Annotated in this window: 52 protein-coding genes, 1 tRNA gene and 1 pseudogene; 31 read left to right on the top strand and 23 right to left on the bottom strand. The window is 50.3% G+C overall.

Annotated features, from left to right (window positions below):
• The first annotated feature begins 264 nt into the window (after positions 1–264).
• The 3 genes from Q4C79_RS03755 to Q4C79_RS03745 all read left to right on the top strand — a co-directional run bounded on the left by Q4C79_RS03755 (position 265) and on the right by Q4C79_RS03745 (position 6468).
• Positions 265–3618: a M10 family metallopeptidase C-terminal domain-containing protein gene (locus tag Q4C79_RS03755; RefSeq protein WP_303089695.1), complete on the top strand. Its 3354-nt coding sequence runs from the start codon at positions 265–267 to the stop codon at positions 3616–3618.
• A 235-nt stretch (positions 3619–3853) separates the two neighbouring features.
• Complete coding sequence (locus Q4C79_RS03750; protein ID WP_303089694.1) at positions 3854–4936, top strand: VCBS domain-containing protein; 1083 nt, start codon at positions 3854–3856, stop codon at positions 4934–4936.
• Positions 4933–6468, top strand: coding sequence for a hypothetical protein (locus Q4C79_RS03745; protein WP_303089693.1), 1536 nt, complete (start codon positions 4933–4935; stop codon positions 6466–6468). The genes Q4C79_RS03750 and Q4C79_RS03745 overlap by 4 nt, the downstream gene beginning before the upstream one ends.
• Positions 6469–6620: 152 nt before the next feature.
• Here Q4C79_RS03745 and Q4C79_RS03740 read toward each other — a convergent pair whose 3' ends face one another.
• The gene (locus Q4C79_RS03740) at positions 6621–7433 is read right to left on the bottom strand and encodes a CoA ester lyase (protein WP_303089692.1); all 813 of its coding nucleotides are present in this window, start codon (positions 7431–7433) and stop codon (positions 6621–6623) included.
• A gap of 330 nt (positions 7434–7763) precedes the next feature.
• On the opposite strand from Q4C79_RS03740, the gene Q4C79_RS03735 reads away from it, so the two are divergent.
• The 17 genes from Q4C79_RS03735 to ubiA all read left to right on the top strand — a co-directional run bounded on the left by Q4C79_RS03735 (position 7764) and on the right by ubiA (position 25027).
• On the top strand, positions 7764–8990 hold the full coding sequence (locus Q4C79_RS03735; protein WP_303089691.1) for an MFS transporter: 1227 nt from the start codon (positions 7764–7766) through the stop codon (positions 8988–8990).
• A gap of 181 nt (positions 8991–9171) precedes the next feature.
• Positions 9172–9765 (top strand): hypothetical protein, encoded by a 594-nt coding sequence (locus tag Q4C79_RS03730; protein WP_303089690.1) that lies wholly within the window; start codon positions 9172–9174, stop codon positions 9763–9765.
• 176 nt (positions 9766–9941) lie between these two features.
• Positions 9942–10661, top strand: coding sequence for a UMP kinase (pyrH, locus tag Q4C79_RS03725; protein WP_303089689.1), 720 nt, complete (start codon positions 9942–9944; stop codon positions 10659–10661).
• 163 nt (positions 10662–10824) lie between these two features.
• Complete coding sequence (locus Q4C79_RS03720) at positions 10825–11817, top strand: DUF4424 family protein (RefSeq protein ID WP_303089688.1); 993 nt, start codon at positions 10825–10827, stop codon at positions 11815–11817.
• A 274-nt stretch (positions 11818–12091) separates the two neighbouring features.
• Positions 12092–12649 carry a ribosome recycling factor gene (frr, locus tag Q4C79_RS03715; RefSeq protein ID WP_303089687.1) on the top strand — a complete coding sequence of 186 codons (558 nt, stop codon included), beginning with the start codon at positions 12092–12094 and terminating at the stop codon, positions 12647–12649.
• 100 nt (positions 12650–12749) lie between these two features.
• Complete coding sequence (locus Q4C79_RS03710) at positions 12750–13496, top strand: isoprenyl transferase (RefSeq protein WP_303089686.1); 747 nt, start codon at positions 12750–12752, stop codon at positions 13494–13496.
• Between the two features lie 3 nt (positions 13497–13499).
• Positions 13500–14297 (top strand): phosphatidate cytidylyltransferase, encoded by a 798-nt coding sequence (locus tag Q4C79_RS03705; RefSeq protein ID WP_303089685.1) that lies wholly within the window; start codon positions 13500–13502, stop codon positions 14295–14297.
• Between the two features lie 140 nt (positions 14298–14437).
• Positions 14438–15625 (top strand): 1-deoxy-D-xylulose-5-phosphate reductoisomerase, encoded by a 1188-nt coding sequence (gene ispC / locus Q4C79_RS03700; protein WP_303089684.1) that lies wholly within the window; start codon positions 14438–14440, stop codon positions 15623–15625.
• 14 nt (positions 15626–15639) lie between these two features.
• Positions 15640–16983 (top strand): RIP metalloprotease RseP, encoded by a 1344-nt coding sequence (gene rseP / locus Q4C79_RS03695; protein ID WP_303089683.1) that lies wholly within the window; start codon positions 15640–15642, stop codon positions 16981–16983.
• 5 nt (positions 16984–16988) lie between these two features.
• Complete coding sequence (bamA, locus tag Q4C79_RS03690; protein ID WP_303089682.1) at positions 16989–19379, top strand: outer membrane protein assembly factor BamA; 2391 nt, start codon at positions 16989–16991, stop codon at positions 19377–19379.
• Positions 19380–19424: 45 nt separating this feature from the next.
• Positions 19425–19931 carry an OmpH family outer membrane protein gene (locus Q4C79_RS03685; RefSeq protein WP_303089681.1) on the top strand — a complete coding sequence of 169 codons (507 nt, stop codon included), beginning with the start codon at positions 19425–19427 and terminating at the stop codon, positions 19929–19931.
• A 179-nt stretch (positions 19932–20110) separates the two neighbouring features.
• Positions 20111–21145 (top strand): UDP-3-O-(3-hydroxymyristoyl)glucosamine N-acyltransferase, encoded by a 1035-nt coding sequence (lpxD, locus tag Q4C79_RS03680; protein ID WP_303089697.1) that lies wholly within the window; start codon positions 20111–20113, stop codon positions 21143–21145.
• A gap of 24 nt (positions 21146–21169) precedes the next feature.
• Positions 21170–21625, top strand: a complete 456-nt coding sequence (gene fabZ, locus Q4C79_RS03675; RefSeq protein WP_303089680.1) for a 3-hydroxyacyl-ACP dehydratase FabZ — start codon at positions 21170–21172, stop codon at positions 21623–21625.
• Between the two features lie 83 nt (positions 21626–21708).
• Positions 21709–22485, top strand: a complete 777-nt coding sequence (gene lpxA / locus Q4C79_RS03670; protein ID WP_303089679.1) for an acyl-ACP--UDP-N-acetylglucosamine O-acyltransferase — start codon at positions 21709–21711, stop codon at positions 22483–22485.
• Positions 22486–22775: 290 nt separating this feature from the next.
• Positions 22776–22851: transfer RNA gene (locus Q4C79_RS03665), tRNA-Phe, on the top strand.
• A gap of 388 nt (positions 22852–23239) precedes the next feature.
• Positions 23240–23728 carry a transcription elongation factor GreB gene (gene greB, locus Q4C79_RS03660; protein ID WP_303089678.1) on the top strand — a complete coding sequence of 163 codons (489 nt, stop codon included), beginning with the start codon at positions 23240–23242 and terminating at the stop codon, positions 23726–23728.
• Between the two features lie 366 nt (positions 23729–24094).
• Entirely contained in the window at positions 24095–25027 is a 933-nt protein-coding gene (gene ubiA, locus Q4C79_RS03655) for a 4-hydroxybenzoate octaprenyltransferase (protein WP_303089677.1), read from the top strand.
• Positions 25028–25152: 125 nt separating this feature from the next.
• On the opposite strand, the gene Q4C79_RS03650 is transcribed toward ubiA, so the two are convergent.
• From Q4C79_RS03650 to Q4C79_RS03640, 3 genes are all read right to left on the bottom strand, one after another.
• On the bottom strand, positions 25153–25986 hold the full coding sequence (locus Q4C79_RS03650; RefSeq protein ID WP_303089676.1) for a basic amino acid ABC transporter substrate-binding protein: 834 nt from the start codon (positions 25984–25986) through the stop codon (positions 25153–25155).
• A gap of 163 nt (positions 25987–26149) precedes the next feature.
• Positions 26150–26887 carry a bifunctional demethylmenaquinone methyltransferase/2-methoxy-6-polyprenyl-1,4-benzoquinol methylase UbiE gene (ubiE, locus tag Q4C79_RS03645; protein ID WP_303089675.1) on the bottom strand — a complete coding sequence of 246 codons (738 nt, stop codon included), beginning with the start codon at positions 26885–26887 and terminating at the stop codon, positions 26150–26152.
• A gap of 64 nt (positions 26888–26951) precedes the next feature.
• The gene (locus Q4C79_RS03640; protein WP_303089696.1) at positions 26952–27371 is read right to left on the bottom strand and encodes a DUF971 domain-containing protein; all 420 of its coding nucleotides are present in this window, start codon (positions 27369–27371) and stop codon (positions 26952–26954) included.
• A 42-nt stretch (positions 27372–27413) separates the two neighbouring features.
• On the opposite strand from Q4C79_RS03640, the pseudogene Q4C79_RS03635 reads away from it, so the two are divergent.
• A pseudogene (locus Q4C79_RS03635) lies at positions 27414–27587 on the top strand (lipoprotein signal peptidase).
• Here the strand turns inward: Q4C79_RS03635 and Q4C79_RS03630 are convergent.
• Positions 27553–27786 carry a cytochrome b6 gene (locus Q4C79_RS03630; protein WP_303089674.1) on the bottom strand — a complete coding sequence of 78 codons (234 nt, stop codon included), beginning with the start codon at positions 27784–27786 and terminating at the stop codon, positions 27553–27555. The pseudogene Q4C79_RS03635 and the gene Q4C79_RS03630 sit on opposite strands and share 35 nt — an antisense overlap.
• A gap of 25 nt (positions 27787–27811) precedes the next feature.
• Complete coding sequence (locus Q4C79_RS03625) at positions 27812–28756, bottom strand: AEC family transporter (RefSeq protein ID WP_303089673.1); 945 nt, start codon at positions 28754–28756, stop codon at positions 27812–27814.
• A 136-nt stretch (positions 28757–28892) separates the two neighbouring features.
• Here Q4C79_RS03625 and nadE point away from each other — a divergent pair, with 136 nt between their 5' ends.
• Positions 28893–29684, top strand: coding sequence for an NAD(+) synthase (gene nadE, locus Q4C79_RS03620; RefSeq protein WP_303089672.1), 792 nt, complete (start codon positions 28893–28895; stop codon positions 29682–29684).
• A gap of 397 nt (positions 29685–30081) precedes the next feature.
• Here the strand turns inward: nadE and Q4C79_RS03615 are convergent, their stop codons facing one another.
• The 7 genes from Q4C79_RS03615 to Q4C79_RS03585 form a co-directional block, all read right to left on the bottom strand.
• Positions 30082–30357, bottom strand: a complete 276-nt coding sequence (locus Q4C79_RS03615) for a helix-turn-helix domain-containing protein (RefSeq protein WP_303089671.1) — start codon at positions 30355–30357, stop codon at positions 30082–30084.
• A 38-nt stretch (positions 30358–30395) separates the two neighbouring features.
• Positions 30396–31430: an anthranilate phosphoribosyltransferase gene (gene trpD, locus Q4C79_RS03610; protein WP_303089670.1), complete on the bottom strand. Its 1035-nt coding sequence runs from the start codon at positions 31428–31430 to the stop codon at positions 30396–30398.
• 20 nt (positions 31431–31450) lie between these two features.
• Entirely contained in the window at positions 31451–32044 is a 594-nt protein-coding gene (locus Q4C79_RS03605) for an aminodeoxychorismate/anthranilate synthase component II (protein WP_303089669.1), read from the bottom strand.
• A gap of 67 nt (positions 32045–32111) precedes the next feature.
• Positions 32112–32432, bottom strand: a complete 321-nt coding sequence (locus Q4C79_RS03600) for a hypothetical protein (RefSeq protein ID WP_303089668.1) — start codon at positions 32430–32432, stop codon at positions 32112–32114.
• Between the two features lie 101 nt (positions 32433–32533).
• Complete coding sequence (locus Q4C79_RS03595) at positions 32534–33313, bottom strand: endonuclease/exonuclease/phosphatase family protein (protein WP_303089667.1); 780 nt, start codon at positions 33311–33313, stop codon at positions 32534–32536.
• A 112-nt stretch (positions 33314–33425) separates the two neighbouring features.
• Positions 33426–33875 carry a dihydroneopterin triphosphate diphosphatase gene (nudB, locus tag Q4C79_RS03590; RefSeq protein WP_303089666.1) on the bottom strand — a complete coding sequence of 150 codons (450 nt, stop codon included), beginning with the start codon at positions 33873–33875 and terminating at the stop codon, positions 33426–33428.
• Positions 33872–35335, bottom strand: coding sequence for a mechanosensitive ion channel family protein (locus Q4C79_RS03585; protein ID WP_303089665.1), 1464 nt, complete (start codon positions 35333–35335; stop codon positions 33872–33874). Before Q4C79_RS03585 ends, nudB begins: the two co-directional genes overlap by 4 nt.
• Positions 35336–35653: 318 nt before the next feature.
• Between Q4C79_RS03585 and rpsF the strand changes: the two genes are divergently transcribed.
• The 7 genes from rpsF (at position 35654) to Q4C79_RS03550 (ending at position 41265) form a co-directional block, all read left to right on the top strand.
• The gene (rpsF, locus tag Q4C79_RS03580) at positions 35654–36037 is read left to right on the top strand and encodes a 30S ribosomal protein S6 (protein ID WP_303089664.1); all 384 of its coding nucleotides are present in this window, start codon (positions 35654–35656) and stop codon (positions 36035–36037) included.
• The gene (gene priB, locus Q4C79_RS03575; protein WP_303089663.1) at positions 36038–36334 is read left to right on the top strand and encodes a primosomal replication protein N; all 297 of its coding nucleotides are present in this window, start codon (positions 36038–36040) and stop codon (positions 36332–36334) included. It begins immediately after the preceding gene.
• Between the two features lie 5 nt (positions 36335–36339).
• Positions 36340–36570 carry a 30S ribosomal protein S18 gene (rpsR, locus tag Q4C79_RS03570; protein WP_274571536.1) on the top strand — a complete coding sequence of 77 codons (231 nt, stop codon included), beginning with the start codon at positions 36340–36342 and terminating at the stop codon, positions 36568–36570.
• Positions 36571–36588: 18 nt separating this feature from the next.
• On the top strand, positions 36589–37041 hold the full coding sequence (rplI, locus tag Q4C79_RS03565; protein ID WP_303089662.1) for a 50S ribosomal protein L9: 453 nt from the start codon (positions 36589–36591) through the stop codon (positions 37039–37041).
• Positions 37042–37269: 228 nt separating this feature from the next.
• The gene (gene mltB, locus Q4C79_RS03560; protein WP_303089661.1) at positions 37270–38352 is read left to right on the top strand and encodes a lytic murein transglycosylase B; all 1083 of its coding nucleotides are present in this window, start codon (positions 37270–37272) and stop codon (positions 38350–38352) included.
• Between the two features lie 270 nt (positions 38353–38622).
• The gene (dnaX, locus tag Q4C79_RS03555) at positions 38623–40731 is read left to right on the top strand and encodes a DNA polymerase III subunit gamma/tau (RefSeq protein WP_303089660.1); all 2109 of its coding nucleotides are present in this window, start codon (positions 38623–38625) and stop codon (positions 40729–40731) included.
• 198 nt (positions 40732–40929) lie between these two features.
• The gene (locus Q4C79_RS03550; RefSeq protein ID WP_303089659.1) at positions 40930–41265 is read left to right on the top strand and encodes a YbaB/EbfC family nucleoid-associated protein; all 336 of its coding nucleotides are present in this window, start codon (positions 40930–40932) and stop codon (positions 41263–41265) included.
• A gap of 314 nt (positions 41266–41579) precedes the next feature.
• On the opposite strand, the gene prmB is transcribed toward Q4C79_RS03550, so the two are convergent.
• From prmB to dnaB, 7 genes are all read right to left on the bottom strand, one after another.
• Positions 41580–42485 (bottom strand): 50S ribosomal protein L3 N(5)-glutamine methyltransferase, encoded by a 906-nt coding sequence (gene prmB / locus Q4C79_RS03545; RefSeq protein ID WP_303089658.1) that lies wholly within the window; start codon positions 42483–42485, stop codon positions 41580–41582.
• A gap of 259 nt (positions 42486–42744) precedes the next feature.
• Positions 42745–43233 (bottom strand): type IV pilin protein, encoded by a 489-nt coding sequence (locus Q4C79_RS03540; RefSeq protein WP_303089657.1) that lies wholly within the window; start codon positions 43231–43233, stop codon positions 42745–42747.
• 13 nt (positions 43234–43246) lie between these two features.
• Entirely contained in the window at positions 43247–43792 is a 546-nt protein-coding gene (locus tag Q4C79_RS03535; protein WP_303089656.1) for a PilX N-terminal domain-containing pilus assembly protein, read from the bottom strand.
• The gene (locus Q4C79_RS03530; RefSeq protein WP_303089655.1) at positions 43792–44868 is read right to left on the bottom strand and encodes a PilW family protein; all 1077 of its coding nucleotides are present in this window, start codon (positions 44866–44868) and stop codon (positions 43792–43794) included. The genes Q4C79_RS03535 and Q4C79_RS03530 overlap by 1 nt, the downstream gene beginning before the upstream one ends.
• A 7-nt stretch (positions 44869–44875) precedes the next feature.
• The gene (gene pilV / locus Q4C79_RS03525; protein ID WP_303089654.1) at positions 44876–45520 is read right to left on the bottom strand and encodes a type IV pilus modification protein PilV; all 645 of its coding nucleotides are present in this window, start codon (positions 45518–45520) and stop codon (positions 44876–44878) included.
• Positions 45521–45559: 39 nt separating this feature from the next.
• Positions 45560–46216 (bottom strand): GspH/FimT family pseudopilin, encoded by a 657-nt coding sequence (locus Q4C79_RS03520; protein WP_303089653.1) that lies wholly within the window; start codon positions 46214–46216, stop codon positions 45560–45562.
• A gap of 211 nt (positions 46217–46427) precedes the next feature.
• Positions 46428–47831: a replicative DNA helicase gene (gene dnaB, locus Q4C79_RS03515; protein WP_303089652.1), complete on the bottom strand. Its 1404-nt coding sequence runs from the start codon at positions 47829–47831 to the stop codon at positions 46428–46430.
• A 180-nt stretch (positions 47832–48011) separates the two neighbouring features.
• On the opposite strand from dnaB, the gene Q4C79_RS03510 reads away from it, so the two are divergent.
• Positions 48012–48593: a superoxide dismutase gene (locus tag Q4C79_RS03510; RefSeq protein ID WP_303089651.1), complete on the top strand. Its 582-nt coding sequence runs from the start codon at positions 48012–48014 to the stop codon at positions 48591–48593.
• A 1401-nt stretch (positions 48594–49994) separates the two neighbouring features.
• Here the strand turns inward: Q4C79_RS03510 and Q4C79_RS03505 are convergent.
• Entirely contained in the window at positions 49995–50648 is a 654-nt protein-coding gene (locus Q4C79_RS03505) for a fumarylacetoacetate hydrolase family protein (protein WP_303089650.1), read from the bottom strand.
• Between the two features lie 108 nt (positions 50649–50756).
• Positions 50757–52469 carry a proline--tRNA ligase gene (locus tag Q4C79_RS03500; RefSeq protein ID WP_303089649.1) on the bottom strand — a complete coding sequence of 571 codons (1713 nt, stop codon included), beginning with the start codon at positions 52467–52469 and terminating at the stop codon, positions 50757–50759.
• A gap of 627 nt (positions 52470–53096) precedes the next feature.
• Here Q4C79_RS03500 and alaS point away from each other — a divergent pair.
• Entirely contained in the window at positions 53097–55991 is a 2895-nt protein-coding gene (gene alaS, locus Q4C79_RS03495; RefSeq protein ID WP_303089648.1) for an alanine--tRNA ligase, read from the top strand.
• A 602-nt stretch (positions 55992–56593) separates the two neighbouring features.
• Here the strand turns inward: alaS and Q4C79_RS03490 are convergent.
• Complete coding sequence (locus Q4C79_RS03490; protein ID WP_303089647.1) at positions 56594–56953, bottom strand: hypothetical protein; 360 nt, start codon at positions 56951–56953, stop codon at positions 56594–56596.
• Between the last annotated feature and the right edge of the window lie 718 nt (positions 56954–57671).

Genomic DNA, 57671 nt, shown 5'->3' with positions numbered 1-57671 from the left:
TTGAGTTTCCATAACGGTGTGTTGACGCGGCATATGCCTTATATCCGCACCCATCGGTGATTTATAGGGTTAATTTTGGTTAATTTAATCTTTTAATAGTTGTAATATATTGTTTTATATAAAAAATATTTTATAGTAAAGTTTATTTAATGTCTATATCATTATCGTGCTGATTTTGCTTCCTAAGCACCTAGATAAATGCGAAAGCCGTTCAATTGGTACGGCTATTTTGGAACGAGTGATATTTTATGGAGAGACGATACAATGAATACCAATAAAAACTGGCTGGTTGATGGCAGCGAACATTTTGTAGCAAAGATGGGATATAGCACTTCGTATGAAGAACCGAAAATCTACAATGTATTCGATAATTTGAAATTCGAAGGGGAAACGCCCGAGGTGTTGTCTTATTCGGTAAACGGATTGCACCGTTATGCCGCACTCGATAAAGATTCGGGTACAACGAATACCAGCAATATCAAAATGTATAAAGACGGTAGTTTTACGATCGAGCCGGATAAATACGGAATCTACAACATGGTTGATTCTCTGACACATGTTTATGACGGGCCGGAATATGGGCCGACGCAAGTGGAATATGTTATCAGGCAAGGCGGCAATACCGTTACCTCCACCGTAACGATTATTCCGGATCCGTCGTCGAATGGCTATGAGGTTCTTCATGATCCTGCCGCCAAACTGGTTGCGGATGCCGCTACGGTGGTGAGCACTAATCCGAGTGGCATATCCGGTGATGCATTGGCTAATTTGGGCATTCCTCAAGAGGTGAGAAGCAATTTATCGGTAAGCGATTTTTCCGTTGCCGGTGTCGGCCGCTATCAGGCGGGCAATGTGATGGAAATTGAGAATGTCGGCACGATTCTTATCAATAAAGACGGCTCTTACCGCTTTACTCCCGAACCAGGCTATACGGGCGATGTACCGGAAATCAGTTATACCCTCATTAATTCGGCTACTCAAACGCGTGAGATGAAAAGGCTGAATATCCGGCAGGAAGACAATGTGCCGAATGTGGATGAAGTACCGGTATTGCTGCACGAGGGACAGAAATGGGAACTAGAGTCGAAGGTTTCGTTTTCAGATCGTGTGAACGAAACGGTCGACCATTGGGGAACATATGACGGAACCGAGGTCAAAACGGGCAATTTGCTGACCGGCGCATCCAGTTTGACATTAGACGGCAAGCCCTCCGGTAAGCTTGAAATTCTCGACTTTACCTTTAACGGCAAAAACTATAAAGCCGGCGAAACTTCCCAAGACGGCAATGCGTGGGCCACGGTGAAAAGCGACGGTACTTTTGCTATTTATCAGAATAGCCCTAGTCTTATGGATTGGCAAAGTGGATATTATCAAAATCAATTAATTTATACAGTTAGCAACGGTAGCAGCACGGTCAAATCGGTTTGGCGTGATTCCTTTTATGCATCTTCGATATGGTGGGACATTGGCGATATTCATGATTATTGGTATATGAAAGGCAACCAAAATCCGCTTGATTGGAACGATGCCGATGAAACGATGACGGCGAACCAGAATACGCTGACAGGTAATGTTTGGCAGATTGGTGATCAGGATTACGGCAGCTTGAATATCCAGCTGACCGAATATTCCATCAACGGAATGAAGTACAAAGCGGGTGAAACGGCTGCTATTTTCGGCTTGGGTACGTTTACGCTGTATGGCCGGGGTGCTTATGAGTTTTCCCTAGAAGGCCAGCGGGTTGCTTCGATCAAATCATTGGATATTACATATACTACGGAAGCATCTTATCGAGGCGAGAATAATAAATCTGATAGATTTACCGACCAATCGGTTTTAACGCTTAATCTTGCAGGTAGCGTAAAGGCTGCTCCTTATGCCGAAGCCAATGCAAAAGCAAACGTTCGTGTCAAACTGGATAAAACCGTCAGCTTGGACGGCGGGATTGAAACGGGGAACTTGTTGTCGGAATATGCCGCAGCAGACAAGCCCTATATTTCAGGCTTTAGGGTGGGCAACGCTTATTATGCGACGAATCAAACCGTAGAGGTGGCGGGCATCGGTTGGATAACCATTACCCGCGACGGCTCCTACTATATCAATTCGAAAGATCTGTCGGTACTGAACAAAAAACTGCCCGATATTGCCTTTACCGTAACCAACGGTTACAAGGCTTCGTCTTCAACCCTGCGTTTGAAGATGGGAGAAATCGCGCCGGACGATCAGGACGAATCGGCATTTTTCTACGGTCATCAAGAAATCGCGGGCAATGTGTTGGAAAACAAAATGCTGGCCGTAAGCTCTTTCAAAATCAACGGTATTTCCTATAAGGCCGGCAGTACGGTAGAGATCGAGGGCGTGGGCAGCTTTACCTTGGATGCCAAAGGTGCTTACAAGCTAGAAAACGTTCAGGCCGGCGCATTAACTGAATTGCCGAGTATTGTTTATACCGTTCAAGGTAGCACGCGTAGCGAAGAATCACGTTTGGATCTCACGGTAGACAGCACTTTTACCGATTTGCCTGAGGAAAAGCTGCTGGAAATGGCCGAATTAACCGATGGCAACGAAGAAATCAGCGGGTTGCGCAATGAAAGTGTGTACCTGCTCTCGAATGCGAAAAGCATGATCGGAGGCAAGTACGTAGGAGATCTGAGCATTGCTGGTTTTAGTGTCAACGGCAAGGCTTATCAGTTGGGCGATTGGGTGCAATTCGGTAGCGGAGCATTAGCTATCGATGAATACGGTCATGCCAGATACTTGTCCGGTTCCGCTACGGCAGACAGCCCGAAGCCTACGGTTACTTATACCGTGAGCAACGGTGCCAAAACGGTGACTTCCGAATTGATCATTACCCATAAGGCGGAGGATGTAAGCGAACCGACGAAACCGCAATTTGAAGGCAAGATTTTTGTAAATAAGTCACCGTATTACTGGGATGAAAGCAGTAGTGCCGACTTAGTGATAGGCGACAGCCCGTCATCCGGTTTTTTAGACAATTGGTATGAAAGGACTAATTCCGACGGTTTGCTGGAAAGGTTTTATATATCGGTTAATGGTGATTACCTAAGCAGACCCAGCGATTCCGATTCCAACGACATCTATATCGGCGACCGCCTCAATATAGATAACCTTTCATGGAACAGCGGCGGCACCGTTATCAAAGGCAGCAGCTACGGCAGTGCAGTAGAAGGATTGCGCGATTATTTAAAAGCAGGCGGTTCCGAAGGCAGCGATGCGGAGCTTGTCGCCTATGTACGCCAGAACTATACCAAACTGATGGATACTCACCCGCAGGGCGGTGACGATGATCTCAATGGCGGCGCCGGCGACGATATCATCATCGGCAATGCGGGCGACGATACGCTTACCGGCGGCGAGGGCAGGGATGTATTTGTGTTTATGGCCAACAGCAACAGCGGCCAAGACAGGATTACCGATTTCGTGCGCGGCAGCGATAAAATCCAGTTCAGCGATGTGGTGGATAGTTCGAGCCTGATTTGGGAAACCGATACCCGTACGTTGAAATTTACCGGCGTGCAAGATGGAAATACCTATGAAAACAGCGTCTTTATCCAAAGTGCATCGGCGGATTTCAAACTGGAAGACCTGATCGGTTAATTATTTTTAATCTTGGTTCATCAAACAATGCCTGTCTGAAAGTGTGTTTCAGACAGGCATTTTATATTTCTATACGGGTGATTATATTGCATTCAACTATATCAAATAACTAGCTGAAAGATATGCGGTTAATTTATGTTAAATGTATATTCCGCAGAGAAACTTTTTGCAGGGACAAACCATCTCAAATATTAGATTGATTATTCTAAATTTTAACCCGAGCAGGAGAATCAAGATGAGCGATACCACTTTGCAAGTAACCGCCGCCCAAGCGGCTTTGGTTGATGAATCGGAGAGCCGGAACCATATCTTTGCATCCCGCGATATGGCTAAAAACGTGTTTTCCGTTAACGTATTGGAGAACACCAGCGGCGGCAGCGGCAATGCCGTTGTGTCGACGTTTACCCTTAATGGTACGACCTATCAGGCAGGCGAAGTAGCCAAAACTGATGACGGTTATGTGAACGCGTTTACCATCAAGCCAGACGGTTCTTATGTGCTGGATGTCAACGGCCCTTATGCCGATTTCACCAGCCTAACCGCCAATTATACGGTTACCGACGGTAGCGAAACGGTAACTTCCAAAGCAATTATTTCGGTTGAGGGCTGGGGTGTGGGCATAGATCCGGCCGATATCGTCGATATTGCCGAGAACGATACAACCACTTTTGCCGATGCTGGCGAATGGGTATCCGAGGTGAGTGGTAATGTATTGGACAATACCGTTAACAAAAGCGGTTCGGAAGTAAAGGTAGACAGCTACGTGATTAACGGCACGAGCTATCAGGCAGGGCAGGCGGCCGAGGTAGAGGGTATCGGCAGCTTTATCCTGAATGCCGACGGCACTTATGCATTAACGGTAGACAACGGACAGGCCGCCGATATGCCGGTCATTACCTATACCCTTGACAACGGCAGCGCGAAAGCCAATGCCGTACTTTACATTGCTCCTGAAAACACACCGGATAGCGGCGAATACATCACTGCCGATGATGATGAAACCGTTGAGATGACCACCAGCCAGTTGAGCGGCCAAGTATTGGACGGTGCGCAAACCGGCGCCGAGGGCGAGGTGTTGCAGTATGTAGAAAGCTACAGCATCAAAGGCTTGGATTATAAAGTCGGCGAAACTGCGGCCATCTGCGGTTACGGCAGCTTTACTCTGAACAGCGACGGTAGCTACACTTTCGACATCGAAGGCCAGCGCATTGCCGCGATGCAGATGCCGGAAATCACTTATACCACCCGTCTGCTGACCGCCGATGGCAGTTACCAAACCGATCAATCGGTGCTGACCGTGAATGTGACAGCAGCGTGAGCGGCAACGCCTATGCCGAAGCCAATGCCAATGCAAACAGCCAAGCCAAGCTGACCACGACTCACATCATGGACAGTGCGGTGGAAAGCGGCAGTGTATTCGACGGTTACGACCAAAATGCCGAGCGCCCGTATATTGCCGGCTTCCGGGTAGACGGCTATGGCTATTATGCGACCAACCAGACGGTAGAAATCCCCAATGTCGGTGCGATTGCCATGAACCGCGACGGCAGTTACAGCATTGATGCTTCTAAAGTAGATATCGGTAGCGATTGGCGTGTGCCGGAAATTGCGTTTACCGTGAGCAACGGTTACAAAATGTCCTCTTCTTCATTGTTCCTGCAGCCGAGCGAATCGCTGCTAAACGGCGGAAACGGTAGCGATGATGACGCGGCACAGGCGGTGCTGACCGATGCAGGAGAGAAAATTACCTTCGATTCGTTTACCGGTGCGCAGGGCGAATACAATCTGGAATATGATGAAACGCTGAAAACCTATGCGGTAGAAGGTAATGTATTGAGTAATGCCAGCAGTACGCTAAACGGCCAAGCTGTCGGCGAATTGAGCATAGTCGGCTTTAGCGCCAACGGTTTGAACTATCAAGCCGGCGACACCGCTTATCTGGAAAATGGCGTATTCAGCCTGAATGCAGACGGCAGTTTTGCTTATCGGGACATCAGCGGCTGGGAATCGAAAGACCAGATCAGCTATATCGTCAGCAACGGTGCGCAAACCGTTGAATCGCAGTTGGATGTAGACTACTACTTCAGCTATAAGGAAACCTTTCTGACCGGTGACGACCAGCAGGTGTTACCAAGCGAGCTTATCGCAGGCGATAACCGCAGCGGCGAGGCTGCCGTATTGAGCGGCGGGCAAGATGCTTCGGTAGATTTGTTTATCGGCGACAGCTACGTGAAATCCGCCGCGGTCGACAGCACCCTCACCACTGATGATGTTTCCCCCTTAACCCTTACGCTTAGCGATACCTTTATCGGCGACCGCCTGAATATAGATAGCTTAAGCTGGGATGTCGGCGGAACTACGGTAAGCGGCGCCAGCTACGATAATTCGGTAGAAGGTCTTCGCGCGTATATCCGTACCACGCTGACCGAAGAGGATTATGCGGCAGGCGAGGCGGCTCAAGTGGAAAACGACGCAATGGCCGCTTACGTGTCTGCCAACTATGCCAAGCTGATGGATAGCAATGCCCAGGGCGGTAACGACACCATTATCGGTAGCGACGGTAACGACATTATTATCGGCAATGCAGGCAACGACACCTTAACCGGCGGATACGGTAAAGACACCTTCGCATTTCTTGCCAACAGCAACAGCGGCCAAGATACCATTACCGATTTCACCAAAGGCCAAGATACCCTTTCCTTTACCGATTTGGTCGATACCAGCCAATTGTTGTGGGATGCCGAGACCAGTACTGAGCTTTACCGGTGTACAAGACGGGCAAACTTATCAAAACAGCATCACCATCCAACACGGCTCGGTGGATTTGACGCTGAACGATTTGTTGGGTAATGCAGCCAACACCGTACCGGCATAATCCGGCAAGCCGCTGAATGTTCGGCTAAATTCCGTTATTGTAAAAGCAATGCCTGTCTGAAAAGTTATTGGGTAACTTTTCAGACAGGCATTATTGCAAGGTTCGACGCAGCAAAGCATTGCGGCGGTTAATCCGGATAACGAGCCAGTAAGCGGCGGCATTGGGCGATAACGGGCGCATCGACCATTTTGCCGTCGATTTGGAATACCGCCAGCGAGGTACGTTCCGCCGCTTCGCATACCTTACGGGCAAAAGCAAGTTGCTCTTCACCGGGATGCAGCAGTTCGTGAACAATGGAAACCTGTTTCGGATGAATGCACAGCATGCCGCCCATACCGATGTCGCGCCAATAGCCAATATCGGCACGTAAACCCTCTTCATGGCCGAAGTCGGGAAACACGCTGGCGACTGGCGCTTCCAAGCCGTTGGCGGCCGAATAAAGCACCAAGTCGCCGCGCAAGCGGTTGATCAGGTCGGCGGCGGCCGGCGTGCCGAAAGAAAGATTGAGGTCGGCGGCCAGATCCAAACAGCCGTAAGTGAGCGCAGTCAAACCCGGTGCGGCGGCGATTTGCGGTAAAGCCAGCCAGCCGCGCGCACTTTCGACGGCGGCAATCAGCGGCAGGCCGGTTTGTCGGGCAACCGTGCCGATGGTTGCGGCATCCTCCGCTTTGGGCAGGATCAGGCCGCACAGGCAGGAAAGTTCGGATACTGCCTGTAAATCGGCGTGGTGCGCGGGATGGCGGCTGCCGTTGATGCGCAGCCAGACTTTACGGCCGTCATCGTGATCGTAGGCGGCCAGCAGCGAACGGGCTTCGTCTTTTCTTTCGTCGCTAACGGCATCTTCCCAATCGACCACCACGGCATCGGCGCCGCTGGCGAATGCCTTCGGAATCAGGTCGGTGCGGGTGGCGGGAACAAACAGATAACTGCGGTTTTGCATGATGTGCTCCTCATGGCGGCATAAAGTAGAATTTCAGTATAGACAGGCAGGCGGCGGGCGGCAACGGTATTTACGGCTGCTTCGGGCAGGGCGAGGCGGTTTCCCGGCAGGCGGTTTGATAATTCAAGAGTTGATTAACTATAGGCCGCCGAGTGGCTTTGATACAAAACGGCGGCCGCAAGGCGGTACACGCATAGGAAAACGGCTCTAATACTGCTTTCAGACAGGCACATGCCTGTCTGAAAGCAGTCAAACAACTTAAGATGCCGGAAAGATAGGCAGCTATTATAATAAGCACTATTCGAAAATAAACGTTGGGAAAGGTGAGCGATGTCTGCCAACCGTATACATATGACTTGGGCGGTGGTGCTGGCCGCCGCCACCGCATTGCTGATTACCACCGGTTCGCGCCTGTCTTTGGGGTTGTTTGTCCAGCCCTTGTCGCAAAACATGGGGGTGAGTATTGCCGGCATCAGCTTTGCATTGGCGGTGGGACAACTGATGTGGGGCGTATCGCAGCCGGTGCTGGGGGCCTTGTCCGACCGTTACGGCCCGTGGCCGGTGCTGTTTTGGGGAACGCTTTTATTGGCGCTCGGTTGCGTTTTGGTGCCGGTGTTGCCGGGTGTGTGGGGCTTAACCGCTACTTTGGGCTTGTTGATGGCTTTCGGCGCCGGTGCCGGCAGTTTTTCCGTATTGATGAGCTTGGTGGCCAACAGGGTGCCGGCTGAGAAGCGCGGCATGTCTTCCGGTATTATCAATGCCGGCGGCTCGTTCGGCCAGTTTCTGTTTGCGCCGTTGGTGCAGGGCATGATTGCTTGGCCGGTTTTGGGTTGGCAGGGGGCGCTGTATGTAATGGCAGGTATCAGTTTGCTGGTGATTCCGCTCAGCCGTTTTCTTACCCGGGGCATCACGCCGGCCAAACCGCAGGCTACGGCATCGGCTACCGGGCAAAAGTTCGGCCAAACGGTGCGGCAGGCCTTTGCTGACCGCAGCTATTGGCTGTTGCATGCCGGTTTTTTTACTTGCGGCTTTCACATTGCTTTTCTGGTTACCCATTTGCCGACGGAAGTGGCTTTATGCGGTTTGCCGCCCAGCGTCGCTTCGTGGTCGCTGGCGATTATCGGTATTGCCAATGTGGCGGGCAGCCTGTTGGTCGGTTGGGGCGTGGGGCGTTACCGCAGCAAATGGCTGCTGTTTTGGATGTACGGCTCGCGCACTTTGCTGATTGCATGGTATCTGATGGTGCCGCGCACCGATTTGAATTTTTATATTTTCGCCGTCGGCTTGGGGCTGACTTGGTTGGCAACCGTACCGCCGACGGCGGCGATTGTCGGCAAATTGTTCGGCACCCGCTATTTGGCCACTTTATTCGGCTTAACCCTGCTCAGCCATCAGATCGGCGGTTTTCTCGGTGCTTATCTTGGCGGATTGGCGATTACCCATTTCGGTGATTACGGCTGGATGTGGTATGCCGACATGGCGCTCTTCGCCACAGCAGCGGTGCTGAATCTGCCGATTCGAGAGAAAAAAGTTGAAAGAACGATGCAGGCTGCATGATAATATGATTTTCCATAAATGCCTGTCTGAAAGCTTTTTCAGACAGGCATTTGCAGAACAAGAATGAATCAGCCAAACGGTTTCACAGTTGCGAAATCATGAAGGCTTATCAGTAGAAAAAGGATTGCGCCGATTATTTTTGCGGCCTTCCAGATTTAAACATTACGGGACATCTTTAAATATGCAACATCTTATCCGCCTGCCGCATCCTCAGGCCGTACAACAGCGTGTACGTGCGCTGGCTTTGTTGGATGCGCTGCTATTGCCGGACGTGCGTACGCGCAGTTTTAATTATCGCAGCGGCTGGAACGATGATGAAGATTTGGCGTTTATGTACACCTCCGATCATGCCAAATGGTTTGTGCTGTTTGCCGGAGACAGGGTGCTGGTGAAGGGTATCGATCCCCGGCACAAAATGTCGGAATTGGATTTGCCGCCGTTTGATGATCCGCTGGTGCGCGAATTTTGGCACACCGAACCTTGCGACGCACTTTATTCATCTTTCGGCTTCGAATGCCGAGATGATTATTGGCGGGCACTGATGCCGCCGGTAGAAGGCAGCCTGAACCTGCTGGATGCTTGGTTTGTCGATCCGCACGTTTACGCACGCCAATTGACCGAGCGTGCCGGGCAGCAGGTGAGTGCCGAAGCAGTGGCGCATTTGTTTGCAGGTAAAGCGATACGGCCCAGTTGGCTCAAGCAATATTTCCCGTTGTCCGGCTGGCAAAATCAGGCGGCCGATTGGTTGCAGATTGATTATCCGCTGGCTTATTGAAATGACGTTACAGAATGCCTGTCTGAAGAAGTTTCAGACAGGCATTTTCCGTTTGCCAACCGGCCGGCAAAAACCGATGCCGCCAAAATGTAAAGCGCAAGTATTTTTCTGTAAAAACCCATATAATATCCGGCGTTTGAATTCCCGTTTTGCACAATAAGAAAGAAGGTTACACAATGGCTTCCCAACCCAAATACAAACGCGTTCTGTTGAAACTGTCGGGCGAGGCTCTGATGGGGCAGGATCCCTTCGGTATCAACCGCGAAACCATCATGCAGATTGTCGGACAAGTGAAAGAAATCGTCGATATGGGCGTGCAGGTCGGTGTGGTGGTAGGCGGCGGCAATATCTTCCGCGGCGTTTCCGCACAAGCCGGCAGTATGGATCGCGCCACCGCCGATTACATGGGCATGATGGCAACCGTGATGAATGCGCTGGCGTTAAAAGATGCCTTCGAATCTCTCGGCCTCAAAGCGCGCGTACAATCTGCCCTGTCGATGCAGCAAATCGCCGAAACCTATGCCCGTCCGAAAGCCATCCAATATCTGGAAGAAGGCAAAGTGGTGATTTTCGCCGCCGGTACCGGCAACCCGTTCTTCACCACCGATACCGCCGCCGCGTTGCGCGGTGCCGAGATGAATTGCGACATCATGATGAAGGCTACTAATGTCGACGGCGTTTATACCGCCGATCCGAAAAAAGATCCCTCGGCCACCCGTTACCAAACCATTACTTTTGATGAAGCGCTGAATAAAAACCTGAAAGTGATGGACGCAACCGCCTTCGCTTTGTGCCGCGAGCGCAAGCTCAATATCGTGGTGTTTGCGATTGCCAAAGAAGGCGCACTCAAACGCGTGATTGCCGGTGAGGATGAAGGAACCTTGGTGCACAACTAAACCCCGAACAGGCCGGAAAAACAAGTGTCGATTGCCGCTGTCTTGCCGTACAATAACTGCAAGCACCGGCACGGCACTTGTTTTTCAGCTTATTCGTGTTTTGAAAAAACAAAACAATAATCACGCGGGAGCATTATGCATCCTGCCGCATCGGAGAAATATCATGAAGTCACTTTTGCCTGTATTGACGGCAGTATCCCTGCCGTTAGGCGCTTATGCCAACGACAGCATCGGTTTCGTCGCAACCGGCGGTATTCAGTATCTGAAAACCCCGCATATTGCGATGGAAAGTGAAGATTTGTACATCAGCCAACAACAAATCCGCGTGGTTTACCGGTTCAAAAACCTGAGCAAGCGCGACATCACCGAAACCGTATTATTTCCCTTGCCGGTATTGGGCGACGGCTACAGCGGCGATTTTGCCGATACCGCCGGCCTGATCAAAAGTTTCAAAATCGAGGTGGACGGTAAAAAAGTGCAGCCGAAAACCCATGTGCGTGCATTTATGTATCAGAAAGACGTCGAAGGGAGTCATGTCGGCGATCCGATAGATGTTACCGCCGCCCTCAAGGGTTGCGGCTTCAGTGATTCGGAATTAATGAATCCGTGGACGGCCGGGCACGATCTGTCGAAACTGCATGCCAAATTGGATCAATGCAAAGATTTGCAGATTCTCAAGTTGAGAAAGTATGAAACGGCATCCGGTGATGGATTGATCAATGAAACGCCGTGGGCGGCACAGATTGTTTATAGTTGGCCGCAAACCTTCAAAGCCGGCGCAGTTACCGAAGTAAAACACCAATACACCCCGCTGGTGGGCGGCAGCATGTATTTCGATGCCAGTAAGAGCGATCAAAACGCCTTTTATTCCGCTTATTGTATCGATGACCAATTCCGCAGGAAAATGAAAAAAAGCGGCAAAGATTATCCGCTACACCGTGCCTTGAGCTACGTTCTCACCACCGGCGCCAATTGGGCGAAACCGATAGGTACCTTCACGCTAACCATAGACAGGGCACCGAACGAATTGGTATCGCTGTGTTGGGACAAATCGCTGAAAAAAGTCGGCGCCAACCGTTTTCGTGCGGTTAAACATAATTTCACGCCCACCCGCGATTTGGACATTATATTTGCCGAGGGATACGACAGCCGTTAGGAGCTGTTAACAATTAACCGTCGAAACGGTTTTTTTGAGGCAAAAAGCGTGTATGCAAGGCAAAAACCATAGTAAGGTTGAATAGCTTGTGAGTATTTAATACCGTCGTTGTGTTGTGTTCACAGCCGCTAAAATACTCGATTAGTACCGCGATTATACCGTTTGGACTTGTTCGACAACCCAAGGCAGGTTACTATTCAACGCTTAAAGCTTATCTTTATGCTGCCTGCTCAATTTGCGGGCAGTCCGATTATTAACCAACAAGAGAAATCCCATGTTGAACGATATTCAAAAAAGCGCTGAAAGCAAAATGCAGCGCTCATTGGAAGTATTGAAAGAAAACTTGGCCAAAGTACGCACCGGCCGCGCCCATACCGGACTGCTGGATCAGGTTGAAGTGGAATATTACGGCAGCCCGGTACCGGTTAGCCAAGTGGCTAACGTGACCTTGCTGGATGCACGCACCATCGGCGTGAAAGTATACGAGAGCAATATGTCGTCCGCCGTGGAAAAAGCCATTCGCGATTCGAATCTCGGTTTGAATCCGGCCGCGATGGGTGATGTGATCCGCGTACCGATGCCGATGCTCACCGAAGAGCGCCGCAAAGACTTGATTAAAGTCGTGCGCGCGGAAGTGGAAGACGGCCGGGTGTCTATCCGCAATGTTCGCCGTGATGCCAACGACCACATCAAAAAACTGCTGAAAGACAAAGAAATTTCAGAAGACGAAGCCCGCCGTGCTGAAGAAGCGATTCAGAAGCTGACCGACAAATTTATCGCGGAAACCGATAAAACGCTGGCGGCCAAAGAAGAAGATCTGATGGCGATTTAAGTTTTCAGACAGGCATAGCGGCGCTGCGCGGCCATTCTATTCATCACGAATAAGCCCGCGGTTGCCGCAGATTGCAGCGGTGTTCAACAGGAGAAATATTTTGAACAGCAGCACGCAGACCATTTTGGAACACAGCCAAATCCCGCGACATGTCGCCGTGATTATGGACGGCAACGGCCGTTGGGCGAAAAAACGCCTGATGCCGCGCGTGATGGGGCACAAACGCGGGCTGACGGTGCTGGAAAATCTGTGCGAACATTGTTCCGCCATCGGCGTGCAATACCTGACTGTCTTCGCTTTTTCCACCGAAAACTGGCGCCGCCCTCAGGAAGAAGTCAGTTTTCTGATGGGGTTGTTTTTGCAGGCGCTCGACAAACAGGCGCAGAAGATGCATCGCAATAATATGCGCCTGAAAGTGATCGGAGACCGCAGCCGGTTTTCTGTGGAAATCCGCGCAGGAATCGAAAAAGCCGAAGCGTTGACCGCCGGCAATACGGGGCTGACGCTTGCCATCGCCGCCGATTACGGCGGCCGTTGGGATATTTTGCAGGCGGCCAATAAATTGCTGAAAGAGGGCAAAACCGAAATCACCGAGGCCGATTTGTCGCGCCATCTGATGCTGGCGGATGCGCCCGAACCGGATTTGTTTATCCGTACCGGAGGGGAAACGCGTATCAGCAATTTCCTGCTCTGGCAGCTTGCGTATACCGAATTTTATTTTACCGATATTTTGTGGCCGGACTTCAACGTTCGTGCGTTTGGTGAGGCGATCGAATCGTATCAGAAACGCGAACGCCGCTTCGGCCGTACTTCCGAGCAATTGCCGCCGGAACAGCAAAGGGGATAAGCCATGTTGTGGCAGCGCGTATTAACCGCTTTGGTACTATTGCCGCTGATGCTGGGAATGCTGTTTTACGCACCACCCGGCCTATGGGCATTTTTTACGGCCTTGATGGTATTGTTGGCGCTGTACGAATACAGCCGCTTGTGCGGCATGAGCGCCGGCCAGCGGCTGCCTTATTTGGGCGGAACCGCTTTATTTATGTTGTTTGCTGCGGCCGGAGGCTGGATGCTGCCCGGCATCGCTTGGTTGCTGGTGTTATTGTTCTGGTTCGCAGGCATGCCTTTGTGGTTGAAATATAAATGGAAACTTGCCGCCGATTGGAAAAGTGCGGCAATCGGCTGGTTGCTGATGCTGCCGTTTTGGTTCGGTATGCAGCTGTTGCGTCCGGATACCGATGCGGCCGCTTCGTTGTTGGCGGTAATGGGCTTGGTGTGGATTGCCGATATTTTTGCTTATTTCAGTGGAAAGGCCTACGGCAAACATCAGCTGGCACCGGCCATCAGCCCCAAAAAAAGCTGGGAAGGTGCAGCCGGCGGCGCGGTTGCCGTGTTGGTTTATATGACTATTGTTCGCCAGATCGGTTGGCTGGATGTTGACTTGTCTTGGTTGTCTGCCATGCTGGTGGCATTGGTGCTGACGGCGGTGAGCATCGGCGGCGATTTGTTGGAAAGTTGGTTCAAACGTGCAGCAGGCGTGAAAGACAGCAGCCGTTTGTTACCGGGCCACGGCGGGGTTTTCGACCGGATTGATTCTTTGATTGCCGTCGTCAGCGTGTATGCGGCGGTAAGCGGATTGTTGGGTTGATGCCTGTCTGAAAACAGGCGAGACCTTAGTGAAAAACATAATAAAATTTTTTCAGACAGGCATCAGGTATGCGGTTTCAAACAGAAATAGTCGTTTGAAACAGCCTAGTGTAAATGCCTGTCTGAAAACGAACCTAAACCATGAAACAAGTTCTAACAATATTGGGAGCCACCGGCAGCATAGGCGTGAGTACGCTGGATGTGGTGGCGCGTCATCCGGAAAGATTCGAAGTGTTTGCGCTGGCCGGCCATAGGCAAACAGCAAAATTGGCCGAGCAATGCCGCTCCTTCCGGCCCCGTTATGCGGTAATGGCGGATGAAGCAAGTGCCGCTGAATTGAAGCAGTATTTGAGTTCGGTCGGCGTTGATACCGAAGTATTGCACGGCAGCCAAGCTTTGATTGATGTGGCGACCGCAGCGGAAGTAACCGGTGTGATGGCTGCGATCGTCGGCGCCGCCGGATTGCCGCCGACTTTGGCAGCAGCAGCAGCGGGCAAAACCATTTATCTGGCCAATAAAGAAACCTTGGTGGTTTCCGGCGCGCTGTTTATGGAAACCGCGCGCAAATCCGGTGCACAGGTGCTGCCGATAGACAGCGAACACAATGCGATTTACCAAGTTTTGCCGGAAAATTACACAGGCAGTCTGCACGCGCACGGAATCCAGTCTATTATTCTGACCGCATCGGGCGGCCCTTTTTTGGAAACCGATTTGTCGGCTTTCGACCGTATCACGCCCGCGCAGGCGGTGAAACATCCGAACTGGTCGATGGGGCAGAAAATTTCGGTGGATTCCGCCAGTATGATGAACAAAGGTTTGGAGCTGATCGAGGCGCATTGGTTGTTCAACTGCCCGCCCGAACAGTTGGAAGTGGTGATACATCCGCAAAGCGTGATACACAGCATGGTGCGCTATTTGGACGGCTCGGTACTCGCGCAAATGGGCAATCCCGATATGCGCACACCGATTGCATATTGTTTGGGTTTGCCCGAACGTATCGATTCGGGTGTGGGCTGTTTGGATTTCAGCAGAATGGGCGATTTGACTTTCCGCGAGCCGGACTTCAAGCGTTTTCCGTGTTTGAAATTGGCTTATCAAGCGATGCACGCGGGCGGTGCCGCGCCTTGTATCTTGAATGCAGCCAACGAAGAGGCGGTGGCCGCATTTTTAAATCATCAAATCCGTTTCACCGATATCGCACAAGTGGTCGAACACAGCTTGTCGGCCGTCGATGCGGGGGAAACCGGCAGCCTAGAAGGGCTGTTGGAACAAGATCGCGCGGCACGCAGCGTGGCGCAGCAATTTATCGCGGCAGCATGTAGCCGCTAAAGGGAGTAGGTTGTTTGGTAACGGTTATTTCGTTTATAGTGGCCATCTTGATTTTGGTCAGCCTGCATGAATTCGGCCACTATATTGTCGCACGTTGGTGTGGCGTTAAAGTATTGCGCTTCAGTGTGGGCTTTGGTAAGCCTTTCTACCGCAAACAACGCGGCGATACCGAATGGTGTTTGGCTCCCATTCCATTGGGCGGTTATGTCAAAATGGTGGATACGCGCGAAGGCAATGTGGCCGAAGCCGATTTGCCTTATGCTTTTGACAAACAGTCGCCGAAAAAACGGATTGCCATCGTGGCAGCCGGCCCTTTAACCAATTTATTGCTGGCAATCGTTTTATACGGTATTAGTTTTTCCTTTGGCGTAACCGAAATCAAACCGTATATCGGTACGGTGGTGCCCGGCACCATCGCCGAGCGGGCGGGTTTCCAAACCGGCGACTTCATTGAGCGTGTCAACGGAGAGCCGGTTAAAGACTGGGGAAGCGCGCAAACCGCTATTGTATTGAACTTGGATGGCGGTAAAGTTGCCGTGCAGGTAAAAGACGAAACAGGCAAAGCAGCCGAGCGTATTATCGATGCCGCCGGCACACCGCAAGCTGCCGAGGTGGCGAAGAATAACGGTTTTATCGGTTTAACAGCTTCAAGAAGCAGTGATAAAATCGGCAGGGTGGCCAAAGACAGCCCTGCCGAGAAAGCCGGCTTACAGGTGGATGACCAAGTGGTGGCGGTTAACGGCGTACCGACGCCGACATGGCTGGCGTGGAGCGAGATCGTACGCAACAGCCCCGGTCAGAAACTGACTTTAACTTATATTCGCAACGGTGCTACCCACCAAACCGAATTGCGCCCCAATTCCGTGGAAACGCCGGATCGCAACCGCATCATCGGCCAGATCGGCGTGGCGGCCAAACCAGACGAAGCTTGGCAGCAGAAGATTACCCATGAATATAGGCCTTCTGTTTCCGAAGCATTTAAAATGGGCTGGGACAAAACCGTTGAGTATTCCGTTTTGACGGTAAAGTTTTTCGGCAAACTGCTGATCGGCCAAGCCTCGCTAAACCATATTTCAGGCCCTTTAACCATCGCAGATGTGGCGGGTAAGTCGGCCTCAATGGGTGCACAGGCTTATTTGGAGTTTCTCGCGCTGGTGAGCATCAGCTTGGGCGTATTGAATTTGCTGCCGATTCCGGTACTGGACGGCGGGCATCTGGTGTTTTATACGATAGAATGGCTGCGAGGCAGGCCTTTGAGCGAGCGTATACAGATGCTGGGCATCCGCATAGGTATTGCTGCCATGTTGATGCTGATGCTGCTGGCGTTCTTTAATGATATTACCCGATTGTTTGGATAGGATTTATGAAACTGAAACAAATTACTGCGGCCTTGATGGTATTAGGTCTCTCTCCGTTGGCTTTGGCTGATTTTACCATCCAGGACATCCGCATCGAGGGTCTGCAAACTACTGAACCGGCCACAGTGTTCACTTATCTGCCCGTAAAGGTCGGTGATACTTTTACCGATGATAAGGGGCAGGAAATCATTAAAGAATTATATGCCACCGGCTTCTTTGAAGATGTGCGTGTGGAAACGATGGGTGATCAGGTGTTGTTAACCGTTACCGAACGTCCCACTATCAGTGATGTTAACATCAGCGGTGCCAAAGTATTTGAAGCGGCTACCCTGAAAAAGAATCTGGCCAGCTTTGGTTTGGGTCAATCGCAGCCGTTTAGCCAAGCCAAATTGAATCAGGCGGTGGAGAGCCTGAAAGAAGAATATCGCAATCGCGGTAAAAATTCGGTCGAAGTGACACCTAGTGTAACCAAATTGGCACGTAACCGTGTGGCCATCGATTTGAAAATCGAGGAAGGCAAAACCACCAAAATTACCGATATTAAAATCGAAGGTAATGAGCGTTATTCAGACAGGCGTTTGATCAAACAGATGAGCTTGAGCGAGGGCGGTCTGTTTACTTGGATGACCAAAAGCAATCAGTTTAGCCAAGAAAAATTCAACCAAGATTTGGAGCGGATTACCGAGTTTTATCAGAACAACGGTTATTTTGATTTCCGCATCGTCAATACCGATGTGCAAAATAACGAAGACAAGAGTAAGCAAACCATTACCATTCAGGTACATGAAGGCGAGCGTTATCGTTGGGGTAAAGTTGCCATTGAAGGCGATACCAATGAGGTGCCGAAAGAGAATTTATATAAACTGCTGAAAATGAAAGAAGGCAAGTGGTATGACCGTAGCCTGATGGTGGAAGGCCTGCAAAATATCCAGAACGCCATGGGCAGCGCAGGCTACGCGTTTAGCGAAGTTAATGTGATACCGCAACCGGATGCACAAAATAAAATCGTTAATTTTGTATTGAATATTAACCCTGGCCGCAAGGTTTATGTTAATCAGATCAACATCACGGGCAATAATAAAACCCGCGATGAAGTGATTCGCCGCGAATTACGCCAGATGGAGGCTGCGCCTTACGATACATCTAAGTTGCAACGTTCGAAGGAGCGCGTTGATCTGCTGGGATATTTTGACAATGTTAAATTCGATGCGAAACCTGTCGAAAATTCTCCCGACCAAGTTGATATCGATATGAGCGTGGAAGAAAAATCTACCGGTTCACTGGATTTATCAGCGGGTTGGGTGCAGGGTACCGGCTTGGTATTATCTGCCGGTGTGGCGCAGGATAATTTGTTCGGTACCGGTAAATCGATTTCTGCCCGTATATCACGCAGTGATACCACCCAAAATGCATCTTTGTCGTTTACCGATCCGTATTTCACACCGGATGGCGTGAGCTTGGGATACGATTTATACGGAAGAGTTTACGATCCACGCAAATCTGACGACAGTACCAATGTCCAGCAGTATAAAACCACCAAATACGGTCTTGGTATTCGCGCGGGTATTCCGGTTACTGAATATGACCGTATTAATGTCGGTTTTGCACCTGAGCATCTGAAAGTAAACACCTATGATGGTTCGCCTATGCGTTATCGAGATTTCGTATCAAAATACGGTACTCTGAATAATGCGGATACCGGTGAAGGCTCTTACAGCGGTTGGGTATACAAAGGAACGATAGGCTGGGGCCGTAATAAGACAGATAGTGCCTTGTGGCCGACCCGCGGTTACAGTACGGATGTCAACGCAACCATTGGTTTGCCGGGTAGTGATTTGCAATATTACAGCGTAACTCACAATCAAAAATGGTTCTTCCCGCTGAGCCGCAATCTTACTCTGATGCTGGGTGGCGATATCGGCTATGCCGATGGCTATGGCAAAACCAAAGAGCTGCCGTTCTTTGAAAACTTTTATGGCGGCGGCTTGGGTTCGGTACGCGGTTATGAAAACGGCACTTTAGGCCCGAAAGTCTATGATGATGACGGCGATAAAATCAGCTATGGCGGCAATAAAATGGTATCGGGTACCGCGGAATTGTTGTTCCCCTTCCCGGGTGTAAAAGACAGCCGTACCGTACGGATGAGTTTGTTTGCTGATGCCGGCAGCGTGTGGGATGGTAAAACCTATACTGCCCAAGACAGTGACAACGGCATTAGTGTATACGACGGTGAGCATCGCTCGACGTTCAAAAACGAATTGCGTTATTCGGCGGGTGCTGCGGTTACTTGGCTCTCTCCGTTGGGGCCGATGAAGTTTAGTTATGCTTATCCGATAAACAAAAAATCATCTGACGAAATCCAGCGTTTCCAATTCCAGCTGGGTACAACATTCTAAATCCGATAGTGGAAGCAGAACTCGTCAGTTTGTAGGAAACTGTTTATGAAAACCAATCATTCTTTGATGCGAACCGCTTTGGCGGTTGTGGCTGCTTTAGGCTTGAGTCAGGCAGCATGGGCAGAAGGCGTACAGAAACTCGGTTTTATCGATACGGAACGAGTGTACCGGGAATCTAAGCAGGCGCAGAATATTGAGAAGACTTTGCAGAAAGAGTTTGCCGGAAGGCAAACCAAGCTGCAAAATCTGCACCGCGAGGGAGAAGGGCTAGAGAAACAATTAGCAAACAAAGACATAACTGATGTTCAGCGTCAGGAAGTTTTGCAGAAGTTGGAAGTGTTGGGGCGGCAGTTCAGAACGGAACAGGCTCAATTGGCGGAAGACTTTAATTTGCGCCGCAATGAAGAGTTCGCAGCCTTGCAACAAAATGCCAACAAGGTCATCGTGGGCTTGGCCAAGCGCGAAGGCTATGATCTGATTATTCAAGATGCGGTGTATGTAAATAGTAAGTTTGACATCACCAACGAAGTCATTAAAGCTTTGAATAAATAATTTTTCAGACAGGCATTTATGAATGCGAATGCGGCTTCCGGCTGGCGGTACGTTTCCCTACCTTAGCCTATATGAAGCCGTATTCGATTGATTTTCACAATGGTTCAAATATCCTATCGGCTTGCAGTTGCCTGTAATGCCCTTATATTTTCATTTTATTTCAAAGCACAGTATATATGATGACTTCTTATACTTTGTCTGCTATCACCGCTTTATTGGGCGGCCGCTTTATCGGTAAAGATATCGAGATTAGCGGTGTGCGTCCGCTGGATAGCGCTTCAGCTTCGCACATGAGTTTTTTAGCTAATCCCAAATACCGTGCCGAAGTAACGAGCAGCCAAGCCGGGGCAGTAATTGTTAATGAAAAAACAGCGGAAGAGTTCCCGGGCCGCAATTTGATTGTTGCGGATGACCCGTATCTTTATTTTGCCAAAGTGGCGCGCTTGTTTTCTCCGGTAACGGCTTCGTCGGGTAAGCGTCATCCTACCGCAGTGATTGAACATGATGCGGTGGTGCCGGAAAGTTGCGAAATTGGCGCACATGCCTATATCGGCACCGGCACCGTGCTGGGTCGGGGTTGCCGCATTCTGGCCGGTGCGGTGGTTGAACACGACTGCACCTTGGGCGACGAAGTCGTTATCCACCCCAATGCCGTGATTTACCACGGCTGCACACTGGGACACCGCGTGGAAATCCATTCCGGCGCGGTTATTGGGGCAGACGGCTTCGGCTTGGCTTTTGCCGGCGATTCGTGGTTTAAGATTCCGCAAACCGGCGGCGTTACGCTGGGCGACGATGTGGAAATCGGCTCCAACAGCAATATCGACCGCGGCGCGATGAGCGACACCGTGGTGGGCAACGGTACCAAAATCGACAACCAGGTGCAAATCGGTCACAACTGCAAAATCGGTTCGCACACCGTGATTGCCGCCAAAACCGGCATTTCCGGCAGCGTAACCGTCGGCAGCTACTGCGTTATCGGCGGAGGCGTCGGTACGGTAGGCCACATCGAAATCGCCGATAAAACCACCATCGGCGGCGGCAGCAGCATCACCCACAGCATCAAAGAAAGCGGCCAGCACATTGCCGGCCCGTATCCGATGCAAACCCATAAAGAATGGGCGCGTAACGCCGTCCATGTGCGGCATCTGAGCGAGATGTCCAAACAAATCAAGCAGCTGGAACAAGCTGTTGCCCAACTGAAAAATCAATAAAATTTACCTGGATAGATTGAATTTATGGAAATCAAATTACCCATCGAAGCCCAAGAAATCAAAGATTATCTGCCACACCGCTTCCCGTTTCTATTGTTGGACCGCGTAACAGATGTACAACCGGGCAAAAGCCTCACCGCGTTGAAAAACGTCAGCTACAACGAACCGTTTTTCCAAGGTCATTTCCCCGAATCGCCGGTGATGCCGGGTGTATTGGTGATTGAAGCGATGGCGCAAGCCTGCGGCGTATTGGCGGTTTGTACGCAAGGCGGTAAACGCAAAGAAGGCGAAATCACCTTGTTTGCCGGTTTGGACGAAGTTCGCTTCAAACGCCAAGTGGTACCGGGCGACCAATTGATTTTCCAGGTGGAGTTGCTGGCTCACAAACGCGGCATCGGCAAATTCCGTGCCACAGCTTCCGTAGACGGTCAGTTGGCTGTTGAAGCCGTGATTATGTGCGCCCAGCGTATGGTTTCTTAAGAAACCGCCGCCTTATCCATATGCCTGTCTGAACGTTCGTGTCTGGATCATTTTCAGACAGGCAATCGCATGAAAGATTTGCTATGAGCCTTATCCATCCGACCGCCATCATCGATCCGAAAGCCGAATTGGACAGCAGCGTCAGCGTTGGCCCGTATACCGTTATCGGCCCCAATGTACACATCGGCGCACGTACCGAAATCGGGCCGCATGTGGTGATAGACGGGCATACCACCATAGGCGAAGACAATAAGATTTTCCAGTTTGCTTCATTGGGCGCGATACCGCAGGACAAAAAATACAGCGGTGAGCCGACTAAGCTGATTATCGGTAACGGTAACACCATACGCGAGTTCGTTACGTTCAATTTAGGTACGGTTACCGGTATCGGCGAGACCCGGGTGGGTGACGACAATTGGATAATGGCATATGTGCATCTGGCGCATGACTGCGTAGTCGGGAACCACACTATTTTCGCCAATAATGCTTCGTTGGCCGGCCATGTGACCATCGGAGATTATGTGGTACTGGGTGGTTATACCTTGGTGTTCCAGTTCTGCCAGATTGGCGATTATGCGATGACGGCGTTTGCAGCCGGCGTGCACAAAGATGTGCCGCCGTATGTAATGGCTTCAGGCTACCGCGCCGAACCTGCCGGTTTGAATGCCGAGGGCATGCGCCGCAATGGTTTTTCGCCGGAGCAAATCGCACGCGTAAAAGAAATATACAAATTGATTTACCGCCAAGGGCTGACTTTAGACGAAGCGAAGGAAAAAGTATTGGAAGCAAGTGAGGCGGCGCCCGAATTAGCAGTGTTTAAAGACTTTTTTGAGCATTCCAGCCGCGGAATCATTCGTTGAGTGTAGAGACGCAAATAAAAACGATATGGCGTTGCCTTGCTTGATCTGAAGATAATGCGGATAGCAACGAGGCAAGGCTTTATTGTTTTTTAAATTTAAACCGCTATATATTTGTCGTTTTCTTTGGGTCCGTGTCGCCTCGCTATACCAATAATGGTATGGTATTTTATGATTGGGTTAGAAAAATATTTCATTGAAAATAATATTTTAATGAATTTTCCGGAAAAATATCTGAAAACAGCTTGCACAGGCAAGCGGATTCTGGTTTAATACGACCTTCTTGAAGCACAGGCCAGATAGCTCAGTTGGTAGAGCAACGGATTGAAAATCCGTGTGTCGGCGGTTCGATCCCGCCTCTGGCCACCAAAAACCGCATTTGCGGTTATTTTTTTTGCCTGCCGTTCGGCCGGTTTCTTTTTTCTATAGTGGATTTAATTACTTCGATACCAGACAGTAAGCCGTAGACAGTACACACGTACGGAACCGATTCTGTTGCCGCTTCAGCGGCTTGCCAAGTCGTTCTCTTTGATCTTTGGCGCAACATAGCTTCCGCGAAAGTTGAGTTAATCCGCGATATCATCATTTCCGGATTTCATTGTTGGTTGCGGGCTGATTTTTCTTTTATATAAGATTCTGAAAAAAATAAATTTATTATTATTCATTAACTTTTATGCCGATACTGCTTACGGTACAATGCCGGTTCGATTGATAATTACGAAGTTTCGGTATTTTTCAGACAGGAGTATGTTGTTACATGAGCGATGTGCCCAATTACATAACGCCTGCGGGCTGGCAGGCATTGAAAGACGAGCTTTACCATTTGGTGCATAAAGAGCGGCCGGAAATCGTGCAGGTAGTGAACTGGGCGGCCAGTAACGGCGACCGTAGCGAGAACGGTGATTACCTTTATGGCAAACGGAGGATGCGGGAAATCGACCGGCGTATCCGCTTTTTGACCAAACGGCTGGAAAGTGCGCAGGTTGTGGATCCTGAAGTACGCGAGCATACCGATCAAATTTTTTTTGGCGCTACAGTTACCCTATTGCGCGGCAACGGCGATGAGCAGACGGTACGTATTGTTGGTGTCGATGAGATCGATACGGCGGCAAATAAAGTTTCCTGGATTTCGCCGTTGGCACGAACCTTGATTAAGGCACGCGAGGGCGACGAGGTAGTGTTGCATGGCCCGGAAGGAGCGGAGGAAATAGAGATTCTGGCCGTAGAATATGTGCGTATCGTTTAATTGTTAGCTTGGTGCAACGCTTATGGTTGCCGAAATATAGCGGATTAACTTAACTTAACTTTCGCTACGGCGTTGCTGCGCCTTTTCGTATTACTTGTACTGTCTGCGGTTTGCTGCCTGGTATCGAAGTAATTAAATCCGCTATAGCAGATGCCTGTCTGAAAAGTTTGATAAAGGGTAAAGAAAATCAATTAGTTTAATTTTTCAGTACAACAGCATCGTGTCAGTAAGGTCGGTTTATTATATAATCGCCACAGTTTTGCGGCTTGAAAGCGGCATGGATAATAAGTGATTAATAACAATAAATTTTTCTGATTACAGGTTTGATAAAAATACCTGGAGCGGAACGGAAAACGAATACCTAAAATGAACATTAAAAGACTATTGTTAAAGGTGTTATCGCGCCATGCGGTAGAGCGGCTGCTGGTATATGGCCGCTTGATGCGGGTGGAAAAACCCATTGGGGTACTGCTGCTGTTGTGGCCGACGCTATGGGCGTTGTGGATTGCTGCCGAAGGTCCGCCGTCGTGGGATATTCTGCTGGCTTTTGTGATTGGTACCTTCTTGATGCGCAGTGCCGGTTGTGTGGCCAATGATTTTGCCGACCGTAACTTCGATGGTGCGGTTGAGCGTACTAAAAACCGGCCGTTTGCACGCGGGCAGGTAAGCAAAACCGAAGCGATTCTGCTGATGTTGATTTTGTGTATGCTCTCGGCGCTTTGCCTGTTGCCGCTCAACCGGTTGACTTGGCTGATGAGTTTGCCGGCGCTGTTTTTGGCTTTGAGCTATCCGTTTACCAAACGCTTTTTTCCGTTGCCGCAACTGTATCTGGGCTTGGCCTTTTCTTTCGGCATTCCGATGGCATTCGCAGCGCAGACGGAAGAAGTGCCTTCCATCGCATGGCTGTTGTTTGCCGCCAATGTGTTGTGGACGCTGGCTTACGACACCATTTATGCGATGGCGGATAAAGAAGATGATTTGAAAATAGGCATCAAGACTTCGGCGATTACGTTTGGCAACCATGATATTGCGGCGGTGATGCTGTGCCATTTTTGGTTTAATGTTTTGATGGCGGTGGTGGGCTTCAGTATCAAAGCGGGTGTGCTGTATTGGCTGGCTTTTCCGGCGGTGATGTATTTGCAATGGAAGCAGTATCAGGTGATTAAAACCCGCGACCGTGTGGCTTGTTTCCATGCTTTTTTGGATAATAACTACATCGGCCTGCTTTGGTTCGGTGCGTTGGTGTGTGATTATTATCTGCGCTGGTTGGGGTATGGCTGGGGTGCGCCGTTGCATTGATTTTGTTGCGGTTGATGGTTTAAGAAGTCAACGTCAGCCTGACTAAACAGTATTGAGCTTATCCGATTAAAAATGCCTGTCTGAATATTTTCAGACAGGCATTTTTAATCGGATGGTAAGCCGTGTTATTTGCTGGCGGCGGAAGCTGCCGGTGCTGAAGCTGCTGCTGCTTGGTCTTTTTTGAACCATTTGGCTTCGATTTTGGCATAAGTACCGTCGGCTTTGATGGCAGCTAGGCCTTTATTGATTTTTTCACGCAAATCATCATCGCGGTTTTTGCGCAACGCGAAGCCGTATTCTTCTTTCGGGAATTGCGGATCGACGATGGTATTCAGTTTTACGCCCGGATTGTTGGCAACGAAGTTTTGTACGACGCCGTTATCGCCCACTGTGGCATCCACGCCGCCGCTGAGGAGCTCTTTAAACGCCAAGGGCATGGTTTCGAAGCGTTTGATGTTGGCGCTGTCTTTGCCTTGCAAATCCTGCAAAATCAAATCGGCGGTGGTGCCGTTTTGTACCGAAACGCTGCGTGATTTCAGATCTTTGAACGATTTGACATCGCTGCCTTTTTCGGCGGTAACGATCATTTGAGTCGCTTGGAAATAAGGATCGCTGAAATCGACTTTTTGTTTGCGCTCGTCGGTGATGGTGATGCTGGCGAGAGCAACATCGCTGTCGCCTTTTTCAACGTTGGCGAAAATGCCTTCGAACGGTGTGTTGACGAAGTTAAACTTGATGCCTTCTTTTTCGCCGGCGGCTTTCAGGATATCGTGCGAGAAGCCGACGACTTGGTCGCCTTCCATATATTCGAACGGCGCGTATGAAGCGTCGGTAGCCACGATATAGGTTTTTTCGGCGGCAGCGCTGGCCGGGGCGGCGCTTTGCTGTTCGCCTTTGGAACAAGCGCCCAGTAATAGGACGGAGGTGAGGGCGGCCAGCAGGGCGGTTTTATGCAGCATGATTTTCCTTTAAAAGTAGAGGGATAGTTGAGGTTGGAAATAAAAAGTAAATGGGCAAAATCATAACGGATGCCAAGGCGGATGACAATACGCCGCTTGCAATAAATGCCTGTCTGAAAAGCATAAGTGGCTTTCAGACAGGCATTTTGATAGGCGGAACGGTTTAGAACTTCACCCCTTTGTGCAGGGCGACGATGCCGCCGCTCATGTTGTGGTAATCGACGGCGTCGAAACCGGCGTCGAGCATCATTTGCTTGAGGGTTTCCTGATCAGGATGCATGCGGATCGACTCGGCCAGATATTGGTAGCTTTCGGCATCTTTGGCGATAAATTTGCCCATCAGTGGCAGGAGTTTGAAGGAATAGAGGTCGTATACCGGCGAGAGCGGTTTGTAGACTTTGGAGAATTCCAATACCAATAGGGTGCCGCCGGGTTTCAATACACGGTACATTTCTTTAAGCGCGATTTCTTTGTGGGTCATGTTGCGCAGGCCGAAAGACACGGAAACCAGATTGAAATAATTATCCGGGAAGGGCAGTTTTTCGGCGTCGGCCAGCGATACCGGCAGAATCAGTCCTTCGTTGAGCAGGCGGTCACGGCCGACGGTGAGCATGGAGGAATTGATGTCGGTAAGCCAAACTTCGCCTTGTTTGCCCACCCGTTTGGCCCAGCCGCGCGACAAATCGCCGGTGCCGCCAGCGATGTCCAGCACTTTATCGCCTTTTTTCAAGGGGGCGGTATTGATGGTGAAGTGTTTCCACACGCGGTGCAGACCGCCGGACATCACATCGTTCATGATGTCGTAGTTTTGGGCTACGGAATGGAAGACACCGGCCACTTTGCCGGCTTTTTCATTTTCATCAACGGTTTGGTAGCCGAAATGGGTTTTGTTGTCGCTCATGATGCTGACTTTCTGTTTGAATCGGGGAAACGGCGTGCAGCCACGGCGCCGTTTGGGTCGATATTTAATGTTTGCTGCAACCACCGGATGATGTGCAGGTATGTTTACCGGTGGTTTCGGATTCGGTTGCGGGGAGGCGCGAGGCGCCGGCGGCGGCCAGGCGGCGCAGGTAATCGCTCCACATTGTATCGTATTCATGGGCCAATTGATACAGATAGTCCCAATCGTAAAGGCCGCTGTCATGCCCGTCTGAAAAGCTGATTTTCAGCGCATAATGGCCGATGGGTTCCAAGCCGGTGATGGTGACATTCTGTTTGCCGGTTTGCAACACTTCTTGGCCGGGTGCATGGCCGCGTACTTCGGCACTCGGGGAATAGACGCGCAGAAATTCGGCCGCCAGGTTTTTGGTGCCGCTGCCGTATACGAGCTTCAGTTCGCTTTTGTTTTCGTTTAAACGGATTTCGTCGGGTAGAGGGTGGTTCATCATATTCTTTGCCAAGTTAAAAGGAAATATTGCTTGAGACCTTTGCAAACCCCCCATCTGCGGCGCATTTCTGCGTTGTGTGCTGCTCGCTCGCTTGCCTAACTCTATGTTATGTCTGCGCTCGCTGCGCTGCTACGCCTTGAACTGCATCCACATCTGGGGGTTTTGCAAAGGTCTCTGCTTATTTTTTCCGCAACCAAGAAACGCGCAGGCTGAAAAATGCGCCGAGGGCAATCAGACCGCCCAATACATACAGCAACACGCGCACGATGGTGGTGAGCGTCGGCAACGGAATGCCCAGCGGAACGGTCATCAGCGCAACCAGAATCATAAACACTAACAGCATCAGCGCGATGGAAACAAAGGCATAGCGGGTATTTGAGCGGATGGCAGGGTGGGGTTCGGTTTTCTTCATCAGGCTATTTTATACGGTTTCTGATTTAAAAGCCGCAGGCTTTACCCACCAGTAAAACCAGCGAAATGCTGAAAAAGGAAAAACAGGTGGTGACCAGCATGGCGGCCGCGCCGCGTTGTTCATGGCCGTATTGCATGGCCAGTAGCGGAAACATACTGGCCATCGGTACGCAGGCGAGCAGGGTGCCGGCGAAAATCATGCGATCAGACGCACCGGCAAGCCACAAACCGAGTGCGGCCAGCGTGGGAAACAATAGGGTTTTGCCCACTGCAATACCGATTAAATCCGGCAGTTTGCCTTGTAATTTCAGGCCGGCCAAGCCGCCGCCGATGACAAACAAGGCCACCGGTGCGGCGGCGGTAGAAAGCATGGTGGCGGTTTTATCGATAGCGGCGGGAATCGGTATTTTTAATACGGCAATCAGAATGCTGATGCTGATGGCAATGATAATCGGGTTTTTCGATAGGTTTTTGAGTATGCCGAGCATGTTTTCGCGCCAGCCTTTGCCGTTTTGTTGCGCGGCATCGGCAATGATGAAAAACAGCGGCAAAATCAATACGTTTTCAATCAGGATGTTCATCACCAGATATTGGCCGGCTTCGCCGGTGCCTATGGTCATTGCCAGCAGCGGATAGCCGATAAAACCGGTGTTGGAGAGCGATACGCCCAAGGCGTTCACCGCGGCTTCGCTGCCGGCTTGGCGGTTTTTGTAACGCGACAGCAACCAACCCGCGGCAAACGCCGCCAGTGCGCCGCCGCCGTAACCGGCCACATAAGCCGGGTTAAATACCTTATCCAACGGTTGCCCGGCAATCGAATGGAAAATCAGCGCCGGCAGGCCGATGCGCATTACGAATTTGGCCGTACCCTGCAATTCCGGGTATCGGAACAGACCGATGCGTACCGACAGATAGCCCAGCCCGATTAGAATAAACAGCGGGGCGGTAATATTCAAAACGTCCAGCCACATCGCGGGTTCCTTTTTTTTATAGAAGCATTTTTGTGGCAAATTTTAACAGAAACATTTTCAGACAGGCATTTGCGCGTTATATTGGGTGCTGATTTTCTATTTAAGATCTTTACGATTCAACTTTAAAGGACGAACCATGCAAACTCAAGCGGTTATCGATTATATTGTAAATTGGATGAAGGAATACGCCGAGCGTGCCCGCGTGAAAGGCTTTGTGGTGGGCGTCTCCGGCGGTATTGATTCGGCGGTGGTATCGGTGTTGGCGGCCAAAACCGGCTTGGACGTTTTGCTGCTGGAAATGCCGATTCGACAAAAAGCGGATCAGGTGAACCGTGCGCAGGCGCATATCGCCGATTTGCAAAGCCGTTTTACCAACGTGCGCGGTATGAGCGTGGATTTAACGCCGACTTTCGAACAATTCGAGCAAACGGTTGCCAGCAGCGGCAGCGAAGAAGACGTACGACGGCTGGCACTGGCCAACAGCCGCTCGCGCCTGCGTATGCTGACTTTGTATTACTACGGGCAAACCAACGGCTTGCTGGTAGCGGGCACCGGTAATAAGGTGGAAGACTTCGGCGTGGGCTTCTTTACTAAATACGGTGACGGCGGGGTCGACATCAGCCCGATTGCCGATTTACTGAAAAGCCAGGTTTATACTTTGGCGAAAGAATTGGCGGTTATACAGTCTATCCAAGAAGCCGTGCCGACCGACGGTTTGTGGGACAGCGACCGTACCGACGAGCAGCAGATGGGTGCCAGCTATCCCGAGTTGGAATGGGCGATGAGCGTGGCAGATAGTCACACGCCGGCTGATTTCGAAGGCCGCGAGCGTGAGGTGTTGGAAATTTATCTGCGGCTTAACCGCGCCATGCAGCATAAAATACAGCCGATTCCGGTATGCAAGATTCCGCCTGAATGGTTGGCGTGAGGTTTTTGAAAAAGAAGCTTCTGCGAACCGAAATACGGCTTGGTCTGAGTATCTTGAGCTTTGGCAAACAGAGATACTTGGATCAAGCCCGGGTATGACGAGTCTATTTCTATTGTTAAGGAATGAATATTTAATTATTCCAAGAAGAAAAATCGTTCAGACAGGCATTCTCAATGCCTGAGACCTTTGCAAAAAAACTTTTTAACCCTGAATTTATTGATATCTCGTCATACTCGGGCTTGACCCGAGTATCTTCTTTTTCTTTCAAAACAAAAAGATGCTCGGGTCAAGCCCGAGCATGACGCAAGTGTTTTCAGCTATCGAAAAGAATTTTGCAAAGGTCTCTGCCTGTCTGAACGATTTTTAAATGAATGGTTGTGGGGCGCCAAGATGCCTGTTACACCAATTGTTTCAAACGCTCGTCCGGCGGCAGTAGCAGTTGATAGGCCGGAACGCCGAGCGCGGCGGCAACTTTTTCGATATTGGATAAAGCGATATTCCAACGTTTGCGCTCAATGGCGGAAACATAGGTGCGGTCCAACCCGCATTGACGGGCGAGTTCTTCCTGCGACCAGCCTTTGTTAACGCGGAACAAGCGGATGTTATAGGCGACAATGGCGCGTAAATCGCCGGCATCAGGCAATTCAGCGGGGGCTTGCAGCTTGTTGGACATGGTTTTTCCTTTAAAACGAGGCGTAAGAGGCTGGAATATCAGCCGGCAAAGCGGCGGTTGCAGGCAATAAATTGCTGCTGTTTGGCTTGTGCTGCACCCGAATCAAGCGCTTGAAGGGCTTTGGCAAAGCCTTCTTCCAACGAACCTGCGATATCGCCGGCGTAAATGGCGGCGGCGGCGTTGATGAGGACGATGTCGCGTGCGGCCCCTTTCAACTCGCCGGATAATACGTTGTTCATCATCGAGAGCGACTGGCCGGCGTTGTCGACTTTGATGTCGTTCAAGTCATTGTAAACCGGCAGGCCGAACTGTTCGGGCGAGATATCGTATTCAAGAATACGGCCGCCTTTCAATTCGGCGATGTGGCTCTCGCCGGTGAGGGTGATTTCGTCCAAGCCGTCGCTGCCGTGTACCACCAAAACATGGTTGGAGCCCAGTTGCTGCAAGACGCGGGAGAGGATGCCGCACAAATCGCGGTGGAATACGCCGAGCAGCTGGTTGGGTGCGTCGGCGGGATTGGTGAGCGGGCCGAGTATGTTGAAAATGCTGCGGAATCCGAGCAGGCGGCGTACGGGTGCGACGTAACGCATGGCGCTGTGGTGGTTGGCGGCGAACATAAAGCCGATGCCGGTGTCGTTGATGCTTTGGCCGACTTGTTCGGCATTCAGGGTGTTGGGAATGCCCATTTCTTCCATCACGTCGGCGGCGCCGCTGGAGGAGGAAACCGAACGGCCGCCGTGTTTGGCGACTTTGGCACCTGCGGCGGCGGCGACAAACATGGCGGTGGTGGAGATATTGAAGGTTTTGGCACCATCGCCGCCGGTACCGACGATGTCGACCAAATGGGATGAGTCGGCTACGGGAACCGGCGTGGCAAATTCACGCATCACGCCGGCGGCGGCGCTGATTTCGGAAACGGTTTCGACTTTAATACGCAAGCCGGTGAGGATGGCGGCGATTTGTTCGGGCGCGACCTGGCCGCTCATAATCTGGCGCATCAGGTCGCTCATTTCGTCGTGGAATAATTCGTTGTTGTGAATCAGGCGCTCAATCGCTTGTTGGGGGGTAATCATAATACTTCCTTGGGGCCGTATTAACGGGCTTGGCTGGCAGGTTGGCTTTGATGTTCTTGTAGAAAATTGTTGAGCATGTCGTGGCCGTGTTCGGTGAGCAGGCCTTCGGGGTGGAATTGCACGCCTTCTATCGCCAGTGTTTTGTGGCGCACGCCCATGATTTCGCCATCGTTGGTCCAAGCAGTGATTTCCAGGCAGTCGGGCAGTGTGTCGCGGTTGATGACGAGGCTGTGGTAGCGGGTGCAGGTAACCGGATCGGGTAATTGGCGGAACATGCCTTGGCTCAGATGGTGAACGGGCGAGACTTTGCCGTGCATCAGGGTTTGGGCGCGCACGGTTTGGCCGCCGAATGCTTCGCCTATTGCTTGGTGGCCTAGGCAAATGCCCATAATCGGCAGTTTGCCGGCGAAATGGCGGATGGCGTCGACGGAAATGCCGGCTTCTTTCGGCGTACAGGGGCCGGGGCCGATCACCAGATAATCAGGGGCCAGGGCGGCGATTTTGTCCAGCGTGAAATCGTCGTTGCGGCGTACGACGACTTCTTGGCCAAGTTCGGCGAAATACTGCACGATGTTGTAGGTGAATGAATCGTAGTTGTCTATCATCAAAAGCATGATGCTTCTCTTTCGGGGTATTATGACAAGGCCTGTCTGAAATCGGTTTTCAGACAGGCATTTCGGTTTATCTGACGGAGTTCAAATTGGCGGGATCGTTGATAAAGTGCCAAAGGGCTTCGTCGCTTTTGAACAGTTTGCGGCGCACTACATATACCAGCTCGCGGTTGAGACGGCTGTCGGCGGGGCGGCGGACTACCTGCATGCCGCAATGGTGGGCGGCCATGCGCAATATTTGGTAGGCCAGTTTGGGTTGGTGCAGGCGTTTGATCATCGGCGGATGGCGGCTGATGTAGGCGTTTAGGTCGCGACTACTGTCTTCGTAGCTGTTGCCCCGTTTGTCGATGAATGCGATGGTAAAGGGCATTTTTTTCAAATAATCCGTCATGGTGCGGGCTCCGAAACCGGTTATCCGAATAAGCTCGGGCCGGACTGGCAATATACCGTTATTATGCCTGTCTGAAAAGGGCGGATGGGGTGTTAAGCTGTTTAAGGTAAAACGGGTACCACGGTGGCGCTTAAGGGCAGATGGTCGGAGAGGTACAGCCAAGGCTCTTCGTCGTGCAGGGTGGCCTCCAGCGTGGTGAGGTTGCGGGTGTAGATGCGGTCGAGACTCAGCATCGGCATGCGTGCGGGAAAGGTTTTCGGCCGCTTGCCGTGCCGCTCGATAAACACTTCCTTCATGCCGGGCAGACGGCCGAGACTGACGCAGGATTTGTGCCGCCAGTCGTTAAAGTCGCCGGCCAGTATCAGCGGGCTACGCGGATCGACGTAGGTGGTAATGTATTCGAAGAGGGCGGTGTATTGTTTGGCGCGGTCGGTTTCGCGCAGATTCAGGTGGGCGCACAGGCAAATCAGCGGGTAGGGCCAGTCTTCCGGCTGGATTTCGCAATGTAATACGCCGCGCTTTTCCAGTTTGTTAACGGTAATGTTGAGGTTGTGGCGGGTATGGATGGGCAGGCGGCTGAGGATGGCGTTGCCGTGGTGTTTTTCTTTGAAAACGGCGTTGCGCCCGTAGCTGCTGTAATAATCGAGCTCGTCGCCCAAAATGTCGTAATGCGGCGCTTTGGGAAAATCCAATAATTTTTGCTGGCGTTTCAGGTGTTCACCTTGCACTTCCTGCAAAAACAATACGTCGGGGCGCAAACTATCTAATGCTTGTGCCATCCGACCGACTTGAACCTGACGGTTGAGCGCGGACATGCCTTTGTGCATGTTGTAGGTGGCGATGGTGATCGGTTTGATGTTGGAGAGTAATCGTTGCGGCATGGTGTGTATCTTTTATTAATTATTTGTTTTTCATGGCGGATTAATTTAAATATAGGCCTGTCTGAAAACAAATTCAAGTAAGTGAACCTTTTGACGATACGTCCTAGGAGATTTAAAGGTGTTCGGCCAGCGCCAGAATCGCTTCACGGTTCGACGGTGAAAATACTTTTTGCGCCGCTTCGTTTGCCGGCAGCCAGCAATAGCGGGTGTGTTCGGTCAATATAACGGGTGTATCGGATGCGATTTGTGCCGAGAAAGTGTGTTCGGTGTTTTCGGTAACGCCCGGCGGGTAGCGGTGGCGCCAGTGCGGATAAATTTCGTATACCGTGCTGTGCCGCCAGTCGTTCAGTTGCGACGGATGCAACACGATACCGGTTTCTTCCCGCACTTCGCGCAAAGCGGTTTCAGACAGGCTTTCGCCTTCTTCAATGCTGCCGGTAACCGATTGCCAGAAATCGGTTTTGTCTGCGCGCTCCAAGAGCAAAACCCGGCCGTTGCCATCGTGCAGTATCACCAGTACGGAAACAGGTTGTTTTAAAGGTTTGTCGTTGCCGCTATTCATTCTTCACCCTCCGGATCGATGGATTGAGTGTTGCTTTTTGCTTTGATGCTGGCGCGCAGCATGGCTACGTCGCTCGGTTCAGCCGCTTCGTTGAGAATGCGTACTTCGCGTTGCGGGAAGGGGAATTCGATGTTTTCTTCGTTAAAACGTTTCCAGATGTCGAGCAAAATGGCGGAAAACAGGCCGAGAAAGCCGTTTTCCGGGTCGCTTACCCAGAAGGTCACCCGCAAATTGATACCGTTGTCGGCAAAACCGATCAGAAAGGCGTTGGGGGCCGGCGAGTCTTCTACGCGTTTTTGTTCGGCCGCGCACGATTGCATGATTTCCAGTGCGCGCACGATGTCGGAGCTGTAGGATACTTGAACGTCCAAGCTTTGCGACAAGGCTTTGCCGGTATAGGATTCGTTTACCACCATCGAAGTGATGAAGGTTTCGTTCGGTACCAAAGCCTCGGCGCCCGCTGCACTGCGCAATACCACGAAACGCGAGGTGATTTTGGTAACGTAGCCGGTAAAGTTGTTCACCGTCAACCGGTCGCCGGGGCGGATGGAGCGGTCGCCGAGAATGATGAAGCCGGAAATATAGTTGCTGGCGATTTTCTGTAAGGCAAAACCGATGCCGACACCCAACGCGCCACCGAATACCGATAATACCGTCAGATTAATGCCGACAAGGGGCAGCGCGATCAACACCGATAAAATAATCAATACCGTTTTGATGATGTTGGACAACATAATCCGTAAATTGATGTCCAGATGGTTGTTGGCCATCAATTTGGTTTGTGCGATTTTGGCTACCCACATCGCCAGTACCATAATGATGCCGACCCATAAAATACCGGTGAGGATGGTGTAAAGATTGAGAGACGAAGAGCCGACGGCAAATTGCAGCCCTTTCATCCAATTGATAATGATGCTGTCGATGCCGGATACCCAGAATAGGAAGCAAACCCACAGGACGCCCGACATCGAATGCTCCAACCAATCCACCGCTTTGTTGCGCGGTAGCGCCGAATGAATCACGCCCAGCACCAGCCGGATTAAAATCATCCATTGCGCCGCCAACACCATCAGGCGCAGCCATACCGCACGGTAGCCCAGTTGAGTCCAAGCAATCAGGCAAACCAGTGTAACCAGCAACATCAGTGCCGGCCATAAGATCCGCTGGCCGATATGGCGCAGGGAAGAAAAGCGGGCCGTATAGTCGATGGGATGCCGTTTGATCCATTGTGTCGATAACCAGAAAGTCAGCAGCATAATGCTTGCCGCAATGCCTATTTCGATCCAGCCGATTGGTTGGGTAATACTGCGTTCCAGCAGGTTTGAAGTAAATTCATTGCGTGCGAAAAGATGTTGCAGATATTGCTTGATGCCCTCGCCGGTATGTTGAATCAATGTGTCGCCGATTTGGTCGGCGGTTTCGGCGGCTTTGGCGGTGGTTTCGGTTAAAGAAGTAGACATAATCTTATGGGTTCGTCCATCGTTGGCAGGTGGAAAATGACATACTGCATCGGGCTGATAGGCAGTTTAAGTTTAGCCCGCATTATACCGCAAGCCAGCTATCCGAATAAAACCGCCACTTTATTCATTCACTTTATTACAGACACCAGAGTCAGAGGAAAAAATTTTTCGGATAAAATAAAAGCAGTTTAGTGGCAAGGCTTGATAAAAATTTGCCTTTTCGGGGAGTTGGAAGTAAAATTGTGTGTTTTCATTTTGCAACCTTGCTTTTCGCAACCGCATGGCGAAAGGCTGTTTTTAAAACCGTAAGGAGATAACATGCGTCATTACGAGATCGTGTTTATCGTTCACCCTGATCAAAGCGAGCAAGTGCCTGCTATGGTTGAACGCTACAAAACACTGGTTACCGAAAACAACGGTACCATCCACCGCTTGGAAGATTGGGGCCGCCGCCAATTGGCTTACCCGATCAACAAAATCCATAAAGCACACTATGTTCTGATGAACATCGAAACCACGCCGGCCGTTATCGAAGAATTGGAAACCGCTTTCCGCTTCAACGATGCCGTATTGCGTCACCTGACCATCCAAACCAAGCACGCGGTTACCGAAGCTTCTCCGATGATGAAAGACGAGAAATCGAAAAGCCTGATCGCCGGTCAGCAAGCCGCCGCTACGGAAGAAACAACTGCCGAAGCCTAATTGAACAATCAATTCTCCCTTACCGCAACGCTGGCGCAAACCGGCATATTGCGCTACACCCCCGCCGGAATCCCGGTGTTGGATGTGGTGCTCAAGCACGAATCTTGGCAGATGGAAAACGGCGAGAGCTGTTTGGTCAGATTCGAATTGCCTGCGAGGATCATCGGTAAGGAGGCTTCGCAATGGCAGCATCGGGAAAATACCTTGGTTGAGGTAAGCGGTTTTCTGGCACCGAAAAGCCAGCGCTACCCACGCCCGATACTGCGTATTCAGAACATTCAAGAATATAAAGGTTAAACGACATGGCTCGTCAATCATTCAAACGTAGAAAATTCTGCCGTTTTACGGCTGAAAAAATCCAAGAAGTGGATTACAAACAAGTAGATTTGCTGAAAGATTTCATCACTGAAAACGGCAAAATCATCCCGGCACGCATTACCGGTACCAAAGCGCATTACCAACGCCAATTGGCCGTTGCCGTAAAACGCGCCCGTTTCTTGGCTTTGCTGCCTTACACCGATCAACATAAATAATTCACGGAGATTCATACCATGCAAATTATTCTGTTAGAAAAAATCGGTGGCTTGGGCAATCTGGGCGACATCGTTACCGTGAAAAACGGTTATGCCCGCAATTTTCTGATTCCGACCGGTAAAGCCAAGCGTGCTACCGAAGCGAATAAAGCCGAATTCGAAGCACGCCGTGCCGAATTGGAGGCCAAACAGGCTGAAATTCTGGCCGATGCGCTGGCCCGCAAAGAAAAATTGGACGGCCAAACCGTTACCGTGGCACAAAAAGCCGGTGTGGACGGTCGTCTGTTCGGTTCCGTAACCAATGCCGACATCGCTGCCGCCATCGTGGCTGCCGGTGTAGAAGTCGTCAAATCTAATGTACGTCTGCCGGACGGTCCGTTCAAAGCAGTAGGTGAGTATGAAGTGGAAGTAGCACTGCATACCGATGCCGTGGCCAATATTACCGTAGCGGTGGTACCCGCTGCCGAGTAATCCTGCTATTTGGATACGTTAAAAAACCGCCGCTTTGATTGCGGCGGTTTTTGTATCTGAATAAAGAACGGTTGTATGCCTGTCTGAAAATATGCGGCAGAATAAAGTCGGGTTTTTCAGACAGGCATACAACCGTTGGGATAAAGAAACTGCGTTTGTAAAAGATATTTGTTACACTTGCGCCCAACGCGGTAGTGAGACCGCTTTACCAAACACCGAGGAAACATTATGAAAACACGTATGCTGATTATTGCAGCGGCTTTGATATTGGCCGCTTGTGCCGTTGAGCATGCTCAACAGCCGAAAGATACTGTAGGAACGCCGGTAGAACCGGTGGCTAAAGGCGGTATGCCGCACTTTAACCGCAGTGCCGCCGATAGCGTAGCCACTACTGGTTTTAACGCCAATCCGAATGTACAGGCTTTTATCGATTATCAGGTGAAGCACAACGGCTTCTCTAAAGAAGAATTACGCAGCTTCTTCGATAATGTGGCTTATAAAGGCAATATTATCAACATCATGGATAAGCCGGGCACTTCCAATCCTTGGTATAAGTTCCGTGAAGGCAATGCCGGAGCGGCCAAGATTGCAGGCGGCCAGCGTTTCTACCAGCAAAACCGCCAAGTGATTGACCAAGTGGCGCGCCAGTATGGCGTACCGGCCGAAATCATTGTAGCCATCATCGGTATTGAAACCAATTACGGCCGCAATACCGGCAGTTTCCGTGTGGCCGATGCGTTGGCTACGCTGGCTTTCGAATATCCGCGTCGCAGCGAATTTTTCCAAAAAGAATTGAATGATTTATTGTTGATGAGCCGTGAGGAGCGTGAAGACATATTCGACTTTACCGGCAGTTACGCCGGTGCGATGGGTATGCCGCAGTTTATGCCATCCAGTTATCGTAAGTGGGCTGTGGATTTTGACGGCGACGGCCATCGAGATATTTGGGGCAGTGTGCCTGATGTGGCGGCTTCGGTTGCCAATTACATGAAAGCGCACGGCTGGCAAAGCGGCGGAAAAGTAGTAGTGCCGGTATCTTTGAGCATTACGCCCGAGTTACAGGCGGTAATCGATGAAAAAACGGCATTGAAATATTCTGTTGGCCAGCTGCGCAAAATGGGCGTTACTCCGCTGGAGCCGGTGGCTGATCATGAGCGTGCGATTTTATATCGTTTGGAAACGATGCCGGGCACGTATGAATATTTTATCGGTTTGAATAATTTTTATGCTATTTGGCAATACAATCACAGCCGTATGTATGTAACCGCCGTGCGCGATATTGCCAACGGTGTGGGTACCGGACGCTGGTAAATAATCGGTAAATAATGAAAAAAACAGGCTTCAGCTTATTGCGCAAGCCTGTTTTATTTTGCCGGTTCGTTGTTTTGGAAAATCGGAGATGGTTTATGTTCAGCAAAACAAAACAGAAATATCGCAGTGCTTAACTTGGCCTTTTCAGCATGGTTTTGCCATCGGCAGCTTGGGTGAAACAATGCTAAAATAGCGCGTCGTGCCTTGCAATAAGCTTTCAGACAGGCATATTGCGACGGTACGCTGTTGATATCCTTATGAAGAAAATATATGACTTATCAAGTACTCGCCCGAAAATGGCGCCCAAAAACCTTTGCCGATCTGGTGGGGCAGGAACATGTGGTCAAAGCGCTGAAAAATGCGTTGGATAAAGGCCGCCTGCATCATGCTTATTTATTAACCGGCACCCGCGGAGTGGGTAAGACCACTATCGCGCGGATTTTGGCCAAAAGCCTGAACTGCGAGAATCCTCATAATGGTGAGCCTTGTGGCCAGTGTCGCAGTTGCAGCGAAATCGACAGCGGCCGTTTTGTCGATTTGTTGGAAATCGACGCCGCATCCAACACAGGTATCGATAATATCCGCGAAGTATTGGAAAACGCTCAATACGCGCCGACTGCGGGCAAATACAAAGTCTATATCATCGACGAGGTGCACATGCTCTCCAAGTCGGCCTTTAATGCCATGCTCAAAACGCTGGAAGAGCCGCCGGAGCATGTGAAATTTATTTTGGCGACGACTGACCCGCATAAAGTGCCGGTTACTGTGTTGAGCCGCTGCCTGCAATTTGTATTGCGCAATATGACCGCACAACAGGTGGCCGATCATCTGGCTTATGTATTGACTGCCGAGCAAGTGCCGTATGAGCCGCCCGCGCTGCAACTGCTTGGCCGTGCGGCGATGGGCTCGATGCGAGACGCCTTGAGTTTGTTGGATCAGGCGATTGCGATGGGTTCCGGTACGGTAAGCGAGCCGGACGTGCGCCACATGATAGGTGCGGTGGACAAACATTATTTGTATGAGCTGCTGCAAGGCATCGTTAATCAAGACGGCGAAGCGATGATGCGTACCGCGCAGGATATGGCCGCGCGGGCAGTGGGCTTTGATAATGCATTGAGCGAGTTGGCACTGCTGCTGCAAAAATTGGCGCTTTACCGCGCGGTACAGGGCGCCGTCGTACAGGATGATCCCGAGCACGATACCTTAATGCGGTTTAGCCAGTATCTGGGTGACGAACAAATCCAGCTGTATTATCAGTGCGCGGTACGCGGCCGTCAGGATTTAAGCTTGGCACCGGATGAATATGCAGGCTTTATCATGACTTTGCTGCGTATGCTGGCGTTTGCGCCGGTAGCCGCCAAAGGTCAGCCTATGGATGGTGTGATCGAAGGCACTCAATTACATAACCCCGAGCATCATGCCCGCAGCGAGCCGGTAACAAAGCCGGCGGCTTCGCTTGAAATTCAGATCAACCCACCGGCGCAGGCGGAGCCAGCAGGAGGAGAAATAGCAGATACGCCGCCGTGGGAAGAATTGGCTGAAAACAAGGCGGTAACGGCATCGGCAAGCCTTGAGCCGGAAGATAAACAACCGCTGCAAGAACCGCTTACAACAGCGGAGCAGCAAACCGAAGCGCCGCAAGACACATACAATGGAGTCAATGAGGCCAACTTAGCTGCAACCGAAGCTTTTGCATCCGCAGAAAATGCCAATGAAGCAGATGAGAAGTTGCCGCATACCGAAGATGTGGGCGTGGTATCGGCCCAATGGGAAGAGTATAGTGGTGAGCCTTTGTTCGAACAGCCGGCAGTTGAGACGTTGGACGGTTTTGTCGAACAGTTGCCGGATGAAGAAGATGGTGCTGAAGAGGGCGGGCAAGATCAGCCTCAGTTGCAGATGACCGGCTTTCCGAATGACGAAGATACAGAAGAGCCGGCGGTATTTGCCGATATGCCCGATTTGAATCAGGAAAACTGGCCGGTAATCTGCAAGCAACTGGCATCGCAATTGGGGTCGGCACAAATGCTGACGCTGCACACGGCTTGGGTAGCTTTTGATGAAGCGCAGAGCGAATTAACCGTATCAGTCAGCCCGCAAGCGGCAGGTACGGTAAAAAACCGCGAGAGCCTCGAGAAAATCCGTCAGGTATTGGCAGATGCTTATGTTTTGCCAGCGCTGAAACTGCAAAACCGGGCTTGGCAAGATGATGCAGGCTGGGAAACACCCGCGATGCGCCGCAGCCGTTTGCAGGAGGAAGGTAAGGCTAAAGCACAACAATTGATGGAAGCCGATGCTGCCTGCCGGCAATTAATGGAAGCGTTGGATTGCCGTGAATGGCGTAAGGGCACGGTGGATTTGCTGGAGAATTTGGATAAATAAACCGCATGGGATGGTGAAATAGATGTAGACAAGGCTTGCCGGGGTTCTGATTAATCGGTATACGGCGTATTCTAAAACAAGGGTATGCCTGTCTGAAAGCAATACAAAGCGGGATAAATCCGTTAGAATAGCGCTTTTTAAAATTTAGCCCAACGCCTGTTTTTCAGACAGGCATTGAAACAGGATAAGGAGCAGATTATGTTTGGAAAAGCCGGTTTGGGCGGTTTGATGCAGCAAGCCCAAAAAATGCAGGAAAATATGAAAAAGGCACAAGCCGAGCTGGCGCAAACCGAAGTTAGCGGTGAAGCCGGCAACGGTTTGGTTAAAGTGGTGATGACCTGCAATCATGTGGTAAAAAGCTTGGAAATCAGCCCTGATTTAATTGCCGAAGCGGCGGATGACAAAGAAATGCTGGAAGATTTGGTATTGGCCGCCATTAACGCCGCCAGCGATGCGGCAGAAGCGACTACCAACCAACGTATGGGTGCGTTTACCCAAGGATTGCCGCCCGGTTTTGGTGATTTCTTTAAATAATAATGGAATCTTGTTCAATCGAAAGCTTATGCAAATGACTGGATAAGGATTTTGATAACTCCCGCCCGAATTTGATCTCAAATCAATTTTTGGCGATAAAAAACCCGCAATTGCGGGTTTTTTATCGGATATTAACCTAAGGTCTGCCGACACAACGCAACGGCGTATTTTTAGTCAAGATTCCCTGTCTGCGGCATTAGGTAGCGTAGCGGACTTGCGAAGCTAAAATGCTTGCAAGGTGTTCAACCTTTTTGCACTTTTTGCCTTGCATACGCGGTTTTTGCCTCAAAAAACCGCTTCGCTGGTCAATTGTCTTAAGGTTCCTCTCCCAGTAGCTGTTCTCGGGTCAACAAGAACACGAAGCCGTCGCCGCCACTGGTTTCCAGCCAGACAAAAGGCAGTTCGGGATAAGCAAGTTCCAGTGCATCACGGTTGTGTCCGATTTCTACCAGCAGCACACCTTTGGGGTTTAAGTATTTGGCGGCATGAAGCAGAATCTGTCGGGTAGCGTCCAAACCGTCGAAGCCGCTGCCGAGCGCAAGCTCCGGCTCATGAAGGTATTCCGGCGGCAGTTCGGCCACCGATTCGGCGTCTACATAGGGCGGATTGGAAACGATTAAATCATAAGTGCCTTCCAGCCCTTCGAATAAATCGGTATGGATGAGATTTACCCGTTCTTCCAAACCATAGTTTTCCACATTGATGGCAGCCACTTCCAGTGCATCTAGGCTGATGTCTACCGCATCGATTTCGGCATCCGGATAGTGATAAGCCATTTGCACTGCCAGACAACCGCTGCCGGTGCACAAGTCTAATGCGCGGTGTACCAATTCGTCATATTCAATCCACGGGTGCAACCCTTCTCCCAATAACTCGTAAATAAACGAGCGGGGCACAATCACGCGCTCATCTACATAAAATTCAAAATCACCCTGCCACGCTTGCCCGGTTAAATAGGCGACCGGCAGCCGCTCGGTAACGCGGCGATGGATTTTTGCAAGTAAATCACGACGCTCTGCCGGTAACAATACGGCATCCAGATAAGGGTCGAGGCGGTCTAACGGCAAATTGAGGCTGTGCAAAATCAGATAGGCGGCTTCATCATGCGCATTGTCGCTGCCGTGGCCGAAAAACAGATCGGCACGGTTGAATTCGCTGACGGCAAAGCGCAAAACATCGCGTACGGTACGCAAATAGCTGGCGGCGGGAGAATGATACATGGGGCTCTTTCACGGTAATAAGAATAGAGATCATATATAGTCAATCGACTTACGACCACACTCGTTATGCTTGGGCTTAGCCTGGATATCTCCATTGCTATTTAAGCTTAAGATACTCGCGGTAAGCCCGGTTGCGACGGAATGGTTAACGTTGTGGTTTAACTATAGACTCTGTTCGACAGGAAGAATCCGGCGATTATACTATAAATAAAATGCCTGTCTGAAAGGCTTTCAGACAGGCATAGTTGCTACGATGCATTTAATTCAGGCCGGTGGCGGTTGCTTTGCATTTAGTACTGTCAACATTAGTGGCGCGGGTAGCTGTGCTGTCTGCGCAGATAAACGCGTTGGAGAACAGATCGACACGGGCGCCGAGTGTACGGCTGGAAGCATATTTCGAGCGCGGTGTTAAGGTGAGAACCGGCGCATCATCGCTACCGCCTACGCCGAGTTCATATTTTTCCGCTACATTTTTGCTCAAACTAATTTCGCTGGCGCCGGTTGCCGCAATTCTGGTCCGAATGCCGGATGCTGTAGACAAATCATGCGCGGGGTTGCGCAAACGCTCTTGAGTTAGGATGCTTTGTACTTTCAAAATTTCGGCTTTGGCTTCGGTGGCATCGCCGCGTTCGATGTAACGCTCGTAAGAAGGCAGGGCGATAACGGCCAAAATGGCAACGATGGCGACAACTATCATCATTTCAACCAGCGTAAAGCCGCGTTGGATAATAGGGATGTTTGATTTCATAAGTGTAACCACCTTACCTGACGGACTCTACATAAGACTGCACGGTTACCACGGTATTTTCATTCTGCCCCCAAGCGCGTGCGGTGACGCGGAACAGCAAGGTGTTACCGTTAAGACCACTGGTATTGTTTATGTATTCAATAATATAACGTGCATTTTTAGCTGCACCGGCGGTAGTGTAAGTACGTCCGTTATTTTCCAGACAGGATGCGTTATTACACAAGCGGGTCCAAGCATTGTCATTGGATCCACCTTCAATCGTTAGCGTGCCTTCATTGGTACCCACGGTAGTAGTGTTCTGACGGGCTTGGCTACATAAACCGTCGGTGCAATCGACGGTGAAGGTTGGGTTGGTAAAGGAAGCAATATCACTTTCCCCCTGGCGCAGTGCCGCCTCGGCAGTCGCCATTGCCATTTTCCGGTCGGCATCATTACTGCTGATACGCAATTCGGTATTATAGGTTTGGGTAGCGGCAACAGCCAAAAATGCGATGATGATCATCACGATCAATACGATAAAAAGTGAGAAGCCACGTTGCCCGTTGGGCAGAGCGTTCATTATTGGCTGATGCTGCGGTCTGCGCATAGGTTTCCTCCGCGAATGTTTGCGTTAATATTATAGATAAATACTTGGCCGGCACTGGCTGAAGCGTTGACTTTTTCGCGTGCATCAATGGTGTTGCCATTTAATTGCAAACGGATGGAAGCCAAAGGCCGGCTACGGTCGGTAGGTTGCAGGCTGCTGAAAAACGAGAAGGTTTCTTCTTGGGTGGAAGAGGCGACCGAGCTATCAATGGTAGGGCAGCCGTTTACATAACCGTATAAAACATTCATTGAGTTAATACCGCCGATCAACAGCTGGGGATCCGTCCAGCTGCCATTGGGTTGCAATTGGAAGCGGTATAAACCTTGTTCGCCACCGTTGGGCGTACCGACTACATACAGATTAACCACATAGCGCAAAACCATTACTTCGGCGAGTTTCTGGCTGCTGCTTAAAGTTAGGCCGCTAAAAGTGGCTGTACCGGAAGTAGTTGAAGTGGTGCCGGCATAAACCTGATCCAAAACATCGCAACTGCTAACGATTATTGGCGAACCATTGGACAATTCGCTGGTGTCGCTATCGGTATTGATGGAAACCGAATCGGTAGTCAGATTGCTTACGGTAGGCGAGCCGACGCCGTATTGGAAAATTATGGCTTCCGAATTGGGAGTGAAGTCGGAAATACCGGTTGTGCCGAAGTTGGCTTGGGCAACAGATTTCACGCCTTCTTCAAAGGTATTACTGCCGCTGCTAAAGCGTAGGGATAACGCCGGATTGGTAGCGGCGCTGGCAGGGGTGGTTTGGGTGATTGTGCCGCTGCTGTTATTGAGATTAAAACAGCCGAAGCTGCCGGCCATACGGGAGTCGCGGACAATCATATTGGCTGTATTGCGGATATCTTGCTGGATATTTAGCCTGCCGCCGGCAACGTCATTGACCTTGCGCGCGGCATAATAACCGGATCCTACTGCTACCAGCACAATCATGCTCAACAAGCTGGCCACTAAAAATTCGATAACCGAGAAACCTTGCGGTTTTTGTTGATAGGTCGAGTGGTAAAAACGTTTTTGGGAATGTGTGTTGCGTTTCATATCATTATTAATCCGTAATTCGCGCTTGATAGGTGTAAACCGCCCTGTCACCGTTCATTGTGATGCCGCTGGCGTTGTTGTTGTTTCCTTTATCGGTAGCAACCTGCCAGATAACCTTAACCATGGTAGTCGAGCCGTTGTTGTCGCAATTCCAAGCAATGTTCGTGCCGGTAGCAGTGGGTGCGGCGCCGCTAGAATCTACACAGATGGTTGAATTGATATGGGTGTTGGGCATTCTGCTAGTTAAGGCCTGTCTGAATTCATTAATCTGTGCGTCGGCCAGCGCTTGTTTGCTCATGGAGGTACTGCTTGCAGAAATGGTACCGCTGGAATTGTTTCTATTGATATAAGCGGCATAGCTTTTCTTGGTCCAGCCTGTTGATCCTGAAGTGTTATCCGCACTTAAAGTGGGATTGGCCAACATGCCTTCGATCAGGTTTTGGACTTCTTGGGAAACGATGGTTTGCTGTTCGGCTTCGCGTACGCCGGCTGCGGTGCGCAACTGGGTGGCGAGCAAAACCAATACGCCCAAGCCTAGAATCAGCATGGAAACCAGAACTTCGATGATGGTCATGCCGTGTTGTTGGGCGACGGGGAAATGGCGGGATGGGTGGGCAAAGGGTACCGCGCAATGTTTTTTTATTTTATTCATTATAAATACTCTGCATGGGGTTGAACATGTCGGAGAGGTTTAAGGTTTGGTTGAGGTGGAAGTAGCGTAAGCGCATTCGCCGCTGGTGCTTCTGACTTTGTCGCGTGCACAAGAAGTTACCCGGCCACTGTTGTCCAACAGTAGAACCACCGCACGCCGTGCTTTGGCATCGCCGCCGTTTTTATCGGTTAGCGTGATTTTGATTTTGCTGTCGGCGCGAGTGGTTGTGATGATGCCGTTACTGCTGGTGGCGCGATAGAATGATCCGTCCGGGCGAAAAGCCAAGGCGGTGGTATTGGTGTTGCGCAGTGAAAATTCGATGTTCGATTGGCCCGCTGTATTCAGAATAGCGGTGCGCAAGGGCAAATCTTTGCCTTCTTCGAATTTTTGATCGCCGTTGCGGTCGGCAAAGGCCGCGTAGCCTTCCGTATTTGAAGTAGAACAATAATTGTTGGATTTGCCGTTATTGGCGATGTCAACCGGGCAAACATAAACGGGAAGATTGAGGCGAACGGATTCCGCGCGCGCAAGCCGCAGTAAATTAATCAGTTGCTCGCTTTTGGCGGAGACGCGACGGTAAGCCAACCAGTCGCTCATGGTAGGATAGGCGATGGCGGCCATGATGCCGGCTATCGCGAGAACCAGCAATAGTTCGACCAATGTGAACCCTTGCGGTTTATGCGGTGGGAGAGACATGAGTAATACCTAACGTTTTGGAGGGCAATGTGATAAGTATGCGTCTGATGGTTAAATGCCTGTCTGAAAATACTGGGATTTGCAGCAGAACAAACTTCGGGGCAGTACTTATTCGTTATTAAATTTTTGCTATTGTAATCGATAGTGCTTTAGGGTAAGCGATTACAGCTGAATTTTTCCTATATTTACGATATTCGCATTAAGATTTGTCTTAATCTTCCATCATCATGCCGTCGGGGATGTAGGCGGCATTATCAAATTTGGTGAACTGGCCCATCCAGGTTAATACCACTTTTCCGGTGGGGCCGTTACGGTTTTTGCCGATGATACATTCTGCCATGCCTTTGAACGGGGATTCGGCATTGTAGTATTCGTCGCGGTACATAAACATAATCAGGTCGGCATCTTGTTCGATGGCGCCGGATTCGCGCAAATCGGACATCATCGGGCGTTTGTCGGTACGCGATTCGACGGTACGGCTCAATTGCGACAGCGCAATGATGGGTACTTGTAATTCTTTCGCCAAGCCTTTGAGCGAGCGGGAAATTTCGCCCAATTCGGAAGCTCGGTTGTCGCTACGGCCGGAGCCTGACATCAGTTGCAGGTAGTCGATGACGATCAGGCCGAGTTTGCCGCCGAATTGGCGGGCCAAACGGCGGGCGCGGGCGCGCAATTCCAATGAGGTAAGGCCGGGGGTTTCATCGATAAACATCGGCGCTTCGGAAAGTTTGTTTACTGCATCACTCAAACGGCCCCAGTGTTCGTCTTTCAGCAAGCCGGTTTTCAGTACGCTCTGGTCGAGGCGGCCGATGGAGCCCAGCATACGCATAACCAGTTGTGCACCGCCCATTTCCATGGAAAAAACGGCTACCGGCAATTTTCCTTCAACCGCCACATGTTCCGCAATATTGATGGAAAAAGCGGTTTTCCCCATCGACGGGCGGCCGGCGACGATAATCAAATCGCCCGGCTGCAGGCCGGAGGTTTTTTTGTCGAGATCGATAAAACCGGTGGCCACGCCGGTGACGCCATCGGGGTTGTCGCGTTGGTACAGCATATCGATGCGGTTGACTACTTCGCGCAATAAGTCGGGCATGTTCATAAAGCCTTGTTTGGCTTTGCTGGTACTCTCGGCGATTTGGAAAACTTTGTTTTCCGCTTCGTCGAGCAGTTGCGCCGCATCACGCCCTTGCGGGTTATAGGCGTTGCGGGCGATGTCGGTGCCTACTTGTGCGAGTTGGCGCATTATCGAGCGCTCGCGCACGATTTCGGCATAACGGCGGATGTTGGCGGCCGACGGGGTGTTTTGTGCGAGGGTAACCAGATAATTGAAACCGCCCGCGGCATCGAGCTCGTCTTTGCCGGCCAGCGCCTCTTGTACAGTGATGATGTCGGCAGGCCGGTTTTCGTTGATGAGGGAGGCGATGCTGCGGAAAATCAGCCGGTGTTCGTGGCGGTAGAAGTCTTCGCTGCCCAGTACGTCGGCGATTCTGTCCCATGCTTCGTTTTCAAGCAGCAGGCCGCCGAGAACCGATTGCTCGGCTTCCATTGAGTGCGGCGGCAGCGCCAGCGCGCTGGTTTCGGCATCTTCGGCGTAATCGGCAGGATCAATCATGGTGTGTGTTTCTTTCTTAAATTCGAATGCGCGAGTGCCGGAATGATGGGGCACAGGCGCTTATTATAACTTTTCGTTTGCTACTTATAAAATAAGTTTTATTGGTCTTTTGCGGCCAAACTAGGTAGAATCAAGGGCGCTGTATCAACAGCAATACACCACCATAACAGGAGTTGATTCATGGAACACAAATTACCCGAACTGCCGTATGCTCTGGATGCGCTGGAGCCGCACCTGTCTAAAGAAACGCTGGAATACCACTACGGCAAGCACCACCAAACCTACATCACCAATTTGAACAACCAAATTAAAGGCACCGAGTTTGAAAACGCTTCTTTGGAAGAGATTGTGAAAAAATCTTCCGGCGGTGTGTTTAATAACGCGGCGCAAACTTGGAACCACACTTTCTATTGGTTTGGCTTTACACCCAAAGGCCAAGGCAAGCCTTCCGGTGAGTTGGCTGCTGCAATTGATGCCAAATGGGGCAGCTTCGAAAAATTCCAGGAAGCATTCAACGCCTGCGCGGCCGGTACTTTCGGTTCGGGTTGGGCATGGTTGGTGAAAACGCCGTCCGGCGAATTGGATCTGGTGTCTACCTCTAACGCCGCTACCCCGCTGACCACCGACAACAAACCGCTGCTGACTTGCGACGTATGGGAACATGCTTACTATATCGATTACCGCAACAGCCGTCCGAACTACCTGAAAGGTTTCTGGGAAATCGTAAACTGGGACGAAGTGGCGAAACGCTTTGCCGCATAAGTTCGGTTAAACGCAATCCGGAATCCGGCATCCGCCCGAATTTGATTCGGGCGGATTTTTATGACTTGTTGATATCAAATGCCTGTCTGAAAACATTTCAGACAGGCATTTTTGCGATGCGTTTAATATTGGGTAGTTATTTTTTCAATGCAAGACATTTCGTTTAATCTCCATAGACTGAATGTAAAAACAAGTCGCTATTACGGTCGGTACACACTTTAAAATAAAGAAAATAAAAAAATTGATAACCGCATCTCTTTGAAAATCTTCTATATTTCTTGGGGTATTTGTTGCCTCAAATAGTGAAAAAAAACAAATATAAGCTAATATAAATATTAAAATGGCATAAGAAATAGCAGATATTTTATTTATACTGACACTTTTCCCTATATTATTTGAATAGAAATTTTTTTCAATTAATTGGCTAACATTATTAGGTAATCCACAAATAGCATACTTCAAAACTGAAAAGCAAAAAAACACAATTGAATAAAAGCTTAACATATCAAATAGCCATTTGTTTTGACTTGTCCCTCGTATTGTTTTTGAATATATAAAAATACCCTGATAACCTTCAGGAACAAAAAACAAGCTAATTAAAATAAGTAAAGGGAGAGCAAAATAAGTAGTTATAGGGAAAAAACTATATTTTTAAATATTAACAGCATAGCTTGGTTTGTATCTTTCATTACTATTAATAACCTCCAAACAATAGGGGCTGACTAGATTATCCCTAAATATCACACCAAATATGCAGAATTTTAACCGCTTTTTTGGTGTACCAAAGTGAAAATGAAATTCACATTCTTTCAAGAATATAAATAATCATATTTATTCATACATTTCATTGTTATCTTTTTTTGTTAAAAATACATAAAAATCAATGTCACAGCCAAAATTTAAAATAAATAAGATTTTAGATAATGAGATTTATTTTTTTACCACATCCTCACATCATCTACCGATAGATGTTATAGAGTTGTATGTTCTTTATTTGTTATGTCCATAAAGAGCATTGTTTTTATTGGTCTTGGGTAGGTAATCTTGTTTTTCTTGATAAAGGCCAACGCAAAATAGTGTGAAACAAAACAAAATTTAAAATATTTTCTGCATTAATATCAGTAACTTAAATATAAATTAAATAAATTTGATTCCTAATTAAATTGAAGATTCAAGAAAATATTGATTCAGTCTAAACTTGTTCAAAGAAGCAGCAACACTATAAATTATTATATTAAAGTTTAAGAAATAAACTATTGAAATGGGTGGATGTTTTGATTTTTGTTCAACACTAAATTGACGATTATCATTGGAATGATTTTGGAGATAATGATTGATAAACTGTTGTAGGAATTCGCCGGCTTGTTCGCTACAGATTGAGAAAAATAAGCTTGCAAAACCTCAATAGGCCACTACAAATTCAGCCTGTACCAAGCCCGCCAAATCCAGCGCCAGCCGGTCGCCGGTGTGCAATTCACCTACGCCGGAAGGTGTGCCGGTGAACACCACATCGCCTTGCTTCAGGCCGTAGCTTTCCGCTAGCTCACGCAAAATGGCGGCAATCGGGTAAATCATCATCGAAGTTTGGCCGCGTTGGCGGATTTCGCCGTTGATTTGGAAGGTAAATACGCAATCCTGCGGCTGGGTTAATTTATCCGCCGCGATAAAGCCGGAAAGACAGGCCGCGCCGCGGAAGCCTTTGGCTTTGGTCCACGGCAGGCCTTTTTCTTTCAGACGGCTTTGTATGTCGCGGGCGGTTAAGTCTAGGCCGATGCCATAGCCGGCGATGATGCCGCTTATATCATCGCCATTTAAGCCGTCGCAATCTTTGCCGATTAACAGCACGAGCTCGCATTCGTAATGTACCGATTGACTGTACGCAGGCAGCTTGATGCTTGCACCGTTGTTGAGAATGCTGTTGTTCGGCTTCATAAATACCACCGGCTCGGTGGGTGTTTCGTTTTGCAGTTCGGCAATGTGGTCGACATAATTGCGGCCGATGCAGTAAATATTGTTTACGCGCACGGTTTGGTTTTCGAAGTTTACTTGGGTCATGGTGGCTCCTGTTGGGAACGGAATCGGGTAAAGCAATGCCTGTCTGAAAATATAATAAAAGGTTTTTATATTTTCAGACAGGCATTTGTGGCGTAAAAGGCAACGTTTTTATGCTTTTAACGCAGCCAGTACTTTTGCCGCCACTTCGTTGAACGCCACGCTTTGGGCTTCGCTGTCGGTACGGCGGGCGTATTCTACCGTGCCTTCTTTCAAGCCTCGGTCGCCGATAACGATGCGGTGCGGGATGCCCAGCAATTCGGAATCATTCAGCAACACGCCGGCGCGCTCGTCGCGGTCGTCCAGCAAGGCATCAACACCTTGTGCCATAAGCTCGGCGTAAATCCGATCGGCTGCTTCGCGCACGGCATCGGATTTTTTATAGTTCATCGGCACAATCACCACTTGGAACGGCGCCATGGCTTCGGTCCAGATAATGCCGCGCTCGTCGTGGTTCTGTTCGATGGAGGCGGCGACAATGCGGGTGATGCCGATGCCGTAGCAGCCCATTTCCATGATTTGCGCTTTGCCGTTGTTGTCCAAAAAGCTGGCGTTCATGATTTCTGAATATTTATCGCGCAATTGGAATACATGGCCGACTTCGATGCCGCGCGCCAGTTTCAGCGTACCTTGGCCGTCGGGGCTGGGATCGCCTTCCACGACATTGCGCAAGTCGACAAATTCCGGCTCGGGGCAGTCGCGGCCGAAGTTAAAGCCGGTGTAGTGGTAGTCGTCTTCGTTGGCGCCGATGACGGTATCGGCCAGTTTTTCGGTAGCGTAGTCGGCATAGACTTTGCCTTGGAAGCCTACCGGGCCCAAGGAGCCGCCGTTGGCACCGAATTTTTCTTGAATCAGAGCAGGGGCGGCCATGGTGAGCGGGGATTTGATGCCGGGCAGTTTTTCGGCTTTGATGTCGTTGAAATCGTGATCGCCGCGCAACAGCAGCAATACGATTTCGCCTTCTTCTTCGCCTTCGACCACGATGGATTTCAGTGTACGCTCAATCGGGATGTTCAAAAACTCCACCAAAGCAGCAATGGTTTTTACTGCGGGCGTGTGCACTTTGGTCAGCGTTTCGCTTGCCGGTGCGCGTTCGCCTTGCTGGGGCAGGGTGGCGGCCAATTCCACGTTGGCGGCGAATGAGGAAGCGTCGCTGTAGGCGATGACGTCTTCACCGCTGTCGGCCAGTACTTGGAATTCATGCGAGCCGGTGCCGCCGATGCTGCCGGTGTCGGCCGCTACCGGGCGGTAGTTCAGGCCCAGGCGGTCGAATACGCGGCAATAGGCATCGTACATATCGCGGTAGGTTTGTTCCAACGATTCATAATCGGCGTGGAAAGAATAGGCATCTTTCATTACAAATTCGCGGGCGCGCATCACGCCGAAACGCGGGCGTACTTCATCACGGAATTTGGTTTGGATGTGATAGAAGTTTTTCGGTAACTGTTTGTAGCTCGTGATTTCTTTGCGCACGATGTCGGTAATCACCTCTTCGCAGGTGGGGCCCATGCAGAAATCGCGCTCGTGGCGGTCTTTGATGCGCAGCAATTCTTTGCCGTAAAACTCCCAGCGGCCGGATTCCTGCCACAATTCGGCAGGCTGGATTACCGGCATCAGCAATTCCACACTACCGGCTTTGTTCATCTCTTCGCGCACGATGTTTTCCACTTTGCGCAAAACGCGCAAGCCCATCGGCATCCAAGTATACAGGCCGGAAGCCACCGGTTTGATCAAGCCGGCGCGTATCATTAATTGGTGGCTGGGCAGGGTGGCTTCGGCCGGGGCTTCTTTTAAGGTGGAGATGAAAAAATGGCTGGCTTTCATAATGATTTCGTCGATTAATAGAAATAGTGGGTTGGAAAAGATGCGGTATTGTACCGTGAAACGATGGGCTCGGGCAGCTATCTGCCTGTTCTTTATATCCATGACCAGTGTCGAACGAATACCGAAGCAGGTAAAAATATTCAGACAGGCATCGTTTGGCAGAAAATACTGCCTGAATTTATTATCAGAAAATTAAATGATGCACATGAAGACGTTGCGTTTTACCGCAGGTTTGTCAAGCAGATATTTTCCCTTTTAAATCAATGTTTGTATTTTAAGTATTTGTTTTTAATAATATAAATTATTGCTTACTTTTTGAGCAGCAACGGAGCGGCGCTTGCTTTGGCTGGCATTTTTACATTTATACTCGTGTTATGCACAAAGTTATCCACAGATAATGTGTATGCTTTTTTAACGCCTTTATGCGGGAGCGGAAAAAGTTGGTTACGGCATTATTGCACTGCCCTTCAGGTTTTTTGCAAAGTCCCCGGCCTTATGAATAGGCGGCGGATAAAATCTAAGGTAATATACAGCATATTTTCCTATTGATTTCAGACAGGCATTTATCCTTTGCGGAATGCCTGTCTGAAACCGTTTAAACCATTTAAACCATTTGACGAAACCACCATGAAAACTGCCGAATTACGCCAAAAATTTCTACAATTCTTTGAATCCAAAGGACACCAAATCGTCCGCTCTTCTTCGCTGGTGCCGCACGACGACCCGACGCTGCTGTTCACCAACGCCGGCATGAACCAATTTAAAGACGTGTTCCTCGGCTTCGACAAACGCCCCTACACCCGCGCCACCACCGCACAAAAATGCGTGCGCGCCGGCGGCAAACACAACGACCTTGAAAACGTCGGCTATACCGCCCGCCACCACACTTTCTTTGAAATGATGGGCAACTTCTCGTTCGGCGACTATTTCAAACACGACGCCATCAAATTCGCCTGGGAATTCCTCACCAGCCCCGAATGGCTGAACCTGCCCAAAGAAAAACTGTTGGCCACCGTTTATGCCGAAGACGATGAAGCCTACAACATCTGGCTCAACGAAATCGGCCTGCCCGCCGAAAAAATCATCCGCATCGGCGACAACAAAGGCGGCCGCTACGCCTCCGACAACTTCTGGCAGATGGGCGACACCGGCCCCTGCGGCCCCTGCACCGAGATTTTCTACGACCACGGCGAGCATATCTGGGGCGGCCCACCCGGAAGCGCCGAAGAAGACGGCGACCGCTTTATCGAAATCTGGAACAATGTATTCATGCAGTTCAACCGTGACGAAGCGGGCAATATGAACCCGCTGCCCAAACCCTCGGTGGATACCGGCATGGGCTTGGAGCGCATGGCCGCCGTGATGCAGCATGTGAACAGCAACTACGAAATCGATCTGTTTGAAAACCTGCTCAAAGCCGCCGCCCGCGAAACCGGCGTGGCATTCAGCATGGATATTCCCAGCCTGAAAGTGATTGCCGACCACATCCGCGCCTGCTCCTTCCTGATTGCCGACGGCGTGATGCCGGGTAACGAAGGACGTGGTTATGTGTTGCGCCGTATCATCCGCCGCGCCGTGCGCCACGGTTACAAACTCGGCCAGAAAAATGCCTTCTTCTACAAACTGGTGCCCGATTTGGTGAAAGAAATGGGCGGCGCTTATCCCGAGTTGAAAGAAAAGCAAACCCAGATTATGGAAGCGCTGCGCGGCGAAGAAGCACGCTTCGGCGAAACCTTGGAAAAAGGTATGGGGCTGTTTAACCAAGTATGGCGCGGCATGCAGTTCCTCAAACTCGAAAGCCTGCTGCCTGTGGACGGCGTAGGCGAACCCTTGAAGCTGAAAACCGCCGACGGTATCGAGTTTACTGTTGCCTCGCGCCAAAACGCCGACCAAAAAATGATTGTGGTGCGCAAACAAAAAGCAGGCCGTCTGAACGAAAGCGAAAGCTTCGGCTTGGCGCAAGTGCTGGAAAAAAGCGAAACCGCGCCCGAAGACCGCCCGTTTGCCGAAGCGCTGGAAGCGTATGTGAACGAAAACATCGCCAACAGCAAAATGATTCTTTCCGGCGAGCATATTTTCAAACTCTACGACACCTACGGCTTCCCCTACGACCTGACCGCCGACATGGCGCGTGAATTGGGCATCGAGCTTGACGAAGAAGGCTTCAACCGCGAAATGGAAGCCCAGCGCGCCCGCGCCCGCGCCGCACAAAACTTCAAAGCCGACACCCAACTGGCCTACGAAGGGCAGGACACCGAATTCACCGGCTACATCGAACGCCAAACCGAAGCCAAAATCCTCGCCCTCTATAAAGGCAGCGAGCCGGTAGAAGAATTGGCCGAAGGCGACAGCGGCGCCGTGGTGCTCGACCGCACCCCGTTCTACGCCGAAAGCGGCGGCCAAATCGGAGACGTCGGCTATATTTTTGCCGGCGGCAACCGTTTCGAAGTGCGCGACACGCAAAAAATCAAAGCCGCCGTACACGGCCAGTTCGGCATCGTGGTTTCAGGCCGTCTGAAAGTGGGCGACAGCATCACCGCCGAAATCGACAACGACATCCGCAACGCCAATATGCGCAACCACAGCGCCACCCACCTGATGCACCAAGCCCTGCGCGACGTGCTCGGCAGCCACGTCGAACAAAAAGGCTCGCTGGTAACCGCCGAAGTCACCCGCTTCGACATTTCCCACCCGCAAGCCGTGAGTGCCGAAGAAATCGCCGAAGTCGAGCGCCGCGTGAACGCCGCCATTCTCGCCAACGTCGAAGTGAAAGCCGCGTTGATGAGCATGGAAGACGCACAAAAAACCGGCGCCATGATGCTGTTTGGCGAAAAATACGGCGACGAAGTGCGCGTGTTGCAGATGGGCGACTTTTCCACCGAATTGTGCGGCGGCACCCACGTTTCCCGCACCGGCGACATCGGTCTCTTCAAAATCATCAGCGAAGGCGGCATCGCCGCCGGTATCCGCCGCATCGAAGCCATTACCGGCCTGAACGCCCTCAAATGGGCGCAAGGCCAAGAGCGCTTGGTGCGCGACATCATCGGCGAAGTGAAAGCGCAAACCGAAAAAGACGTGTTGGCCAAAATCCAAGCCCATGCCGCGCAAAGCAAAGCATTGGAAAAAGAATTGGCCAAAGCCAAAGCCGAACTGGCGGTACACGCCGGCGCCAAACTGCTGGACAACGCAAAAGATTTAGGCGCGGCCAAACTGGTGGTTGCCCAAATCGACGCCGAAGCAGGCGCCCTGCGCGACATCGTTACCGACCTTACCGGCAAATCCGACAACGCCGTGATTCTGCTGGCAGCGGTAAACGACGGCAAAGCATCGCTGTGCGCGGGGGTGTCCAAGCCGTTGACCGCCAAAGTGAAAGCCGGCGATCTGGTGAAATTTGTTGCCGAACAAATCGGCGGCAAAGGCGGCGGCCGGCCGGATTTGGCACAGGCCGGCGGAACCGAAGTGGATAAACTGCCCGAAGCGCTAAACAGCGTGGCAGATTGGGTCAGCGGCAAGCTGGCTTGATTGGGTGATTGAAAATAGGCCTGTCTGAAACGGTTTCAGACAGGCCTATGAGTTTATTTATAGTCGATTCAAATAAAATGTCCGATATAGCGTGGACGTTTTCGTCCGCTTTTTATGTATGATTCTGGATATTTTGCGGACGAGGACGTCCGCGCTCCAATCTCGGAGTTTTATTTTAAATCTACTATAAATAATGGAATTTTTATAGTATTAATCCGCTATAGCGAATCGATTGAAGAGAAAGTATAGTTGGTTAGCGGATTAACTTAACTTTCGCTACGGCGTTGCTGCGCCTTGCCGTACTACTTGTACTGTCTGCGGCTTGCTGCCTTGTATCGAAAATTAATTAAATCCGCTATATTAAGCCATTGGTTTCTCTGTAGATTAAAATTTCTGTTTGAAAATAAACTTGCGAGGTTTAGCAAAGCTAAAACTTTTCAGACAGGCATTTTTCATTAAGAGTAAACCTGAGCGAAAACTTTTTTGTCACTCAGACGGCAGACCCTTGAGTGGCAATAAATTTTGGGATGTCCGAACCAGGCCGGCGAGTATGGAGGACAGATTTAAAAACGGCTTTGCAAAAAGCTTTCGGGTGGTGTCGGCTAACGCTTCTCGTCGTTTTCGTTATCATCATCCCGATCGTCGTCGTTTTTATCATCTTCATCGTTCTGTTTATCGTTGCCGCGATCGTTATCGTCGTCATCGCGATCGTTGCCGTTCCTGTTGTTGCTTCTATTATCTTCGTCTCGATTGTTGCCGTTCCTGCTGTCGTTCCGGTTATCGTCGCCGCGGTCGCTATTCCGGTTGTTGTCGCGCTTATCATCATCGCGCTCGTCGTTATCGCGGTTGTCGGTTTGTTCGTATTGCGAATCGCTGTCGCGCTCGTTTTCGCTCTCGCCGCAAGCGCTGAGGCTGAATAGGGCGGCAAGGCTGAGTAGCCAGAATTTTTTGCTTGATTTCATTTTGCTTCTTTCTATTAATGATGAACGTTGTTTCGTTGTGATAAAAACGGCTTGGAAAAGTTCTTGCTTTACAAAACACTTCGCAAGCCTGTGGGCGACACATCCTAAATTTGATAAGGGCATCATAGCTTGAATTTCACATATTTTCGATATATAGCGGATTTAATTAATTTTCGATACAAGGCAGCAAGCCGCAGACAGTACAAGTAGTACGGCAAGGCGCAGCAACGCCGTAACGAAAGTTAAGTTAATCCGCTATAGCAGATTTAATTAATTTTCGATACAAGGCAGCAAGCCGCAGACAGTACAAATAGTACGACAAGGCGCAGCAACGCCGTAGCGAAAGTTAAGTTAATCTGCTATATAAGGTAAAACCGTTGTGTCAACAGCCCTTAGACTGTGCATTCGTATTGCGAAATCGTTTTCCAAAGAAATGCCTGTCTGAAAAATATTTTTTCAGACAGGCATAGTTTTGATTTTCTAATCTACCTTATTGAAATTAATGTTCATTAAAGCTAGGGTCTATTGTCAACAGACCCTAGGGTCTGTCGACAATTAACGCAACGGCGGTGTTTTTGGCCAAAAAAACCCGTCTGCGGCGTTAAAAATGCTCGCAAGGTGTTCAACCTTGCTGTGCTTTTTGCCTTGCATACGCGGTTTTTGCCCTTGAATTGACAATCTAAGTGCAACAAATGCGAAGAGGTGCCCATAAAGCAGT

Origin of the sequence: Neisseria sp. (genome assembly GCF_030523955.1) — a bacterium.
In the GTDB taxonomy this organism is placed as follows: Bacteria; Pseudomonadota; Gammaproteobacteria; order Burkholderiales; family Neisseriaceae; genus Neisseria.
This window is presented reverse-complemented; position numbering and strand designations above follow the sequence as displayed.

Coding starts and splice junctions, on each gene's coding strand:
- Q4C79_RS03650 (WP_303089676.1), bottom strand. CDS start 25,986: ATGCTGCATAAAACCGCCCTGCTGGCCGCCCTCACCTCCGTCCTATTA.
- Q4C79_RS03505 (WP_303089650.1), bottom strand. CDS start 50,648: ATGACCCAAGTAAACTTCGAAAACCAAACCGTGCGCGTAAACAATATT.
- nudB (WP_303089666.1), bottom strand. CDS start 33,875: ATGAATAGCGGCAACGACAAACCTTTAAAACAACCTGTTTCCGTACTG.
- Q4C79_RS03530 (WP_303089655.1), bottom strand. CDS start 44,868: ATGAAACGCAACACACATTCCCAAAAACGTTTTTACCACTCGACCTAT.
- pyrH (WP_303089689.1), top strand. CDS start 9,942: ATGGCTTCCCAACCCAAATACAAACGCGTTCTGTTGAAACTGTCGGGC.
- Q4C79_RS03550 (WP_303089659.1), top strand. CDS start 40,930: ATGTTTGGAAAAGCCGGTTTGGGCGGTTTGATGCAGCAAGCCCAAAAA.
- mltB (WP_303089661.1), top strand. CDS start 37,270: ATGAAAACACGTATGCTGATTATTGCAGCGGCTTTGATATTGGCCGCT.
- Q4C79_RS03510 (WP_303089651.1), top strand. CDS start 48,012: ATGGAACACAAATTACCCGAACTGCCGTATGCTCTGGATGCGCTGGAG.
- Q4C79_RS03630 (WP_303089674.1), bottom strand. CDS start 27,786: ATGAAGAAAACCGAACCCCACCCTGCCATCCGCTCAAATACCCGCTAT.
- nadE (WP_303089672.1), top strand. CDS start 28,893: ATGCAAACTCAAGCGGTTATCGATTATATTGTAAATTGGATGAAGGAA.
- dnaB (WP_303089652.1), bottom strand. CDS start 47,831: ATGATTGATCCTGCCGATTACGCCGAAGATGCCGAAACCAGCGCGCTG.
- fabZ (WP_303089680.1), top strand. CDS start 21,170: ATGGAAATCAAATTACCCATCGAAGCCCAAGAAATCAAAGATTATCTG.
- prmB (WP_303089658.1), bottom strand. CDS start 42,485: ATGTATCATTCTCCCGCCGCCAGCTATTTGCGTACCGTACGCGATGTT.
- Q4C79_RS03750 (WP_303089694.1), top strand. CDS start 3,854: ATGAGCGATACCACTTTGCAAGTAACCGCCGCCCAAGCGGCTTTGGTT.
- rplI (WP_303089662.1), top strand. CDS start 36,589: ATGCAAATTATTCTGTTAGAAAAAATCGGTGGCTTGGGCAATCTGGGC.
- ubiE (WP_303089675.1), bottom strand. CDS start 26,887: ATGAGCGACAACAAAACCCATTTCGGCTACCAAACCGTTGATGAAAAT.
- Q4C79_RS03705 (WP_303089685.1), top strand. CDS start 13,500: ATGTTGTGGCAGCGCGTATTAACCGCTTTGGTACTATTGCCGCTGATG.
- Q4C79_RS03730 (WP_303089690.1), top strand. CDS start 9,172: ATGCAACATCTTATCCGCCTGCCGCATCCTCAGGCCGTACAACAGCGT.
- greB (WP_303089678.1), top strand. CDS start 23,240: ATGAGCGATGTGCCCAATTACATAACGCCTGCGGGCTGGCAGGCATTG.
- Q4C79_RS03600 (WP_303089668.1), bottom strand. CDS start 32,432: ATGACGGATTATTTGAAAAAAATGCCCTTTACCATCGCATTCATCGAC.
- Q4C79_RS03755 (WP_303089695.1), top strand. CDS start 265: ATGAATACCAATAAAAACTGGCTGGTTGATGGCAGCGAACATTTTGTA.
- alaS (WP_303089648.1), top strand. CDS start 53,097: ATGAAAACTGCCGAATTACGCCAAAAATTTCTACAATTCTTTGAATCC.
- Q4C79_RS03625 (WP_303089673.1), bottom strand. CDS start 28,756: ATGTGGCTGGACGTTTTGAATATTACCGCCCCGCTGTTTATTCTAATC.
- Q4C79_RS03685 (WP_303089681.1), top strand. CDS start 19,425: ATGAAAACCAATCATTCTTTGATGCGAACCGCTTTGGCGGTTGTGGCT.
- rpsF (WP_303089664.1), top strand. CDS start 35,654: ATGCGTCATTACGAGATCGTGTTTATCGTTCACCCTGATCAAAGCGAG.
- Q4C79_RS03605 (WP_303089669.1), bottom strand. CDS start 32,044: ATGCTTTTGATGATAGACAACTACGATTCATTCACCTACAACATCGTG.
- bamA (WP_303089682.1), top strand. CDS start 16,989: ATGAAACTGAAACAAATTACTGCGGCCTTGATGGTATTAGGTCTCTCT.
- Q4C79_RS03500 (WP_303089649.1), bottom strand. CDS start 52,469: ATGAAAGCCAGCCATTTTTTCATCTCCACCTTAAAAGAAGCCCCGGCC.
- Q4C79_RS03740 (WP_303089692.1), bottom strand. CDS start 7,433: ATGCAAAACCGCAGTTATCTGTTTGTTCCCGCCACCCGCACCGACCTG.
- Q4C79_RS03585 (WP_303089665.1), bottom strand. CDS start 35,335: ATGTCTACTTCTTTAACCGAAACCACCGCCAAAGCCGCCGAAACCGCC.
- Q4C79_RS03535 (WP_303089656.1), bottom strand. CDS start 43,792: ATGAACGCTCTGCCCAACGGGCAACGTGGCTTCTCACTTTTTATCGTA.
- Q4C79_RS03595 (WP_303089667.1), bottom strand. CDS start 33,313: ATGCCGCAACGATTACTCTCCAACATCAAACCGATCACCATCGCCACC.
- Q4C79_RS03615 (WP_303089671.1), bottom strand. CDS start 30,357: ATGTCCAACAAGCTGCAAGCCCCCGCTGAATTGCCTGATGCCGGCGAT.
- ispC (WP_303089684.1), top strand. CDS start 14,438: ATGAAACAAGTTCTAACAATATTGGGAGCCACCGGCAGCATAGGCGTG.
- rpsR (WP_274571536.1), top strand. CDS start 36,340: ATGGCTCGTCAATCATTCAAACGTAGAAAATTCTGCCGTTTTACGGCT.
- Q4C79_RS03540 (WP_303089657.1), bottom strand. CDS start 43,233: ATGAAATCAAACATCCCTATTATCCAACGCGGCTTTACGCTGGTTGAA.
- ubiA (WP_303089677.1), top strand. CDS start 24,095: ATGAACATTAAAAGACTATTGTTAAAGGTGTTATCGCGCCATGCGGTA.
- Q4C79_RS03490 (WP_303089647.1), bottom strand. CDS start 56,953: ATGAAATCAAGCAAAAAATTCTGGCTACTCAGCCTTGCCGCCCTATTC.
- lpxD (WP_303089697.1), top strand. CDS start 20,111: ATGACTTCTTATACTTTGTCTGCTATCACCGCTTTATTGGGCGGCCGC.
- Q4C79_RS03640 (WP_303089696.1), bottom strand. CDS start 27,371: ATGAACCACCCTCTACCCGACGAAATCCGTTTAAACGAAAACAAAAGC.
- dnaX (WP_303089660.1), top strand. CDS start 38,623: ATGACTTATCAAGTACTCGCCCGAAAATGGCGCCCAAAAACCTTTGCC.
- Q4C79_RS03720 (WP_303089688.1), top strand. CDS start 10,825: ATGAAGTCACTTTTGCCTGTATTGACGGCAGTATCCCTGCCGTTAGGC.
- Q4C79_RS03735 (WP_303089691.1), top strand. CDS start 7,764: ATGTCTGCCAACCGTATACATATGACTTGGGCGGTGGTGCTGGCCGCC.
- Q4C79_RS03520 (WP_303089653.1), bottom strand. CDS start 46,216: ATGTCTCTCCCACCGCATAAACCGCAAGGGTTCACATTGGTCGAACTA.
- pilV (WP_303089654.1), bottom strand. CDS start 45,520: ATGAATAAAATAAAAAAACATTGCGCGGTACCCTTTGCCCACCCATCC.
- trpD (WP_303089670.1), bottom strand. CDS start 31,430: ATGATTACCCCCCAACAAGCGATTGAGCGCCTGATTCACAACAACGAA.
- frr (WP_303089687.1), top strand. CDS start 12,092: ATGTTGAACGATATTCAAAAAAGCGCTGAAAGCAAAATGCAGCGCTCA.
- lpxA (WP_303089679.1), top strand. CDS start 21,709: ATGAGCCTTATCCATCCGACCGCCATCATCGATCCGAAAGCCGAATTG.